Origin of the sequence: Candidatus Tisiphia endosymbiont of Stenodema calcarata (assembly GCF_964030695.1) — a bacterium.
Taxonomy (GTDB): Bacteria; Pseudomonadota; Alphaproteobacteria; order Rickettsiales; family Rickettsiaceae; genus Tisiphia.
The window spans coordinates 634384-692054 of record NZ_OZ034911.1 but is presented as its reverse complement, the minus strand read 5'-3'; the positions used below and the strand labels follow the sequence as shown (position 1 = coordinate 692054).

The 57671-nt window shown below is 33.8% G+C and carries 59 protein-coding genes, 2 tRNA genes and 1 pseudogene (2 of these 62 only partly in view); 27 read left to right on the top strand and 35 right to left on the bottom strand.

The genetic code is table 11. From position 1 onward, the window contains the following. From ACQH1W_RS03210 to recN, 3 genes are all read left to right on the top strand, one after another. Nucleotides 1-168: the final stretch of an outer membrane protein assembly factor BamD gene (locus ACQH1W_RS03210; RefSeq protein WP_375333052.1), read on the top strand. The gene continues 612 nt to the left of window position 1, outside the view; 168 of the gene's 780 nt are visible here — the last part of the coding sequence; its start codon lies off the left edge, out of view; its stop codon occupies nucleotides 166-168. 233 nt (nucleotides 169-401) lie between these two features. Then, nucleotides 402-1463 carry a hypothetical protein gene (locus tag ACQH1W_RS03205; RefSeq protein ID WP_341763353.1) on the top strand — a complete coding sequence of 354 codons (1062 nt, stop codon included), beginning with the start codon at nucleotides 402-404 and terminating at the stop codon, nucleotides 1461-1463. Between the two features lie 80 nt (nucleotides 1464-1543). Further along, nucleotides 1544-3256, top strand: coding sequence for a DNA repair protein RecN (recN, locus tag ACQH1W_RS03200; protein ID WP_425361172.1), 1713 nt, complete (start codon nucleotides 1544-1546; stop codon nucleotides 3254-3256). Nucleotides 3257-3267: 11 nt separating this feature from the next. On the opposite strand, the gene rplS is transcribed toward recN, so the two are convergent. Together rplS and trmD are read right to left on the bottom strand one after the other, a co-directional pair. Further along, nucleotides 3268-3693 carry a 50S ribosomal protein L19 gene (rplS, locus tag ACQH1W_RS03195; RefSeq protein ID WP_341747533.1) on the bottom strand — a complete coding sequence of 142 codons (426 nt, stop codon included), beginning with the start codon at nucleotides 3691-3693 and terminating at the stop codon, nucleotides 3268-3270. Further along, nucleotides 3693-4409 carry a tRNA (guanosine(37)-N1)-methyltransferase TrmD gene (gene trmD, locus ACQH1W_RS03190; RefSeq protein WP_341763408.1) on the bottom strand — a complete coding sequence of 239 codons (717 nt, stop codon included), beginning with the start codon at nucleotides 4407-4409 and terminating at the stop codon, nucleotides 3693-3695. The genes rplS and trmD overlap by 1 nt, the downstream gene beginning before the upstream one ends. A gap of 130 nt (nucleotides 4410-4539) precedes the next feature. Between trmD and ACQH1W_RS03185 the strand changes: the two genes are divergently transcribed. From ACQH1W_RS03185 to obgE, 4 genes and pseudogenes are all read left to right on the top strand, one after another. Then, nucleotides 4540-4616, top strand: a tRNA-Pro gene (locus tag ACQH1W_RS03185). A 182-nt stretch (nucleotides 4617-4798) separates the two neighbouring features. Beyond that, nucleotides 4799-5014, top strand: a pseudogene (locus ACQH1W_RS03180) (transposase); the annotation flags it as partial. A 191-nt stretch (nucleotides 5015-5205) separates the two neighbouring features. After that, entirely contained in the window at nucleotides 5206-5493 is a 288-nt protein-coding gene (locus ACQH1W_RS03175) for a hypothetical protein (protein ID WP_341763351.1), read from the top strand. A 247-nt stretch (nucleotides 5494-5740) separates the two neighbouring features. Beyond that, a complete protein-coding gene (obgE, locus tag ACQH1W_RS03170; RefSeq protein ID WP_425361171.1) occupies nucleotides 5741-6754 on the top strand; it encodes a GTPase ObgE in 1014 nt (337 codons plus the stop codon). Here obgE and fdxA read toward each other — a convergent pair. From fdxA to ACQH1W_RS03110, 12 genes are all read right to left on the bottom strand, one after another. Then, nucleotides 6751-7071, bottom strand: a complete 321-nt coding sequence (gene fdxA / locus ACQH1W_RS03165; RefSeq protein WP_375333055.1) for a ferredoxin FdxA — start codon at nucleotides 7069-7071, stop codon at nucleotides 6751-6753. The two genes, obgE and fdxA, sit on opposite strands and share 4 nt — an antisense overlap. Further along, nucleotides 7068-7769: a heme ABC transporter permease gene (locus ACQH1W_RS03160; protein ID WP_341763348.1), complete on the bottom strand. Its 702-nt coding sequence runs from the start codon at nucleotides 7767-7769 to the stop codon at nucleotides 7068-7070. Before ACQH1W_RS03160 ends, fdxA begins: the two co-directional genes overlap by 4 nt. Then, a complete protein-coding gene (locus ACQH1W_RS03155) occupies nucleotides 7754-8599 on the bottom strand; it encodes a metal ABC transporter substrate-binding protein (protein WP_375333056.1) in 846 nt (281 codons plus the stop codon). The genes ACQH1W_RS03160 and ACQH1W_RS03155 overlap by 16 nt, the downstream gene beginning before the upstream one ends. After that, entirely contained in the window at nucleotides 8583-9791 is a 1209-nt protein-coding gene (locus tag ACQH1W_RS03150; RefSeq protein WP_375333057.1) for a CCA tRNA nucleotidyltransferase, read from the bottom strand. Before ACQH1W_RS03150 ends, ACQH1W_RS03155 begins: the two co-directional genes overlap by 17 nt. Nucleotides 9792-10063: 272 nt before the next feature. Further along, nucleotides 10064-11182 carry a Fic family protein gene (locus tag ACQH1W_RS03145; protein WP_375333058.1) on the bottom strand — a complete coding sequence of 373 codons (1119 nt, stop codon included), beginning with the start codon at nucleotides 11180-11182 and terminating at the stop codon, nucleotides 10064-10066. A 320-nt stretch (nucleotides 11183-11502) separates the two neighbouring features. Further along, nucleotides 11503-12414, bottom strand: coding sequence for a signal recognition particle-docking protein FtsY (gene ftsY, locus ACQH1W_RS03140; protein ID WP_375333059.1), 912 nt, complete (start codon nucleotides 12412-12414; stop codon nucleotides 11503-11505). Further along, nucleotides 12411-13361: an L-threonylcarbamoyladenylate synthase gene (locus tag ACQH1W_RS03135; protein ID WP_425361170.1), complete on the bottom strand. Its 951-nt coding sequence runs from the start codon at nucleotides 13359-13361 to the stop codon at nucleotides 12411-12413. The genes ftsY and ACQH1W_RS03135 overlap by 4 nt, the downstream gene beginning before the upstream one ends. A gap of 210 nt (nucleotides 13362-13571) precedes the next feature. Then, nucleotides 13572-15611, bottom strand: a complete 2040-nt coding sequence (gene glyS / locus ACQH1W_RS03130; RefSeq protein WP_425361169.1) for a glycine--tRNA ligase subunit beta — start codon at nucleotides 15609-15611, stop codon at nucleotides 13572-13574. A gap of 1 nt (nucleotide 15612) precedes the next feature. Then, nucleotides 15613-16488, bottom strand: coding sequence for a glycine--tRNA ligase subunit alpha (locus ACQH1W_RS03125; RefSeq protein ID WP_375333062.1), 876 nt, complete (start codon nucleotides 16486-16488; stop codon nucleotides 15613-15615). Nucleotides 16489-16780: 292 nt separating this feature from the next. Further along, nucleotides 16781-17242 (bottom strand): DNA polymerase III subunit chi, encoded by a 462-nt coding sequence (locus tag ACQH1W_RS03120; protein WP_375333063.1) that lies wholly within the window; start codon nucleotides 17240-17242, stop codon nucleotides 16781-16783. A gap of 168 nt (nucleotides 17243-17410) precedes the next feature. Beyond that, entirely contained in the window at nucleotides 17411-18268 is an 858-nt protein-coding gene (prmC, locus tag ACQH1W_RS03115; RefSeq protein ID WP_375333064.1) for a peptide chain release factor N(5)-glutamine methyltransferase, read from the bottom strand. Then, the gene (locus ACQH1W_RS03110; RefSeq protein ID WP_375333065.1) at nucleotides 18234-19208 is read right to left on the bottom strand and encodes an RluA family pseudouridine synthase; all 975 of its coding nucleotides are present in this window, start codon (nucleotides 19206-19208) and stop codon (nucleotides 18234-18236) included. The genes prmC and ACQH1W_RS03110 overlap by 35 nt, the downstream gene beginning before the upstream one ends. A gap of 21 nt (nucleotides 19209-19229) precedes the next feature. Here ACQH1W_RS03110 and ACQH1W_RS03105 point away from each other — a divergent pair, with 21 nt between their 5' ends. Further along, complete coding sequence (locus ACQH1W_RS03105; protein WP_425361168.1) at nucleotides 19230-20168, top strand: uracil-DNA glycosylase family protein; 939 nt, start codon at nucleotides 19230-19232, stop codon at nucleotides 20166-20168. Nucleotides 20169-20442: 274 nt separating this feature from the next. On the opposite strand, the gene ACQH1W_RS03100 is transcribed toward ACQH1W_RS03105, so the two are convergent. The 6 genes from ACQH1W_RS03100 to ACQH1W_RS03075 form a co-directional block, all read right to left on the bottom strand. Beyond that, nucleotides 20443-21084 carry a hypothetical protein gene (locus tag ACQH1W_RS03100; protein ID WP_425361167.1) on the bottom strand — a complete coding sequence of 214 codons (642 nt, stop codon included), beginning with the start codon at nucleotides 21082-21084 and terminating at the stop codon, nucleotides 20443-20445. Between the two features lie 214 nt (nucleotides 21085-21298). After that, nucleotides 21299-21967 (bottom strand): glutathione S-transferase family protein, encoded by a 669-nt coding sequence (locus tag ACQH1W_RS03095; protein ID WP_341763335.1) that lies wholly within the window; start codon nucleotides 21965-21967, stop codon nucleotides 21299-21301. 9 nt (nucleotides 21968-21976) lie between these two features. Then, complete coding sequence (gene ychF / locus ACQH1W_RS03090; RefSeq protein ID WP_375333068.1) at nucleotides 21977-23074, bottom strand: redox-regulated ATPase YchF; 1098 nt, start codon at nucleotides 23072-23074, stop codon at nucleotides 21977-21979. Next, entirely contained in the window at nucleotides 23071-23496 is a 426-nt protein-coding gene (locus ACQH1W_RS03085) for a GNAT family N-acetyltransferase (RefSeq protein ID WP_341760956.1), read from the bottom strand. The genes ychF and ACQH1W_RS03085 overlap by 4 nt, the downstream gene beginning before the upstream one ends. Nucleotides 23497-23498: 2 nt before the next feature. Then, nucleotides 23499-24080: an aminoacyl-tRNA hydrolase gene (pth, locus tag ACQH1W_RS03080; RefSeq protein ID WP_341760955.1), complete on the bottom strand. Its 582-nt coding sequence runs from the start codon at nucleotides 24078-24080 to the stop codon at nucleotides 23499-23501. 409 nt (nucleotides 24081-24489) lie between these two features. Beyond that, nucleotides 24490-25104: a 50S ribosomal protein L25/general stress protein Ctc gene (locus tag ACQH1W_RS03075; RefSeq protein WP_425361166.1), complete on the bottom strand. Its 615-nt coding sequence runs from the start codon at nucleotides 25102-25104 to the stop codon at nucleotides 24490-24492. Between the two features lie 280 nt (nucleotides 25105-25384). Here ACQH1W_RS03075 and ACQH1W_RS03070 point away from each other — a divergent pair, with 280 nt between their 5' ends. From ACQH1W_RS03070 to ACQH1W_RS03030, 9 genes are all read left to right on the top strand, one after another. Then, on the top strand, nucleotides 25385-27319 hold the full coding sequence (locus ACQH1W_RS03070; protein WP_425361165.1) for a WH2 domain-containing protein: 1935 nt from the start codon (nucleotides 25385-25387) through the stop codon (nucleotides 27317-27319). Between the two features lie 28 nt (nucleotides 27320-27347). Beyond that, the gene (locus ACQH1W_RS03065) at nucleotides 27348-27770 is read left to right on the top strand and encodes a hypothetical protein (protein ID WP_425361164.1); all 423 of its coding nucleotides are present in this window, start codon (nucleotides 27348-27350) and stop codon (nucleotides 27768-27770) included. A gap of 486 nt (nucleotides 27771-28256) precedes the next feature. Then, nucleotides 28257-29171, top strand: coding sequence for a HEPN domain-containing protein (locus tag ACQH1W_RS03060; protein ID WP_375333071.1), 915 nt, complete (start codon nucleotides 28257-28259; stop codon nucleotides 29169-29171). 304 nt (nucleotides 29172-29475) lie between these two features. Continuing rightward, a complete protein-coding gene (gene lspA, locus ACQH1W_RS03055; protein WP_425361196.1) occupies nucleotides 29476-30066 on the top strand; it encodes a signal peptidase II in 591 nt (196 codons plus the stop codon). Between the two features lie 15 nt (nucleotides 30067-30081). Further along, on the top strand, nucleotides 30082-30591 hold the full coding sequence (locus ACQH1W_RS03050) for a hypothetical protein (RefSeq protein WP_425361163.1): 510 nt from the start codon (nucleotides 30082-30084) through the stop codon (nucleotides 30589-30591). A gap of 97 nt (nucleotides 30592-30688) precedes the next feature. After that, entirely contained in the window at nucleotides 30689-31864 is a 1176-nt protein-coding gene (gene nuoD, locus ACQH1W_RS03045; RefSeq protein ID WP_341747507.1) for an NADH dehydrogenase (quinone) subunit D, read from the top strand. After that, complete coding sequence (gene nuoE / locus ACQH1W_RS03040; RefSeq protein ID WP_342278518.1) at nucleotides 31861-32358, top strand: NADH-quinone oxidoreductase subunit NuoE; 498 nt, start codon at nucleotides 31861-31863, stop codon at nucleotides 32356-32358. Before nuoD ends, nuoE begins: the two co-directional genes overlap by 4 nt. Before the next feature lie 455 nt (nucleotides 32359-32813). Further along, nucleotides 32814-33074, top strand: coding sequence for a hypothetical protein (locus ACQH1W_RS03035; RefSeq protein ID WP_375331140.1), 261 nt, complete (start codon nucleotides 32814-32816; stop codon nucleotides 33072-33074). A 495-nt stretch (nucleotides 33075-33569) separates the two neighbouring features. Then, nucleotides 33570-34835: an MFS transporter gene (locus tag ACQH1W_RS03030; protein ID WP_375333073.1), complete on the top strand. Its 1266-nt coding sequence runs from the start codon at nucleotides 33570-33572 to the stop codon at nucleotides 34833-34835. Here the strand turns inward: ACQH1W_RS03030 and ACQH1W_RS03025 are convergent. The 4 genes from ACQH1W_RS03025 to ubiE all read right to left on the bottom strand — a co-directional run bounded on the left by ACQH1W_RS03025 (nucleotide 34747) and on the right by ubiE (nucleotide 38300). Continuing rightward, nucleotides 34747-35481, bottom strand: a complete 735-nt coding sequence (locus tag ACQH1W_RS03025; RefSeq protein WP_375333074.1) for an HD domain-containing protein — start codon at nucleotides 35479-35481, stop codon at nucleotides 34747-34749. The two genes, ACQH1W_RS03030 and ACQH1W_RS03025, sit on opposite strands and share 89 nt — an antisense overlap. A 124-nt stretch (nucleotides 35482-35605) precedes the next feature. Further along, entirely contained in the window at nucleotides 35606-36265 is a 660-nt protein-coding gene (locus tag ACQH1W_RS03020) for a hypothetical protein (protein WP_375333075.1), read from the bottom strand. Nucleotides 36266-36312: 47 nt separating this feature from the next. Further along, nucleotides 36313-37422 (bottom strand): hypothetical protein, encoded by a 1110-nt coding sequence (locus ACQH1W_RS03015; protein ID WP_425361162.1) that lies wholly within the window; start codon nucleotides 37420-37422, stop codon nucleotides 36313-36315. A gap of 113 nt (nucleotides 37423-37535) precedes the next feature. Beyond that, nucleotides 37536-38300, bottom strand: a complete 765-nt coding sequence (ubiE, locus tag ACQH1W_RS03010; protein WP_375333077.1) for a bifunctional demethylmenaquinone methyltransferase/2-methoxy-6-polyprenyl-1,4-benzoquinol methylase UbiE — start codon at nucleotides 38298-38300, stop codon at nucleotides 37536-37538. A gap of 77 nt (nucleotides 38301-38377) precedes the next feature. Between ubiE and mutM the strand changes: the two genes are divergently transcribed. Continuing rightward, nucleotides 38378-39196 carry a bifunctional DNA-formamidopyrimidine glycosylase/DNA-(apurinic or apyrimidinic site) lyase gene (gene mutM / locus ACQH1W_RS03005; protein ID WP_341763322.1) on the top strand — a complete coding sequence of 273 codons (819 nt, stop codon included), beginning with the start codon at nucleotides 38378-38380 and terminating at the stop codon, nucleotides 39194-39196. A 323-nt stretch (nucleotides 39197-39519) separates the two neighbouring features. Further along, nucleotides 39520-40587, top strand: coding sequence for an SGNH/GDSL hydrolase family protein (locus ACQH1W_RS03000; RefSeq protein WP_341760943.1), 1068 nt, complete (start codon nucleotides 39520-39522; stop codon nucleotides 40585-40587). Between the two features lie 420 nt (nucleotides 40588-41007). Here the strand turns inward: ACQH1W_RS03000 and ACQH1W_RS02995 are convergent, their stop codons facing one another. Then, a complete protein-coding gene (locus tag ACQH1W_RS02995) occupies nucleotides 41008-41793 on the bottom strand; it encodes a metal ABC transporter permease (RefSeq protein WP_341763320.1) in 786 nt (261 codons plus the stop codon). 96 nt (nucleotides 41794-41889) lie between these two features. On the opposite strand from ACQH1W_RS02995, the gene ubiG reads away from it, so the two are divergent. From ubiG to ACQH1W_RS02980, 3 genes are all read left to right on the top strand, one after another. Next, the gene (ubiG, locus tag ACQH1W_RS02990) at nucleotides 41890-42648 is read left to right on the top strand and encodes a bifunctional 2-polyprenyl-6-hydroxyphenol methylase/3-demethylubiquinol 3-O-methyltransferase UbiG (RefSeq protein ID WP_341763319.1); all 759 of its coding nucleotides are present in this window, start codon (nucleotides 41890-41892) and stop codon (nucleotides 42646-42648) included. Between the two features lie 223 nt (nucleotides 42649-42871). Further along, nucleotides 42872-44278 carry a glutamate--tRNA ligase gene (gene gltX, locus ACQH1W_RS02985; RefSeq protein WP_341763318.1) on the top strand — a complete coding sequence of 469 codons (1407 nt, stop codon included), beginning with the start codon at nucleotides 42872-42874 and terminating at the stop codon, nucleotides 44276-44278. Further along, a complete protein-coding gene (locus tag ACQH1W_RS02980; protein WP_425361161.1) occupies nucleotides 44260-44856 on the top strand; it encodes a DUF6314 family protein in 597 nt (198 codons plus the stop codon). The genes gltX and ACQH1W_RS02980 overlap by 19 nt, the downstream gene beginning before the upstream one ends. A 522-nt stretch (nucleotides 44857-45378) precedes the next feature. On the opposite strand, the gene ACQH1W_RS02975 is transcribed toward ACQH1W_RS02980, so the two are convergent. From ACQH1W_RS02975 to ACQH1W_RS02965, 3 genes are all read right to left on the bottom strand, one after another. Further along, entirely contained in the window at nucleotides 45379-46113 is a 735-nt protein-coding gene (locus tag ACQH1W_RS02975) for a Bax inhibitor-1/YccA family protein (RefSeq protein ID WP_341760938.1), read from the bottom strand. Nucleotides 46114-46241: 128 nt separating this feature from the next. Next, nucleotides 46242-46469 carry a hypothetical protein gene (locus tag ACQH1W_RS02970; RefSeq protein ID WP_341760937.1) on the bottom strand — a complete coding sequence of 76 codons (228 nt, stop codon included), beginning with the start codon at nucleotides 46467-46469 and terminating at the stop codon, nucleotides 46242-46244. Nucleotides 46470-46542: 73 nt separating this feature from the next. Beyond that, nucleotides 46543-48057, bottom strand: a complete 1515-nt coding sequence (locus ACQH1W_RS02965; RefSeq protein ID WP_375333078.1) for a hypothetical protein — start codon at nucleotides 48055-48057, stop codon at nucleotides 46543-46545. Between the two features lie 259 nt (nucleotides 48058-48316). Here ACQH1W_RS02965 and ACQH1W_RS02960 point away from each other — a divergent pair. The 4 genes from ACQH1W_RS02960 (at nucleotide 48317) to ACQH1W_RS02945 (ending at nucleotide 50717) form a co-directional block, all read left to right on the top strand. Next, a tRNA-Leu gene (locus ACQH1W_RS02960) sits at nucleotides 48317-48401 on the top strand. A 252-nt stretch (nucleotides 48402-48653) separates the two neighbouring features. Beyond that, complete coding sequence (gene tolQ / locus ACQH1W_RS02955; protein WP_341760935.1) at nucleotides 48654-49379, top strand: protein TolQ; 726 nt, start codon at nucleotides 48654-48656, stop codon at nucleotides 49377-49379. After that, nucleotides 49379-49813, top strand: a complete 435-nt coding sequence (gene tolR, locus ACQH1W_RS02950; RefSeq protein ID WP_341755720.1) for a protein TolR — start codon at nucleotides 49379-49381, stop codon at nucleotides 49811-49813. Before tolQ ends, tolR begins: the two co-directional genes overlap by 1 nt. Continuing rightward, the gene (locus tag ACQH1W_RS02945; RefSeq protein WP_425361160.1) at nucleotides 49803-50717 is read left to right on the top strand and encodes an energy transducer TonB; all 915 of its coding nucleotides are present in this window, start codon (nucleotides 49803-49805) and stop codon (nucleotides 50715-50717) included. Before tolR ends, ACQH1W_RS02945 begins: the two co-directional genes overlap by 11 nt. Nucleotides 50718-50765: 48 nt before the next feature. Here the strand turns inward: ACQH1W_RS02945 and ACQH1W_RS02940 are convergent, their stop codons facing one another. Continuing rightward, nucleotides 50766-51317: a disulfide bond formation protein B gene (locus ACQH1W_RS02940; protein ID WP_341760933.1), complete on the bottom strand. Its 552-nt coding sequence runs from the start codon at nucleotides 51315-51317 to the stop codon at nucleotides 50766-50768. Nucleotides 51318-51397: 80 nt separating this feature from the next. Between ACQH1W_RS02940 and ACQH1W_RS02935 the strand changes: the two genes are divergently transcribed. Further along, the gene (locus ACQH1W_RS02935) at nucleotides 51398-52987 is read left to right on the top strand and encodes a lysine--tRNA ligase (RefSeq protein WP_341763313.1); all 1590 of its coding nucleotides are present in this window, start codon (nucleotides 51398-51400) and stop codon (nucleotides 52985-52987) included. Nucleotides 52988-53353: 366 nt separating this feature from the next. On the opposite strand, the gene ccmE is transcribed toward ACQH1W_RS02935, so the two are convergent. The 6 genes from ccmE to ACQH1W_RS02905 all read right to left on the bottom strand — a co-directional run. Beyond that, nucleotides 53354-53746 (bottom strand): cytochrome c maturation protein CcmE, encoded by a 393-nt coding sequence (gene ccmE, locus ACQH1W_RS02930; RefSeq protein ID WP_341763312.1) that lies wholly within the window; start codon nucleotides 53744-53746, stop codon nucleotides 53354-53356. Then, nucleotides 53724-53852, bottom strand: a complete 129-nt coding sequence (locus tag ACQH1W_RS02925) for a hypothetical protein (protein WP_341763311.1) — start codon at nucleotides 53850-53852, stop codon at nucleotides 53724-53726. Before ACQH1W_RS02925 ends, ccmE begins: the two co-directional genes overlap by 23 nt. A gap of 4 nt (nucleotides 53853-53856) precedes the next feature. Next, nucleotides 53857-54492: an SCO family protein gene (locus ACQH1W_RS02920; protein ID WP_375333080.1), complete on the bottom strand. Its 636-nt coding sequence runs from the start codon at nucleotides 54490-54492 to the stop codon at nucleotides 53857-53859. Nucleotides 54493-54694: 202 nt separating this feature from the next. Then, on the bottom strand, nucleotides 54695-55678 hold the full coding sequence (gene hemB, locus ACQH1W_RS02915) for a porphobilinogen synthase (RefSeq protein WP_425361159.1): 984 nt from the start codon (nucleotides 55676-55678) through the stop codon (nucleotides 54695-54697). A 10-nt stretch (nucleotides 55679-55688) separates the two neighbouring features. After that, nucleotides 55689-56471: a hypothetical protein gene (locus ACQH1W_RS02910; protein WP_425361158.1), complete on the bottom strand. Its 783-nt coding sequence runs from the start codon at nucleotides 56469-56471 to the stop codon at nucleotides 55689-55691. Nucleotides 56472-56868: 397 nt separating this feature from the next. After that, nucleotides 56869-57671, bottom strand: the 3' portion of a protein-coding gene (locus ACQH1W_RS02905; protein ID WP_425361157.1) for a HEPN domain-containing protein. Its footprint extends 88 nt past the window's final position; the window shows 803 of its 891 coding nt (coding positions 89-891); the start codon falls outside the window, past its right edge; its stop codon occupies nucleotides 56869-56871.

Sequence of the window (57671 nt, the reverse complement as noted above, 5' to 3'; positions counted from 1 at the left end):
GCACTTTATCGTTTAGTGGAAAGTTATTTAATGCTGGGACTTAGCGTTGAAGCGAAGAAATATGCTGCAGTACTTGGTCACAACTACCCAAACAGTAACTGGTATAAATATTGTCAACCGTTTATTAACAACTTTCCAAAGGGACCAAATAAAACGCCATCTCAATAATAGAATTTTTTTACAATTCTACTTTTGCTGGTAAATTTTACGTCGCTCTTGGACTCAAGTCTGTAATGCATATTTCATGCCACTTACGGTTTTTTGCTTTTTTTGCCTCTTCTATAAATTCTCTAGCATAAGTACCTTATTTAGGCTCTATATATCTTATGGGATTGTTGCAACAGTTTCATTATATAGAATAAAGCCTTTATCATTTATTATTTAACAATCTAGGTATTTTTATGAAGAAAAAAGCTTACTTTTTATTTTTTTTCTATATTTCATTTTGTTTCTCTGCTTATGCTAAGAAAGAATTATATACTATATGGCAGGATACTGTAGTAGTTGACGATCCACTGATAGAGGAACTAATTGACAGTAAAGCAATGCAAAGATTAAAATTAATTGATCAATCTGGGCCCGCACCTTATATAGGGTTACTTCCATATTTTAGTAGATATGATCATAGTATAGGGGTATTTGTATTACTTCAAAAAGCACAAGTATCAAAAATTGAGCAAATAGCTGGGCTATTACATGATACTTCCCACACTGTTTTTTCTCATTTAGGAGACAATTTATTTTATCATGAGCAGCAAGAAAAGTCCTATCAAGATACTATTCATTTATGGTTTTTACGTTCTATGAAAATAGATGAAATTATAAGTAGATATAATATTACGATAAAAGATCTTGATCCAGATGATCCAAAATATACGGCTCTTGAAAGACCACTACCTGATCTTTGTGCTGATAGAATACAATATAATATTCATACAGCAGTAATACTTAATAAAATATCTAAATTAGAAGCAAAGGAAATAGTAGATGATCTGAAATTCCATAATGGAGTTTGGTTTTTTACTAATAAAAATACTGCCAAGAAATTTGCAATGATTCCTTTATATTTAATTAAAGAATTATGGGGAGCCCCATTTAATGCTGTAGTTTATGATTATTTTCATAAAATCTTAAAACGTGCTATAAAAATAAAACTAGTTTCTAAAGATGAGTTACATTTTAGCGTAGATCAAAATGTAATGCAAAAAATAGAAAATAGTAATGATAAAATTATAAAAAATTTATTAAATAAATGCAAAGAAGATGCAAAATCTTTTAGACTAGCTAAATATGGTAAGGGTCAAATAAATATAAAACCAAAATTCAGAGGTATTGATCCTTTAATTCTTGATAACAACCAATATAAAAAATTATCTCAATTAGATGGAGATTTTTCAAAAAAATTTAAAGAAGTGCAAAATTGGTGTAAAAATGGTTATGGAATTAACCTTCCTAATTCATAGGATTAAATTTATTAGACGGCATTGAATCTAGCCTAGATGCCTAAAGCACCAACAGAACTAGAGTTATGCAAGAGGTTCTAATGTTACAAAGTCTTTCGGTGAAGAATTTTATTTTGATAGACGAACTGGAGATAGAGTTTGAGAAAGGACTATGTGTGATTACCGGTGAAACTGGAGCTGGTAAGTCTATTTTGCTAGATGCAATTTTGTTCTCTTTAGGTAACAAATTCTCTGATAATGTAATAAAACATGGATGCGATTATTGTACGGTTGCTACAACATTTACTCTCAATAATGATTTAAAAAAGCTTTTGGAACAATTTAATATTGAGTGTGACCAAGAATTACTGATAAAACGTATCCAAAAATCTGGTAACCGCAAAAAATTTCTTATAAATGATCAAGCGGTGACAGTAAATACCTTGCAACAAGTAGCAGATTATTTATTTGAACTTCATGGACAAAATAGCCCTACTACCCTTCTTACCCCCTCCTCCCATATTAATATTCTAGACGATTATGGAAACCTTCTGGGTTTAAGAGCTGAATTATCCAAGCATTTCAATATTTTACAAGCAACTACTAAAGAAATCAATAAAGTCACAAAAGATAAAGATACTATAGAACGAGAGATAGATTATTTAAATTTTGTAACCAAGGAATTAAAAACTCTTGACTATCAAGTGGGAGAAGAAGAAAAACTTACCACTATAAGACACAGTTTACAAAATCGTGATAAAGAAATACAAGCAACTCAAGATATATTATCACATCTTGAAACTCCTGAAATTAATAAGTCCATTGCTAATGTTCAACGTTTAATAGCCCGTAACTTACAGGGAAATGAAGAATTTGCCTCTATTTCATTAAATTTGGATGATTGTTATAATAGTCTAGAAGAAGCACGTATAAAATTACAAAACATTATTAATAACTTTGATACAAATGAATTTAACTTAGATGAAGTGGAAGAAAGACTGTTTAAAATCCGTGACATAGCACGAAAATATAATATCTCTTGCGATAAAATACCTGAATTTGTTGACAATTCTAACCAACAATTAAATGCTCTGAAGGATAAAATTAATAACGTTAAAATCCTAGATATGAACAAGCTAGCTGGTCATAAAAAATATTTTGAACTAGCTGAAAATTTATCGCATCAGCGTTCTAAAATAGCCAAAAACCTAGAGTTAGCTATGCAAAAAGAGCTTGAACAACTTAAAATGGAAAAGGCAATTTTTAAAGTAGAAATAGTCTCTAAGGATAATATTGCAAGCCAAACTGACAATAAACATTTTTTGGAAGACAGGGATACTTCTCAAGTAATGTTATCTAAGGTATCAGATAATGGTATCGATAATGTGCGTTTCGTTGCCTCAACTAACCCTGGTATGCAACTTGCTCCTATTGATAAAATTGCTTCTGGTGGTGAATTATCAAGATTTATGTTAGCACTAAAAATTTGTCTTTTTGATAAACTACTTAAGGAAACTATTATTTTTGATGAAATAGATACAGGAATTGGTGGTATCGTAGCCGATAAAGTAGGAGAAAAACTAAAAAAGCTTAGCTCTATTGCCCAAGTTATCACAATTACTCACCAACCGCAAGTGGCAGGTAAGGCAGATCAGCATATTGTCGTTAACAAGCTACAATTGAATGAAAGTACTAAAATTACTGTAAAAAATCTAAATCTTCAAGAGAGGCAAGCTGAACTTGCTCGCATGATCTCAGGCAAATCTATTACCGATGCGAGCTTGAAGGCAGCTAAAGAGCTTCTACATCCTTAGCCCCCTTCCCCTTAAGCAACCACCTTTTTCTTAATTACTTTATTAGGATTTACTTGAAGTTTTTCTTTAATTCTAGCTGCTTTACCACTTAGATTTCTTAAGTAATATAGTTTAGCACGACGTACTACACCATATTTAACAACTTCAATCGAATGTACAATTGGTGAGAAAATCATAAATCGTCTTTCCACACCTTCACCATGACTGACCTTACGAACTACAAAAGAAGATGCAACACCACTATTCCTTCTAGCAATTACTACGCCTTCATACATTTGAAATCTTTCTAGTAATTTTTCCTTACCATCTTTCTCAACTGTTCGGTCAATTATCTTTACAGTAACCTTTACAGTATCTCCTGCTTTAAAGTCAGGAATCTTTTTATTTTCCGTTAGTTTCAGAATTTGCTGTTGTTCAAACTCTTCAATAATATTCATTACCTTAAACTCCTATAAATATTTAATAAATCCGGCCTACGTTTTTTAGTAATCTCTAAAGATTGCTTGCTTTTCCAATCTTTAATTAATTGATGATTACCAGACAACAAAATACTCGGAACTTCTCTACTTTTCCATTTTGCCGGTCTCGTATACAGAGGACATTCAAGCAATCCAGCAAACTCTCCATTTTCCTCAAAAGATTCTGATTGCAATGTGTCTTGATTCAGTAATACATTCGGAAGTAATCTAATCAAGCAATCAAGAATAGCAAGAGCTGCCACCTCACCACCAGATAAAATATAATCCCCTATACTAATTTCCGTTACATTATACTCTTCAATTATACGTTCGTCAACCCCTTCAAAGCGACCACATAAAATTATTATTTGCTTTTCTTGTATAATTTCACGAGCAATATTTTGGTTAAATAGCTTTCCTCTTGGTGAGGGATAATATATTTTGGCATTAGGATTTGAAGACAAAACATGATCTATACAACTACCCACCACATCTGGACGCATTATCAGTCCGTTACCACCACCATAAGGCTCATCATCAACATTTTTATGCCTAGTTAATCCAAAATCTTTTATATTAACCACATTATAAGACCAAATACCCTTTTCTAAGGCTTGCCCTGCAAGGGAATATTGCAAAAATCCAGGGAACATTTCTGGAAATATGGTTAATATTGATGCATGTAATGAAGACATGTAATAAATAATTAAATAAATATGATGAAATTTTAAAATAAAAAAATTGATTTGACTTATATTATAGTTTATATAATTAGGCAATATGAATCCACTAACACTTTATTGTTAATCTTCATCATTTATTTTTCGGAGCATGGCGCAGCCTGGTAGCGCATCTGGTTTGGGACCAGAGGGTCGGGAGTTCAAATCTCTCTGCTCCGACCACAAATTTCATTGTATTTAACATTTAATACCTCCTTTACTATTAAACAAATGTGGGCTGATATGGGGTATCAGTCTAAAGATTTAAAGGGTCTCATTAGGAAAAGTATAACATAGATTTAGAAATTGTTAAACGACCAGCGTGCAGATTTTGGATACCAGAAAGTACACCATTAGAACTATTGCCAACAAGAGAAGTTGGGTTTAAAGTACAGCCAAGGCGATGGGTTGTTGAGAGAAGCTTTGCCTGGATAAATAGAAATAGAAGGCTCTCCAAGGAATATGATTTTCTTACTGATTCTAGTGAAAATATAATTTTTTTGGCTATGAGTCGATTACTTCTTCGTAGGATATTTACTAATTCACATTACCATAGTACACAAACATTTGATAAAATATAGGCAGAAGGTCAGGAAATTAAGAGTTTTGCAGAGAATATAGATTTACAGCATGGGAGAATAGAAAGAAGAAAAATCGAGATAATTGATATGCCATTTGGATATTTAAATGGCATATCAATTAAATATGCAAAATTACCCGAAAAAGAGAAAAGAAGCACAAGGCTAATAGCTGTGAGACAGAGAATGTATTAATGATTACTAGTTTAGAGAAAAAGTTTAGTATAGAAGAATTGTTAAAATTTAATAGAAGTCATTGGTCATGCGAAAATAATTTAAACTGGATAAAAGATAAGGTTTTTGAAGAAAACAAGTCAACTATTAGCACTGGAGAAGCTCCGTTAATAATGTCATTATTGAGGACAATAACTCTTTCTATAATAGCTCTATTTTCAAACAAAATTACTGAAACTAGAGAAAACTTTAACAATTATAGACATAACTTAAAGTTGGAATTTTTAAACTGCCCTGATTGGATATAGACAAAGGAGTGTTTTACATGATAACAATATTATGGTATACTGATGCCAAAGTGTACTAATACCATTTCCGAAAACTAATCATCACGTCGTCGTACTTCATGATCTCCGCTCCTCACGTACTAGTTGTACGCGAAGGTAGCCGACACTCGTACTCCGAGTAGCAATTTAGTTTTGAGAAATGGTATTAGTCACCAAATTTTCATCAATTGACTATAAATATCAAGTTTATAACTTACAATAATATATTATGAATTTTATCGATGAAGCTAAAATATACTTAAAAGCCGGTAATGGTGGTGATGGGGCGATTAGTTTTCATCGAGAAAAATATATTGATATGGGTGGACCTGATGGTGGCGATGGTGGTCGTGGTGGTAGCATTATTTTTAAGTGCAATTCTCATCTTAATACTTTAGTAAATTTTAGTCATAAACTGCATTTTAAAGCAGAAAATGGTGAGAATGGTAAAGGCTCAAACCGTAGTGGGAAGTCTAAACCTGCTTTACTCTTAGAAATACCAGTAGGAACACAAATATTCTCAGAACATGGCGATGTTCTACTATATGATTTCACTTCCGATGAACAAACTTTTGAAATTCTTAAGGGAGGCAAAGGCGGGCTTGGTAATAGCCATTTTAAGTCATCTACCAATCAAGCTCCGCGACGTAGGACTGAAGGTGTTGTTGGAGAAGAGATGTGGGTAAATTTACAACTCAAACTACTTTCAGATGTTGGTCTTATAGGTCTACCTAATGCAGGGAAATCAACTTTCCTTGCAGCCACGACATCAGCAAAACCTAAAATTGCTGATTATCCATTTACCACACTAAGCCCTAATCTTGGTGTGGTTTATGTAGATGATGAAGAATTTGTGATAGCTGATATCCCAGGTTTAATAGAAGGGGCTCACTTAGGACATGGACTAGGTGATAAGTTCCTAAAACATATTGAGAGATGTAATTTATTGATTCATTTGATATCAGCAACAACTGATAATTTGATTGCTGATTATAGAACTATTAGGAACGAGCTTGAATCATATTCGAACTTATTAAAAAATAAGTTTGAAATAATTTGTTTGAATAAGTGCGATGTTTTGTTAGAAGAAGAAATTAAAGACAAAATTACAGAATTGCAAAAGATTACTAGAGAGGAAATTTTTGTAGTGTCTAGCTATACAAGAACTGGATTAAATAGGGTAATTAAAAAAGCTCTTGAAAACGTAAAAAACACAAATCATCCCAATTTGCAGGTAAATTAAATCCCTCCCATATATTTTTCGAACTTATTTTCCTCGTCTTGATATTTATCTGCATCCGGTAGAGCTGGTTTTTTAATAGTAATATTAGGCCACATGCTTGAGAAAAATTTAGCTCTCTCTATCCAATCAATCAGCTGTTCTGACTCTGGCTTAATAGCTTTAACCGGACACTCAAGCTCGCACACTCCACAATCAATACATTCATCGGGATTAATCACCAACATTAACTCCCCTTCATAGAAACAATCAACAGGACATACTTCTACACAATCGGTATATTTACATTTTATGCACTCATCGGTAACAACATAAGTCATGAATTATCATATTCCTTGAATTTGGCTATTAAAATACAAGATCTCAAACCTAAAACTAATAGAAAATATAGTATACTAGTTATAAACATTAGCACTAAGGGCAATAACATAGAATTATGAATTGTCGGACTGCCTAGCCGTAAAACACTTGCTGGCTGGTGTAAACTATACCAAATATTTACCGAAAATTTTACTATGGGGATATTGATAAAACCAATCAATGCAATCACCGAAGCTGGTTTTTCAGCACGCCTTATATTATCACCACTATTAACAACTACTATATAACTTAAATATAGTAAGAATAATACTAACATTGAGGTAAGTCTAGCATCCCAAACCCACCAAGTCCCCCAAATAGGCTTTCCCCATAACGAACCTGTAACCATGCTAATCAGGCAAAAAACTGCACCAATAGGGCTACTGGCCACTGCCATTAAAAAGGACATTTTAGTCTTCCACACTAGATTACACAAGCTACAAATAGCCATAAATGTATAAATCCCTAGTGCCATCCAAGAAGCTGGCACATGAACATACATAATCCTGACCATCTCACCCTGCTGGTAATCTTGTGGTGAGACTATCAAAGCTTGGTATAACCCCAGTCCCATTAGTATCAACATGGAAACTAGCAATAATGGTATAATGGTTTGTATTAACTTACTAAAAAAATAAGGGTTTAGTAATTTAAACATTTAGCTACTTGGTTAATTATTTTTAAATATTGATTATAGTATAAATCATCGTTAATGTCAGTTATTCTCCAATTCTCGCTTTCAACTTCTACTATCTCTGCTTTAAAATTTTTATAAATTCGAACATCTTGATCGAGACTTAATAATAAACATTTACTGTTGGACATAGCTAATAAATGCTCAAGATTACTAATATATTTAAGGCTTTTTTGATCAGAATTATATAATTTTGCAACGCTTTTTCGGCTATTATCAAAAAAATATTCTAGACTATCACTAAGTAAAATAACATCTGTCAAAGGTCCTAATTTTTCATTTTTGATTTTCGTAAGTCTCTCTATTTGTTTTTTTGCCTTATCAAGATTTTGGTAAATATCTGAACTAATATCAGGAAATCGTCCCACTAATATCTTAGATAATTGTTCTAATACTACTTTTACATTATCTAAATCAAGCCAAATATGCCAATTACTATATGAGTCATTACTAATAATTTTTAGCCCCGTAAAATTACTAATTTTAATAACATTTTTACTATGACCATTCATTAACTTCCCAACAAAACCATCAAATTGCTCATCTATATAAAATACAATATCTGCATCTTTGACTTTTTTAAGATCACTAGGTTTTAAATTATAATGGTGCGGGCAATCATCATTATTGGCAATAGCTACAATCTCTGCTTGATCTTTAACTAGCATAGCTATAATAGCTGCTAGCGGAGTTATACTAGTAACAATTTTCACTTTACCACTGGCAAAAGCTGCATAATTAAATAATGTTATAATCATAGCAATAAAAATGCTAGCACTAATAGTAATTTTCATTATTTTCCAATAATTTAAATAATTGATTCTTATTAAGCGTAAAATCACTTTCTATCCAAGCTTTTTCTAATTTGTGGATCAGTACGCCAATAGCTTTACCATGAATATTTAATTTTTGCAAGTCATGACCCTTTATAGGAAATATTGGACGGGGTTTAGAGCTGTATCTATCTAGAAATTTTTTGGCTACCGTTCTATCTACTTTGCCTAATGATATTAGAACACTTATATACTGTAAATAATCATCATTTTTCCACCAAATTTCTCTTAATACAAATTCGTTTATTTCTCTATTAATAACTTTAAGTATCGTAGTGATTTTTACGGCGATTTGTCGGGAAAATTTTAAATTTAGTAAATCACTTAGTGATAAGTTCTTTATGTGATAAAATAAGAGTGAATACCTAGTGTAAGGCTCTAAAGAACCAAAATTAATTGCTTCTGACAAATATTTTTTATCAAACTGGCTAACTGGCAATATTATTTGCAATATGCCATTATCAAACATTTGCTGCAAAATATCAGGACTATTATCTGAGATAATCAATTTGTCCATTTCCCATTTTATCCGTTCTTTTGATAGTAATTTTAGATTTTCCTTCAATTTAATACAAGCATTTAGCCCATCTATATCCAGCTGTGCAGCATAATAGCAGGAAAACCGAAAAAACCGTAAAATACGCAAAAAATCTTCTTGGATTCGTTCAAATGCCTGTCCTATAAATATTACTTTCGATTGTCGCAAATCATCTATTCCACCAAAATAATCATAAATTTTATGTTCAAATGGGCAATAACTAAGGGCATTAATAGTAAAATCTCTTCTAGCAGCATCCTCCATAAAATCATCAGTAAAGATAACTTCTGCCCTCCTACCATCACATTTGATATCTTTTCTAAGTGTAGTAATCTCAAGTTTTTCATTCTTGAATAAAGCTGTAACTGTACCATGTTTTATGCCAGTTGGTATGACCTTAATGTTGGCTTTTGATAAAATATCTGTTACTTGTTTTGGTAATAAATTTGTTGCTATATCAACGTCATAGTTAACTACACCAAGAATAGCATCCCGAACAGCTCCCCCAACAATTCTAGCCACTCCTCCATTTAGTTTTAGTATTGACAGAATCTCTTTGTAAAATTCTTTGTAATAGCGTGATTGGATAGATAATTCTTTTGTTACAACGTGCATTATAGAAACACCTTATTTTTATTTTGTGTCATTATTTACAAGCTTCAGTTTTGGATTAAAATTAAAAATTTTAATCCAAAACTGGCTATAATATCAGAAAAATGCATTCTTGAAGCGGTTCTACGAATGCATTTTAATCTATTATCGCTAATAATCTTATTTTTATTGGTATAAAAATAAGATTATTAGCAAATGAAATATTTAACAATCAGGCGTCAAACCGCTTTAAGCCTGATTGTTTACATTCTCATTCCAATTTCGGATTAATGAAATTAATCCGAAATTGAGGTTACAAGCATATCCTTGATTTCATTCAGTGTTAGCTTTTGTTTCTTTAATCGTTGAATTTCTATACATTGTTCAATCATTTCAGGTGAGTAAAGCTGATAGCGTGATTTAGTAACATCAGCAATTTCAAGCAAACCTTCCTTAGTCCAAAAACGAATTGTTGACACAGTCTCATTGACAGCTTTTGCAAGCTTACCAATTCTTAATAATTTCTCTGATAATACTATATCTGAAGAGTTTACAGAGTTTGCTGCTTTAAGATAAATATCAAGAGAACGATTGACTGCATTAAAGATAATCTTTCCATAGGCTTCTTTTGAACCACCAAGTTGTGCAGTTTCTAGAGATGTTATATAAGGTAACCTCTCTTGTAGTCTAATAATAGCCGGTGGATAACCTGCCATTATTAGAATTAAATTCATCAATAATCGTGCAGTTCGACCATTCCCGTCTGAGAAAGGATGAATAGTTACTAGTCGATAATGTGCTTCTCCTGCAAACTGTACAGGATGCATATCTTTAGATGAGTTTAGCCATGCAATAAAATCTGCCATCAAGTTTGGTACTTTTACTGGATTTGGCATTATTACCCTTGAACCTGAAATACGTATACTCTTCTGCTTTGAAGAATTGGCTTCGCAAAACTGCGGGGAATTCGCGTACTCACGTAGGTTTACTACGCTCCGTTCGCTCACCCCTTGTTTTACGCTCCAATTCTTCAAATCATTTGAGTATACTGCTACTCGTCTATAACATCCAGCATTATAATCATCGATACCCTTTAGGATAAGAGCATGAATTGATAAAATATCGTTTTCAGTAATTTCACAAGTTTTCTTTTGCTGTATTTCATGGATTAAGTCCAAAGCTTGTGCATGATTTTTTGCCTCAAGATGTTCTACTAACGATTTTCCACCAACTGTTAAGCCTTTTTCAATTACCACAGCAGTTTCCAAACGCGAGAGAGTATTCCCCTCAATAGCATTACTGGTATAAGTCAACTCTACCTTAAACCACTGCTCCAAGTTTTTAACTAACTCTGAAGTTAATGGTCTGATTCTATCCAGTTGCTTTTTTTTGTTGTCTAGTAGGTCATATTTCATATAGTAAAATATAAAGTATCACTTAATGCTTTTCAACAATTATTTTTCTATAATCGTCATTGCAAGGCTCTTTAGATGCCACAACTGTTGAAAGTTAAAAAACTGTGAACACTCACAAAAAACCGTCTATTAGCGAGCGAACGTACGTGAGCGTGGCAATCCATGAATCTTGTCATATGGATATCTATTATATCATACTTTTAACTTACAATTGCTTCGTCGGCCTTACAGCCTCCTCGCAATGACGTATAGGGAAGCTGTATTTACTAACTTTCAACAGTTGTGGACCTATGGTCTCCTCGCAATGATACTTCCCCTAGTTAATTTCCTACTAAACTACTGGCAAATAAAACCGGATTAAACGATTTTAAATCATCTATTTTCTCTCCTATCCCTATAAAATATACTGGTAAGGTGAATTGCTGTACAACACCAACTATTACGCCAGCTTTTGCTGTACCGTCTAATTTAGTAACTATAAGACCTTTTATGTTAGCAATAGCCGAAAATTGTTCGACTTGGTTATATACATTTTGCCCAGTGGTAGCATCAATTACCAATATACTATGGTGAGGTGCTGTATCATCAATCTTCTTGATCACTCGAACAATTTTTCCAAGCTCTTCCATCAGATTTTTTTGGTTATGTAATCTGCCAGCTGTATCAATAAATAATATATCCACATCGTTGTTTATTGAGTACTGCATAGAAGTGTAAGCAACACTAGCAGGATCAGCTGATTCTTTTCCTGTAATAAACATAGAACCACTTCTATCAGCCCAACTAGATAATTGGCTAACAGCACCAGCTCTAAATGTATCACAAGCTGCAATAGCCACTTTTTTACCTTGCCCACTATAAATGGCGGCAAGCTTTCCTATCGTAGTAGTTTTACCTGAACCATTAACCCCGCAAACTAGTATGACATTAAGCTTTTTATCGTACAATTCAAAATTTTTACTAGTTTTTATCAATAATTGCCCGATAATATTGGCAAGTTGTTCTTTGATTACCAAACTACTCACTTCTTTGTCAAATTTGATAGATCTTAGTTTACTGACAAGTTCTATCGCAACAGATGGAGTTATATCTGAAGATATTAACAACTCTTCTAGCTCATTTAAAGTTTGCTCATCTAGCTTTTGTTTATAAAATATTTGATCAATGCCCGAAGATATTTTATCCGAGCTATTGATTAATGCCTGTTTTAATTTAGTAAATATAGAAGTCATTTTATAGCCGCCCTTTTAAGCCTATCATTAATTGCAACGCCGATACCAATTTCTGGGATGGAGGCAACGGCAATTGCTAATCCATTTAATTCCGCATAATTGTCCAATATTCTAAGGTTGGCAAATAGGTTACTAGCTGCTTCAATTAAATCACCAGTTAAACTTAAGTTAAGCGAAAATTTGCCCTCAAGCTTACTATTAGCAAAATTCAGCCCTACCTCATTAACTTCTAAACTCTCTGCATTCAACCTTACTCTAACTTTTGGAGAGTAGTGTTTATTCATCATACCTGGAGCTTTAATTTGCATCAAGCTAGGTGTTTTATCTAATTTCTTACCTAGAACTTCCTCTAATGCTTCCTTCGTTATAAAGCCATCTCGCAAAATAGTTAAGTTATTAGTAGTAGTGTCCACTATGGTGGACTCTATACCATACTGACACTTACAATCATTCAAATTATCGCCTAAAATAAAAACATCTTTCTCATCTGAAAAATGTTCTTTTACATGTTCTAAAGTCGTGCTACTAATATAACCTGATGGGTTAGCACTAGGTGCTGCTACAGCCGTACCAGATTTTCTTATTAGCTCCAAAGCAATATTATGTGATGGTATACGGAGTGCAACCGAGGTCAGTCCAGCTAATACTGACCTCGTTATATTTGCACCGCTTTTTAATGGTACAACAATAGATAAAGGTCCTGGCCAAAAGATATTACTTAACTTAAGAGCATCCGCATTAAATTCCCCTATAGTTTTAGCTTGCCTCATAGTTGCCACGTGGACAATCAGAGGATTTATACTTGGACGCTTTTTTATCTTAAAAATCTTTTGACAAGCTTGTTCGTTACTAGCATCTGCACCAAGTCCATATACTGTTTCTGTTGGAAAAGCTACTACATTACCAAGTTGTATGAATTTGGCAGCCTGCTTTAATGTATCGCTCACCTTACGCATACCCCCATGACAATTTAAAAATTATCAAAGAAATCCAAAACGTCATTGCGAGGAGGCGTGAAGCCGACGAAGCAATCCATTCCTGATCACTTTTTTGGATTGCTTCGTCGCCACTGAAGTGACTACTCGCAATGACGGTTGAACCGAAAAACGACTCCTTACAATGATGTTTAGGACACCAACCTAATTCATTTGTACTAATCATAAAGCACTAAATTTTGCTAATTTATCAAATAATTGCGTAACCATTCTGAGCAACAATAAACGATTATTGGCAATGTTATGATCTTGATCTTTGACCATAACATTATCAAAGAACTCATTGACAGGGTTTAATATTTCTAGTAATAGACTAAGAGTCTTAGTAAAATCTTTTTCTACAATATAACTATCAATTTGCTTAGAAATAACTCCTAATGATAAAAATAATTCTTGTTCATATTTGGAAATAAAAGCATCTTGGTTAATCTCTCCTTCTATATTACTACCTTCTAGTATATTGTTTGCTCTTTTGTAAATAGTTAATAAATTTTCACCATCAGCATTAGTCAGAAACTCCTGTAAGGAGGCAAGCTTTATTTCACTAACAACTAGGTCTTCTTCAATATCAAAATCAAGCACAGCATTAATTAACGATAGATCATAGTGATTTTTAAAATAATATTTGGCTCTTTCTTCTAAAAAATCTAGAATTATCTGCCTAGTTTTATTTAGCCCACTATCATCCCCTCCTCCCTTTACGTCTTCAAACATAGTTTGATATAAGTGAACTACATAAGCAACTAATTGCTTAATATTTATACTCAGTTTATTACCTAAAATTATCCTAATAATACCTAGTGCTTGCCGCCTGAGTGAGTAGGGGTCTCTTGAACCACTTGGCTCTTCTCCTATTAATATCAAGCCTACTAAACTATCCAATTTATCAGCAATAGCCAATATTGCTGCATCTCCTACTGGTAAACTATCCGATGGGCCTTGGGGTTTATAATGATCCCTGATTGCTGCTGCGATTTCTTCCCCTAGCCGATCTTCTTTAGCATAATAATATCCCATAATTCCTTGCAACTCAGGAAATTCTCCAACCATTTCACTAGTGAGATCACTTTTACAAAGTCTAGCGGCTATTTGTAAATCCTTATTTCCTGGTATAATATAATTACAAATATCAGCAATCCTTTCAGTTTTTTGTTTTACACTACCAAGCTTGGCATGAAATGTTATCCTTTCAAGTTTTGGCAATTTTGATTGTAAACTATTAGATAAATCCTGCTGATAAAAATACAAGGCATCAGAGAGTCTAGCAGATAATACTTTCTCGTTGCCACTTACTATGATATTTTGATCATTAGGCATATTACTGACGAAAAGAAAATAAGGGGCAAAATTACCAGTCTCATCAAAAGTACTAAAATATTTTTGATGGTTACGCATTGAGCTAACCAGCACCTCACTAGGTAACTTCAAAAAGTGAGATGGTATTTTACCCACCATAACAACTGGCAATTCTACTAATCCTGTTACTTCTTCTAATAATTTTTCATCCTCTTTTATCACTAAATTAAGTGACTTTGCTATTATTAATAATTGGCTTTTAATTATCTCCTTACGTTCTTCTTGGTCAATAATGACATTACTTTCCCGCAGCTTAACCTGGTATTCAGAAAAACTGTCTATAGTAATCGATTCAGGACTGATAAATCTATGCCCAAAGGTAATATTATTAGCCGTCAAATGGCCATATTTAATTGCTAGTATTTCTCCATCAAATATACATAAAATATTCCTAAGAGGTCTAATCCAACTTATATCATAATTCCCCCAATACATAGATTTTGACCAAATATATTTACTAATTGCCTTAGGAATCATATCTTCCAATAGCACTCGTATATCGGTTTCTTTAGTATTTTTTACTATTATATAATATGATTGCCCTTGCACTAATAGTGTAGACAAATTTTTTTGCTCAATATTATTTGAGCGACAAAACCCTTCTATAACCTGCGATGTACTCGAAACTTTTGGTCCTCTTATGGTAATTTCTTTTGGCGGTATAGATTTCGGTAAATTGGTAATATACACGGCAATTCGCCTAGGTTCAATAAATACCTGAACATCCCCTGTTAGCCTACTATCTTGCAAGATTGTAGTAAATATGGTTTTATAGCTTTCCGCTGCATTTTTTTGCATTAAAGCTGGTATTTCTTCACTAAACAGTTCTAACAATAACTCACTCATATTAATTCTTCTTTTCTTCTAATTCTAACCACTTATTACAGCATAGCTTTGCCAAATTTCGTACCCTGAGTATGTAAGATGCTCTCTCTGTTACGCTAATCACCCCCCGAGCATTTAACAGGTTAAAAAGATGGCTAGCTTGAATACAATAATCATAAGCTGGCAACGGCAAATCTGCAGCAATTAAATCATTACATTGTTTTTCACTATCAATAAAATGTTGAGATAATATTGCTATGTCAGCCAATTCTAAATTAAACTTTGAAAATTGTTTTTCAGCTTCAAAATCTACTTCACCATATGTTAAAGCCTTCTCTCCAGTTTGACCATTCCAGTCAAGATTTTTGACCTCATCGACCCCTTGTATATAGAGTGCTAGACGTTCTAAACCATAGGTAATTTCACCAGCAACCGGGCGACACTCGATACCACCAATTTGTTGCATATAAGTAAATTGCGATACTTCCATACCATCACACCATACTTCCCAACCAAGTCCAGTCGCCCCAAGAGTAGGAGATTCCCAATCATCTTTAACAAACCTAATATCATGTTTTTTCAAATCTATACCAAGACATTCAAGGCTCTTTAAATATAGCTCTTGTATATCATCAGGAGATGGTTTTAGTATAACTTGCAATTGATAATAATGCTGCATTCTATTGGGATGCTGAGCGTATCTACTATCATTAGGTCGCCTAGATGGCTGAACATAAGCTACAAACCAAGGCTTTTTGCCAAGACTTCGTAGTACAGTGGCAGGATGAAAAGTACCAGCTCCAACATGCGAATCATATGGTTGTAAAATCGCACAACCATATGATGCCCAATAATTCTGCAAGGTTAATATAATTTGCTGAAATGATAATTTTTGCATATTTATAAATTTGCTTGTTTATTTTTTAGACGAACACTCCCTATTTTACAATTAGAGAACTTCCTGCACCTTCGATGTCACTCCACAACTGTTGAAAGTTTACAAATACCTATACCACAGCGTCTATTAGCGAGCGTAAGCGAAGCAATCTAGGAAACAATCTATAGATAAATGATGTTACTGGATTGCTTCGTCGACCTACGATCTCCTCGCTAATAGACAATTTTTTAACTTTCAACGGTTGTGTCTTGAAGACGACAACGCCAATTCTTGAAGTTCTACCTGAGTATACCTAAATCTTACTCCATGTTCCTATTGGACTCTGTTTATAACAGTCAATCACCGGTGTCGCAATAGTTAGTTCATTTATTGCTTTAACTATTAGACTTAAATTATCCAAACCATCGTATATTATAATTATTCTTTGAAAATGTGCAACATACTGTTTGTTATTAAGAATTTCTTCAATATCAAATGGGGCAATGATTATTAAAATGCTAGCTTGGTTAGGATTTTCTAACTGATGAGTAATATAAACTGGTTGTTTTTCTGGTAATGGATCAAGTTTACTGCCATGCGGAATAAATTGTTTCCTAGAATATGTCCATATCATCTTGTTTAGTGATTCTTGTACCTCAATATCCGGAGTTAAAACTACAATCCTTAAATTACTATGATAAGATTTTTCTACTAAAAGGCAGGTTGTCTTATATAGTAATCCTTCAGCAGTATGGTAAAGACTAAATTGTTGCATGATAATTCTCTTAAATTTAAAACTTATCTAATCTCAATTCGATTTAATTACTCTCGATGTCATTCCTGCGTAGGCAGGAATCTAAAAAAATAAACCAAGAGGGTTTGTTAGACTTTTTTAGACCCCTGCCTACGTGGGGATAACATAAACTACCATGAATTGTATGCCTTAGAAAAAAACTTGATTATCGAGTATTAGAAGCCCTCTATCTCTACCTTCCAAATCCTTATAAACTTGCTTAACCGTATAACCATAACTAACAAAAATTTCTGTAACAGCTGCCAATTGATTAAAACCAATCTCTACGAATAATTTACCATTTTGTTTTAAAAATCTCTTGGCTTCTTTAGCGATTATGTAATATGAGGCCAATCCATTATCTTCGGCAAATAAGGCTAAGTGGGGTTCATATTGCAGGGTCTCAGGAGACATATAAATAGTATCATCAAAAGAAATATATGGTGGATTACTTACGATAATATCAAATTTTTGCTTTTCCAAATTTTCAAACCAGTTACTATTAATTATTTTAAATCTATCAGAAACTTTATGTTTTATAGCATTTTGACGAGCTATAGCAATTGCTTCGTTACTTATATCAGTTGCAATTACATTGCTATTTGGCATTTCTAGTAACAAGCTCAAAGCTATACAACCACTACCTGTGCCAAGTTCCAATATTGCTAGCTCTGCATTTGTTTTTATATCGCTTAAAATCGCATCTACAAGTACCTCAGTATCTTGCCTAGGAATAAGCACTGTATTATCTATGATAAATTGGTAACCATAAAACTCTTTATACCCTATAATGTAGGCTATTGGTTCTAATAATATACGTCTATTAACTAAATTTTTAAAAATAATTTGTTTTGCCTCGGTCAATCTTTCTTCTGATCTTGCTAATAAATATTCAATAGATTTACCAGTTATATGCTGCATCAATATGCGTGACTCTAGGTTTGCTGATTTAATACCTACTGTTTGTAATTTGCTAGTAGCATAAATTAATAATTCTTTTATATTCATCTTGTATAATTATCTCCATAATATCCTGCGGCAAAGGTGATTGAAATTCCAATAATTTACCACTCACTGGGTGGGAAAAACTTATATACCAAGAATGTAATGCTTGCCTCTTGAAATTTACTAGTTTTTGTGGTACTATGCTATAATTATGGCTAACTTTCCTGCTATTCTTACCATAAGTTTGGTCTCCTACCACAGAATGTTTTAAATGACTCAGCTGCACTCTGATTTGATGAGTTCGACCAGTAGTAAGTTTACATTCTAACATACTGATTAGACCATTAAAAAATATTTCTTCTGTTTTATAATGAGTAATCGCCTCTTTACCACCAAATTTCAAAATAGTCATCTTTTGCCGTAAGATACGGCTTCTTCCAATATTATTTCTTATAACTCCTTCTTGTGGATTGATAATACCCCAAACTAATGCTTTATATTTGCGTATAAGATTACGACTTTCTATCTGACTGGCAAGATGTTGATGGGCAAAATTATTTTTGGCAACAACCATCAGACCTGATGTATCTTTATCTAAACGATGAACTATACCAGGTCTTTCTAACCCTCCTATGCTAGATAAAGATTTTGCATGGTGTAACAAAGCATTTACCAAAGTATCATGATGGTTTCCACTACCAGGATGTACTGTCATACCAGCTGCTTTATTGATCACCATTAAATCTTCATCTTCATAGAAAATATCAAGTTTAATATCAGCTTCCTGCATTGTTAAAGGCTCAGTATCTTTAAAAACTACTGAAATAAGATCATTCTCCTTGACCTTAAAGTCGGAATCAGAAATAATCAAACCATTAACTTGTACTTGCAAGCCATTTATGAGCTTCTGAATTTGGTTTCTAGATGTTTTACTGATAAGACCTACCAAAGCCTTATCAAGTCTAAACCCATCTAAATTTTTTGGTACGTTATATTCTTCCATCTACTACAAAATATTTTTTAAATGAATAAAATGACGCATTTTACAAAAAAAATCAACCAACTAAAATGGTTGCAAGCAATTGGTATAGATTATTATTTTTCACAATCAACTATTAATCAGCAAGAAATACCCTGCACTCCTCGTCATTCCCGCAATTCTTCATGTCATATATGGATTGCTTCGTCGCCTACGCCTCCTCGCAATGACGACAGTACTTTTACCCACACGTCATTGCGAGAAGGCACTTTAGTGGCGACGAAGCAATCCATTTCTAATCATTCCCGCAATCCTTCATGTCATTCCCGCACAGGCGGGAATCCATATCCTGCACAGAAACAGGATGACAGTATTTCCTTGTCTAGAACTTTGGCTGACTCAGCTAACAGCTTAGAAGAACTAAAAAAACTACTAATGAATTTTAACGGTTGTGGTTTAAAGAAATTAGCCAATAAAACCGTATTTGCTGATGGGAATCCACAAAGTTCTATAATGTTTATTGGGGAAGCACCGGGTAGTAACGAAGATGCACAAGGGATACCATTTTGCGGGGAAAGTGGTAAGTTACTCGATAATGTATTAGCCTCTATCAATATTTCAAGAGAACATAACGCTTATATTACTAACACTGTATTTTGGCGGCCACCAGCTAACCGCCAACCGACGCAAGAAGAAATAGATATTTGTAGACCTTTTGTTGAGAAACATATTGCTTTAATAAACCCAAAACTAATTGTTTTAGTGGGAAATGTTGCAGCAACTAGCTTACTTGGCAAAAATGCTGGTATAAGTAAAATCAGACAAGAATATTATTTATACACAAATCAGTATCTTAGCAAACCAATTCAAACCACTTCTATCTTCCATCCTGCCTATTTGCTTAGACAACCAATGCAGAAAAAAACCACTTGGTATGATTTACTAAAAATCCATGAATATATCAATACAAATATCGGGATATAGAGCTAACCAAACTAGCATTACTCTCAATTCACAAACGTCTATTAGCGAGGAGACCATAGCACAACTGTTGAAAGTTAAAATCGTCATCGCGAGGCGTCGACAGACGCCGTGGCGATCTCATGAGGCAAGCTCTCCTTCACAAGATTGCCACGAAGCCGCTATAAGCGGCTTCTCGCAATGACGGTTTAGGGCTTGCAAAGCTCATCACAATGACGGTTTAAGCCTTACAACAGCACTTCGCTAATAGACGATTTTTTAACTTTCAACAGTTGTGCTAAACACCCCTAGTTGCTTGTTTCACTCCTTTTCCTACAATGCTATCTTTTATTGCTACACCTAGATTAACAACACTTTTGGCAAGTTCTCCAGTAGCTATCGCATTGTTTAAAGTACCTTTAGCTATAGTACCAACCGCATGACATGCAGATTTTATCACATTCCCTACCGCATTTAAAATTGGATTGTTTTTAACTGCATTAGTTGGTCTTTCAAATATTTTTTCAACTTTCTTTAATTGCTCTTTGGCGAAATCTTTTAAGCGACCGGTAAAAGTTAATGAATCTCCCAAGCTGTCTAGGGGTTTTTTATGATCTACACTATCAGCAAATGTCCTCAGTTTCTCAAATGAACTCATAAATTTCTCAAAAACCTCTCCAGCTTTTTCAAATTCTAATTTCTCTACCCCAGAAAGAGCCTTACTAGTAGTACCAGCAAAAAGCCCACGGGCTTTTTCAAGATTCTTTTGTACATCCTCTAGTTGTTGCAAAGCTAGAAAAGTGTTAGGCATTTCTCCTATATGACTCTTTAGCTCTTCTGCAGACAAACGTTCTTGGGCTTCTTTTGGTTTTTGAGCTACAGCTTCCTGATAAGACGGTAGAGAATCCACTTTTGGATTATTATCGTCATCTTTACTCATAATATCCTCTATTTTAATTATATACTGCTCGTAAATGAAGAGTTGATAGACGATAGAATCAAAATCATGAGCAGGAGTCAAAAGGTCGAGGTGCTAGGCGTACATATTAGTACGTGGCTACCTACGATCCCTGAAGACAACAACGCAATTCTTGATTTTCATCGAGTATACTATTCACCTAGAAGCTATCATAAAAATAACTATATCGCAACCACTAAAAATCTAAATCAGCATAACAAGTGGGTGGAGTAAAACCTGGTATTTGGTCGTGTAATAGGAAGCGGAAGCTAGGTCTAGATTTTATGATTGCATACCAATGACGAATAGACAGCCATTTGTCCCAATTAATTTCGCCAAAATAATCTAGAACTGATATATGACAGGCAGCAGCTATATCTGCACAACTTAAAGAATTTGATGCAATAAAGCTACGCTTTTCAAATAAATTTGACATATAGCTTAAATGATGTGATAGATTATTTTTTGCTGCCCTAAGAAAATCGGTTCTAGGACCACCTAATTGGCAGAAGGACCTTACTATTTTTTCATCGATAATAATTTTTGTTACTTCGCGGTAAAATTTTTCATTAAACCAACTGAGCAACCTACGAATTTCACATCTAATATCAATATCTTCATCGATAAAATTAAAATTTGGATATTTTTCATGTAAATACTCAGTGATGGGATAAATTCCTGCTATAATTAGAGTGGACGCCTCTTGTAAGACAGGTGTCGCCCCCGCCTGATTTAAAGACAAAAATTCCTTATCCCGAAGCCAATAATCCTCCTTAACCATAGTAAACTGCACATCTAGCTCTTTTAAATACACCCGAACTTGACGTGATAACGGACAAATAGGATAATGGTATAATTTTCTCATATCCCTTATTTAAACATTAAATCTAAAATGCACTACATCTCCATCCTGCATTTTATACTCCTTGCCCTCTAAACGCATTTTACCCATTTCTTTAGCTTTCACTTCACCATTAAAATTTATATAATCCTCATAACTAATAACCTCAGCCCGGATAAAACCTTTCTCAAAATCAGTATGAATAATACCGGCTGCTTGAGGGGCTAGCGTACCATTACGAAAAGTCCAGCCATGTGTTTCTTTTGGACCTACAGTAAAAAAGCTTCTTAGGTCTAATAAGTTATACATTTCTTTGATAATTTTACTGAGACCCGTTTCCACAAGACCCATACTATTTAAGAATTCAGATTTCTCTTCGTCATTTTCTAAAATTGCAATATCCGCTTCAATTTTTGATGAAATAATAACATGTTTTGTACCTTCTTCCCCAGCTTTTTTGGCTACAAGTTCCGTAAATTTATTACCAGTAACCGCATCTTCTTCCAGTACATTGCAAGCATACAAAACCGGCTTAGAAGTTAATAATTGTAATTGATCTAAAGCCTCTTTACTATAAGTTCCAATCATGCTACGCACCGGTTTACCTACCGCTAGAGTTGCTTGAATTTCTTTTAATAACTCTATTTGGTCTTTTAAAGTTTTATCACCTGTTTTTAAACGTTTCTCAACATTTATTAAGCGTTTCTCCACCGACTCAATATCTGCTAAAATTAATTCTGTCTCTATTATTTCAGCATCATATATTGGATCAATTTTATTATGTACGTGAGTAACATCTATATCCTCAAAACAACGTAGTACGTGCAAAATAGCATCAACTTCTCGTATGTGAGATAAGAATTTATTACCCAGCCCCTCCCCTTTACTAGCACCTTTTACCAAACCTGCAATATCGACAACTTCTATGTAAGTAGGAATAATTTTACTAGAACCAGCAATAATGGATAGCTCATTTAGCCTAACATCTGGTACTGATACTATAGCAGAATTTGGTTCTATAGTGCAGAAAGGATAATTAGCCGCTTCTGCTACAATACTTGAAGTTAAGGCATTAAATAGGGTTGATTTTCCTACATTTGGCAAGCCAACAATACCACATTTTAATGTCATAAATCTTTCTTTAAAAAATATAATTCTGAATCTTTATCATATCCCCTTCTTGTAAACTCTAATTTAAACCCTAATTTCTCATAAAATGGTCTAGCTTGCCAATCGGTAGTACATAAACTCATAAATCTACAATTACGCTCTCGTGCTAGATTTTCTGCCTTGGACATTAGTAAAGTACCGTAATTCTGACCTCGAAAATCTCCAGAAACCCATAACGTATCAACGTATAAACAACCATAAATAAGTACACCTTTTATACCAGCAACAAAGTTTTTATCATTATCAAAACACGAGAAGGAAAATGATTGGACAGCATCAAGACCCTTCTTGTTTTTGGCAAGTTCATCTAATCCATCCTGCATTATCTTCGAATATTGTGCATCCATGTCATCTGCATAAACACAAGTTAATTGTTGTTTCATATTTAAACGATGCTCCTTTTAAACTCTTCCATTTCACCTGAAAGCAATAAACGGAAATTATTAATTATTACCTCAATGGAATTAACAATAATTTTATATTCCTCTTTAGAAAAAGAAGCTAAAACGTAATCCGACACATCATCATACGCCGCTGGTCTTCCTACCCCTATTCTTATACGATGATAATCATTTCCTATACACTGATCCAATGATTTTAAACCATTATGCCCACCACTACCACCAGCCAATTTATATTTTATTCTACCAGTTTCTAAATCTATATCATCATGCACTACAAAAATATTTTGTAATTTGACATTATAGTAAGAACATATTGCTTGTACTGCTTTTCCAGACAGATTCATATAAGTCAGAGGCTTTGCTAATAGTAATTTATGTCCGCCTATTATCCCTTGTGCAAGTTCTGCATGAAATTTAGCTTTGGTATTCCAAGAAAATTTATAGTATTCTGATAAACGTTCCACAGCTGTAAAGCCAACATTATGGCGAGTATTTTGGTACTCTTTGCCTATATTGCCCAAACCTACAACAACTATATACCCTTTGTCTTCAGATTTAAGCATATTATAATATCATTAGAGAGCGATTTGCACTTATATTTAATCTCATGTAAGACATCGGTTTAATAGCCTAGAGTATCCCTGTACCGATGTCATCCATGCGAAGGCACATAGGCGTCATATATGGACGAAGTCCATGCCATCAACTTAAGAGCGTAGTGATTGAAAATGTATAAATAAATTAAACTCAATGTCATTGCGAGGAGCTGTGCAAAGCACAGCGACGCGGCAATCTAGGATACGCGAAGCGTTACTCTAAAAAAACAGCTTCGCTGTTTACCTAGATCGCCACGGCATCTACAGAGCCTTGCTATGACGGTTTAGGGCTTACAAAGCTCATCGCAATGACGATTTTTTAACTTTCAACAGTTGTGGGTGACAAGACATAGTACCCTTGTAGCTTCAAAAACAACTACTTTGTCGTCTTCACTTCCTCAGTTACAGCTTCTCCATCTTCTGACTTACTACCCTTACGACCAATTATAGTAGCCATAATAAAATCATTTTTACTAGCTAGCTGGACTCCTTCAGGGAGTTTAATGCTTTTTGCTTTTAAAGACTGACCGATATGCATGTTGGTAACATCAATATTAATATTTTTAGGTATATTATTGACATCACATAAAAGAGTTATAGTTCTTTTTATTATATTAAAGAATCCTCCTCTTTTAACTCCCAAAGCTCTTTCTTTACCCTCATAGACTACCGGTACTTCCATTCTTTGGGTCTTTTCCTCTAAATGTACAAAGTCAACATGCCTTACTATGTCAGTAATAGGATGCAATTCTACAGCCTTTGGTAACACTTTATGCGTTTTACTACCCACTTTAATTTGAATAACTGTAGAGATAAAACCAGGTTTTCTATAATGCTTAGTTATCTCTTTTTCTTCGATAGAAACGGCTAGCACTTCTTTACCTGCTCCATAAACCATGGCTGGAACCATACCTTTCCTACGTAGTTCTCTTGCGACTCCCGTACCAAATTTCTCTCGCATTTCTGCTGCAAGTTCTAATAGTTCACTCATCTTTCTCTCCTAAGAGCTTTTAAAACATAGATGATAGTATTAAATGCTAAAAAATTCAAGTATTAATTTGACAAGCTGCTTTAAAGCTGCTTACATAATGCCACAGGGTAATTTCAAAGTTGTAATCAATGCAAAAAAGATGTCATTCCTGCCTGCGTAGGCGGAAATCCATAATCATTTAATAGCCTTTCAGGCTATTTTGTAGATTCCGCTAGCTACGCGGGAATGACATCTTTTTTGCTTACCCTACATTTAGTAGAGTTAATAAGGAGGTATTTACATGTCGAAAGATAAAGATCAACAAATAGAAAGCGTGTTATCACAGGAAAAAGGTAAATTACTGGATACAATAAATTCTGTAGGGAATCTTTTAAAGGCTAATGAAAAACTGGACGAGAGTAGACAGCTAAAACAGAAAGTGGAAGATTTAAAGAAAGAATACCCTTCTTTACCTTGGTTTGAAAGGTTTGTACATACTGTTGCACAAGTAAAATATCTGTTTATAAAAAATGATGAGGAAATTGCTGAAGAAAAGAGAAGAGCCAACAGAGATGTACTCAAACATGTTGACAATACATTAAGAGATGTAGGTAAAAAAAACTTATCTTTACAAAGAATTATAGATACAGAGTTACAAGCAGGATTTGATAAGATCATAACCAAAGAACTATCAGAGGAACAACTACAACGGGTAAAACGATTAAGAGAATCCTTAGTAAAGTTGGATATATCTCATGAAAATTTTAGCCAAATTGTATCACAAGTTTATAATGCTGATGAAGCGAAGGCACTACATCAAGAAAGAATAAGACTGGTACACGTACAACAAGATCTAGTTAAGTTGGTAAAGGCTAATGATAATATTAAAGAACTTCTTTCAATAAAGCAAGAATTAGCAGAATTGCGGGAAGAATTACCATCAACATGGCTAGACGGTCTTAAAAAAATTACTGCAAAAATCAAGCATATTTTTGTAAATACTCCAGAACAAATTTTAAAAGATAACATAACCCACAATAATGAAATATTAAAAAAGGTTGATCAGGGATTAGAGATCGCTGGTAAAAACATAGAAGATTCAACAATAGCTAGAAAAAATAGGTTGCAGAAAGAATTAGAAAAGCTTAAAGGAAGAGATATAGTAAACCTTAGGTTAGAGAAAGTAGAAGCTTTAAGAAGTGAGCTTGAGTCCACTTTTACAGCTGCAGTTACTGCTTCACAGCCATTGTCTACAAGCCAAGATTTGGCTCAATCTCAAGCCCTGTCATCATCAATGCCTGAACGGATAACACCTACACGCCCAGCACCACCACCTCCACCACTTATGGGTACTACGTCGATGCCAGATCTAGCTATTCATCAAGCAGCGGAAAACACTATAACAAGATCTCTTTCATCTTCATCCCTTCCCCATACATCATTGCAGGATTCACAAAATATTCAGCATAGAGAGGAAACTAAACCGAAAACACACATACCTGGTAAAGGTAAAGCACCATCTCCTCCCCCGTTGCAGAACCAAGAGGTGCAACAAGCAGCAGGACCTGCTATACCCCCAGCTCCTCCGTTGCCGGGTCAAAATACAATACTGCGTCCAGCACCACCGCCTCCATCGGTGCAGCATCAAGAGGGGCAGCAAGCAGTGGAAAGAAATATACCAACACCTCCACCGTTACCACCTGTAAGTAATATACCTTCACCTCCTCCGATAGAAGGTTTACATGCCGCTCAGCAAGCAGTAGGAAATGCTATGGCAGCACCACCTCCTCCGTCACCGCCTCCACCTCCTCCATTGCCCCAAGGTACTCAGCGAACAACGGGAACTGTGCCACCACCGCCTCCGCCTCCACCAGCTCCGCCACCGGCTGTAGAACCTACGGCAGGTCAAGCTCAGAAGGCAGCAGCAGTAGTAACACCGAAAGGAGAAGATAGGGGAGCATTATTGGATGAAATTAGGACAGGGATACAACTTAAAAAGGTAGCATCCACAACAACTCATCCAGTACCTCTACCACCTTCGCTGTCAGGTTCTGATCATGACAAAGCAACAGTAGCAACAGCGAAAGGACAAGGTAATGAGAGGGGAGACTTATTTGCTGAAATTAGGCGGATAGGAAAGCTTAGGGAAGAAAAAAAGCTATCTGAATCAGGGGGAAATAAAGCACTAGAAGAACTAGAGAAAGAACAAAAAACACCCCCCTACTCGCTCTCCTAGCCCAGTGGAGAGTATCTTTGAGAAGGCCATGGCAAATAGGCGTCAGAAATTTTACCCTGATGATGATGATGAACCTGAACATGCTGATCTTGTGAAACTTATTGAGGAAAAGATTGTTGATGAAAATACTCTTAACATGCTTATGAAGGAGGCTGGTGTTAAAAATGATAAGGAGCTAATTGAACTTATTAATGATAACGACATTTGGGATGATGACGATAGGGAGAAAAAACGAGACAAAGTCATCCAGCAGCTAGAGGAGATTAAGTCTAACCCTGTTGCTAACGTTGATGCAACAAAAGGACAATTCCCTCCAAAGTTACAATCAGCAGCAAAAGCTATTGGAGAAAATCTCCCCATGACCCCAAAAGATGGATACAAAACCCTTCCTCCTACTCCATCCCCCAAACTAGTTGGTATCAAAAAAGAGGCTGGTTCTAGGGACGTGTAGCGATTTATGCGAATTTGGGATGACATCTAGGCTGCCTCATGTCTTGTATACTACTCCCGCGAATTCGGGATAAGAATTAACTAATTCTTATCCCAAATTCGGTGAAATTATAGATTGCTTCGTCGACCTACGGTCTCCTCGCTAATAGACGTATATGTCTATTAGCGAGCGAACGTACGTGAGCGTGGCAATCCATTTTGCTAAAAACATGATTTTAAAAGATTAAAATCATGTTTTTAGCTTTAGAAAGGTTTAAAATGCATTCGCAAAACCGCTTTAAGAATGCATCTTTCCTTATATTAAAGCCAATTCGGGATAAGAATTAGTTAATTCTTATCCTGAATGCTGGGGTTTATTGTTACTGATTATGATACAGATAACAACTATTGATTATAATCATAAATTATTTTTATAATTTATGATTAAATTGTTGTTGATTATTTAAATATTTGGTATATAGTTGATCTAGGATAAAAAAATAGCTTTATGAAAACTACCTTACCTGACCGCTCACTAGTGATTAAAGAAAAGCTAGATAATATTGTTAAAGAAATCCTATATGTAGGCAAATCAAAAATAGCAATGATTATCTTATTTGGCTCTTATGCTAGAGGAGATTGGGTAGAGGATATAGAGAAGTTAGGAGATATTAGTTATTATAAGTATCAAAGTGATTTTGATCTTTTGTTGATTTTAAAGAATGGAGAATATGCTGGCTATCCAGCTATCAACCTACTCTATAAGATAGAGAACAGGCTAGGTAAAAAATTCTCATTAGATGAAAAACCACCAATTACTCTGATACTTGAACCTATTAGGTTGGTAAATAGGCAACTGGAAAAAGGTCAGTATTTCTTTAGTGATATCAAGAAAGAGGGAATTCTTTTATATGATAGTGGTGAATTTATACTGTCTGAAGCTAAGGAACTATCATGGCAGGAACGCAGACCAATAGCTGAGAAAGATTTTAAATATTGGTTTAAAAAAGCTAAGGACTTTCTGTCGCTCGCTCATTTGTGTTTGGATATAGAACAATTGAATAATGCAGCCTTTATGCTTCACCAAGCTACCGAGAGCTTTTATAATGCTATCCTGTTAGTTTTTACTGGTTACAAGGCCAAGTCACATGATATACTGGGACTTGGCGATAGGGCTAGAAGTCATCATTACGATCTCTATAAGATATTTCCACATGAGACTCAGGAGCAAAAAGATTGCTTTACGTTACTGCGAAATGCTTATGTTGACGCAAGGTATGATCAAGATTATACAATTAGTAAAGAACAATTACTTTACCTTATTAACCGGGTAGAGGAATTAAAGATAGTGACTGAAAAAATCTGCCTAGAAAAGATTAATAAAATAGAAGTATACTCAAATGATTTGAAGAATTGGATTTGAAAATGAATGGTGAGCATGCTAGGCCACAACTGTCGAAAGTTCAACAAACGTCATTGCGAGGAGACCGTAGGTCGACGAAGCAATTGTCCATATGACAAGCTTCATGGATTGCCGCGCTCACGTACGTTCGCTCGCAATGACGGTTTAGGGCTAACAACGCTCATCGCAATGACGTTTATTGAACTTTCGACAGTTGTGCATGCTAGGCGTACATGTAGTATAGTTACGCATGCGAATCCATGATATTTTCAAAAAACAATTCTTCAAAGAAGAGTATAATCAAAAATTAAATTCTAATATGCGTATACTATCAATATTTAAGAAAATATTACTAATTATTCGCCAAAGTAGTCGTATAATTGTTAAATTAGTAATTATAGATCAACTAGTAAAATGGTATTTTATAAATTATCTAAGAGGTAAAGTTGGTCTAACACTAGAAGTAACCAGCTTTTTAGATATGGTTTATGTTTGGAATTATGGAATTAGTTTTGGGATACTTCGAAATTATTATCAGTATAGTAATATGCTTTTTATAGTTGTTAACTCTGCCCTTATAGCATATTTGTGGTATATCTTATTAAAATGTAAGACGATGCCAAGCTTTGTTGGTTGTAGTTTTTTCATTGGTGGTGCTATTGGTAATTTGATCGACCGTTTTGTTCATGGGGCGGTATTTGATTTTATTTATTTTCACTATAAAGATTTTGGTTTTCCGGTATTTAATCTAGCAGATAGTTTCATTTCATTAGGTGCAATATTCTTATTACACGATTATTATAAGACCAAGAAAATTGTTGAACAACAACAAGATGTTGAATATAATCACGCTCGATTGCAAACTGAAGCGGATAGGATTCGTGAACTTTCTTTTAAGAAAAATATAAATTTATAAAGAGGATTGATATATATGTACTTAAATGATTTGCAGCATGGGGGAAACAAACAAGGGGTGAGCGAGCACAAGCAGTACAATAAGGTATGTGAGTACGCGAATTCCCCGATAATATTTACAGAAACCAATTCTTTAAAGCAAAAGAGTATACAAGATGAATTTCAAGAGTTGGCTAGGCGTACGAGTGGCAAGCGAACGGAGCGTAGTCAAACCTACGTGAGTACGCGAAGTCCCATCGTGCCACAACGCCAACACTTGAAAGGCGAAGGGTATATGCGTATAATTTTTTTGTTATTTACTACCTTAGTAACACTGTCTGCCTGCAATAAAAAAGTAAAAGAAACAATAGGTATAGTGACACCTGGTCCTGATGAGTATAGGGTACAACGCAATAAAACCTTAGAAGTTCCCCCTCACTATGAATTGCCTTCTATCGAAAAAAAAGATACAAAGAGCCACAAAGTTTATTCTCCAAAAAATCTCAATGATGGAGAGCAAGCTTTAATAGAGGACATGGAAAAATAATACTATTATTTTAATATTATATAATTTTTTTACTTAGTGGACAAAAATTTTGGTATATACTCGATTAAAATTAACAATTGCCGGGGTCTAAAACAAGGTGGGTGATAATAATAAAAGTGTTGTATTAAATTTTGGTCCACAACATCCAGCTACCCATGGGGTATTAAGATTAATTTTAGAAATGGATGGTGAGGTTATCAATAAAGCAGACCCACATATTGGATTGCTGCATCGTGGTACTGAAAAATTAATTGAGCATAAAACATACCTACAAGCTATACCATATTTTGATCGGTTAGATTACGTATCGCCAATGTGCCAAGAACACGCTTTTGCTTTAGCAGTTGAAGGATTGCTTGGCTGCAATGTGCCAAGACGAGCGGGGTTTATTCGAGTGATGTTTTCTGAGCTTACTCGTATCCTTAACCACATACTGAATATAACAACACAAGCCCTAGATGTTGGTGCTACTACCCCTCTATTATGGTTATTTGAGGAACGCGAAAAAATTATGGAATTTTATGAGCGTGTCTCCGGCTCTAGAATGCATGCAAATTATTTTAGACCTGGTGGTGTTGCACAAGACTTACCAAATGGTATACTAGAAGATATAAATATTTTTGTTCAGCAATTCTCAAAAAAATTAGAAGACGTCGAGACTCTGTTAAATGACAATAGAATTTGGAAACAACGCTTAGTAGATATCGGAGTAGTAAGTCAAAAAGAAGCTATGGATTGGGGGTTTTCTGGCCCAATGCTTAGAGGCTCAGGCATCGCATGGGATCTTAGAAAAGCTACCCCGTATGATGTATATGATGAGCTAGATTTTGATATACCAATTGGTAAATCTGGTGACTGTTATGATAGGTATTTGGTTCGTATTGAAGAAATGTACCAATCACTTAAAATTATACAGCAATGTCTTGAAAAAATGCCAAAGGGTGCTATTAAAACTGATGATCCTAGAATTGCACCACCCTCAAGAGAAAAAATGAAAGAATCAATGGAAGCCATGATTAATCATTTTAAACTTTACACTGAAGGATATGATGTGCCAAAAGGCGAAATATATAAATTTGTTGAAGCACCAAAAGGCGAGTTTGGTGTGTATTTATACTCTGATGGAACAAACAGACCTTATAGATGTCGGATTAAAGCCCCTGGGTTTGCCCATCTCCAAGGTCTAGATTTCATGTCAAAAGGACATTTGATGGCAGATGTGGTAACTATTATTGCCAGTCTTGATATTGTTTTTGGAGAAATTGATCGATGAATGATGAACCACTAAATTTCAGTTTTAATGATGAGAACTTAAAAAAAGCCCAGAATATCATTAAGAAATATCCTGAAAACAAACAAAAGAGTGCTATTCTGCCATTACTTGACCTTGCACAACGCCAAATGAATGGTTGGTTACCAAGAGGCTGCATAGAGTATGTAGCAAATTTTCTAAATTTACCTTTCATCCGAGCATATGAAGTTGCAACATTTTATACCATGTTTAATCTAAAGCCAGTAGGACGATATCATATACAAATTTGTGGGACTACTCCTTGTTGGCTAAGGGGTAGCGATAAAATTGTAACTATTTGTAAAAAAAAACTTGGTATTAACTTTGGTGAACTAACAAGTGATAAAAAATTTAGCCTTACAGAAGTTGAATGTTTGGGAGCTTGTGTCAATGCACCAGTTGTACAAATTAATGATGATTTCTTTGAGGACTTAGATGAAAAAAAAATGGCTGATTTAATTGATAGCCTCACCTGACTTCTGCTGGTAATTTATTCGTGCTACCTCTGCTCCTCACATACATTTGAGTACGCTGTGGGTCAAGATTCCGTGGCTTCTTTAAATCCTTGTGCATAAGCAAGTTTGCCAAAGATATCTAGTGTTGTAGATATTAATGATTTGGTTAATTGATATACTCAAATGATTTGAAGACTTGTTTTTTGAAAATATCATGGATTCGCATGCGTAATTATACTATATGTATACCTAGCATGCTCACCATTCATTTTCAAATCCAATTCTTCAAATCATTTGAGTATATCAAAAAAAATAATATCGAAAATTGAAATAATGAATTCTTGAACAATATCACTACTGGTTTAAACTTTCACTCTTTAAAGATAATTATTTATTACAATAGAAATTAAATTGTTGACATCTAAACTACTTAGCATAGCATAAGAAATATGATATATAATTAAAGAGGTGTATTTATGCTACGCAATGTGATTCTGAAGGAGCTAATGAAATTGGATGTTTTAGGTACATTACAGCAACTAGTAGAATCAGCCAAATTACATCTTAAACAGGGCGATAAGAATAGCTGTATGACTGAGCTTGATAAACTAGAAGAGTATCTAGAAAATTTTCAAGATATTAGTATGATGCAATCAATGTTTGAAAAACATGCAATAGAACAAGGGCTAGAAAATGATGATATCCTAGAGATTGATAAACATAAACGAGATTTATAGCGGTAGATATATCTATAATAAGTATAATCTCAATTCTTATATCGAATTCAAGGGCAAATATACTCGAAGATTTGAAGAATAGGGACAATAAAAACAGTGGGTGAGCGACCAAGTGTAGATCAACTTACGTGAATACGCAAATTCCTCGCAAGTATTTGCGAAGCCAATTCTTTAAATCATTCGATCCACATAACAACAATGTTAGTATTTTATTTTAATAATTTACTAACATGTCATGCACTTTTGACAGCCAATATCTCTTTAACCTCAGATGGTTAGCAATATCTTTTTTCCCCCTTCTAATTTGTTTATAGAACCGTGATATTGTTACAACCAAGATTTATTATTTCAATTTTCTGTATTATTTTTTCTTGCTATTAATTAACCAAATACTTCAATATCTATTAGTATTAATAAATATATTAAAGGTGAATAAATGATAGGATACCAGAAGAGCAAAGAAGCCTAACGAAAGAACAAAAAGAAGCTGTTGGATTGCTTTCAATAGGGACTTTCCTAGAATATTTTGATCTGATGCTTTATGTTCATATGGCGATATTGTTAAATGAATTGTTTTTTCAATCTTCTAACTCCTTGACGGCTTCTTTGAATACTGCCTTAGCTTTTTGTTCTACTTACGTTTTAAGACCATTAGGAGCTTTAATATTTGGTTGGATAGGGGATAATATTGGTCGTAAGGTTACCGTAGTCGTAACAACTACTATGATGTCTATTTCTTGTGTTGTAATGGCTACTCTTCCAACGTATGCAGAAATTGGTATTACCGCTTCTATACTGGTTACTATATGCCGTATGGTTCAAGGTATGTCTTCAATGGGTGAAGTAATAGGAGCTGAAATATACGTTACTGAAATAACAAAACCACCAGTACAATATCCTGCTGTATCTATGATCACTATATTTTCTAGTTTAGGAGGGTTTGCTGCCTTAGGAGTTGCATCTCTTGCTATTAAACAAAATTTTAATTGGCGTTATGCTTTTTGGGCTGGAGCAGGAATTGCATTAGTAGGTTCTATTGCTAGAACTAAACTTAGAGAAACACCTGATTTTGCAAATGCAAAAAGTAGAGTAAAAAATATTATTAAAAAAGCTGGGTTTAACCATGACTCAATAGAGTCCAATCCAATTGTACAAGAAAAGGTTAAAATAAAATCTTCCATTTCTTTGTTTTTAATTCAATGTGCATGGCCAGTATGTTTTTATTTTATTTACTTTCATTGTAGCAATATTCTTAAAAGTTCTTTTGGTTATAGTGGTGAACAAATAGTAGATCATAATTTTATTATCTCTATAGTACAAGTTTTGAGCTTTATAATATGGACTTATTTAAGTTGTTACATATATCCATTAATTCTTCTGAAAGTTAAATTAATAATATTTTCTATTATCGTCTTAATATTTCCTTATTTATTAAATAATTTAAATTCTCCATCTGATTTACTTATACTTCAACTAGTAACTATTATGTTTTCACTTTCATACTCTTCTGCTATGCCTATTTTCTATAAACATTTCCCAGTATTTAAGCGTTTTACTTATGCAAGTTTCTTATATGCCTTGTCTCGGGCTTTTATATATGTGATAACATCATTCGGACTTGTTTATTTAACAAATTATTTTGGAAATTATGGTATATTAATTGTAATAGTTCCTACAATTTTAGGTTTTGCATTTGGATTAAATCATTTTGGAAACCTAGAGAAAGAAGTAGGGAATTATCCTCAAAAATATCTAAATTAAGTAAGTTATTACTGATTAAAGCCGTTAAACATAATTTCTCTAATTCTTCTGTTATTTTATTGACTCCAAGGTATATAGAAAGAGGTATGAAGTAAGCCAAAGTCTCTTCTACTATCTTTTTAATTTTCTCAGGAGACTTAGCACTAATAGTTCTCAAATTATGTAATCTATCAAATAATTTGATGTGTAATACATCCTTTTTATATTGAGAGAATAGTAAGTTTACAGTCTCTACTGCACTAATTTTTCTATCTATTTTAATTCTTGTCAGGTCTTGCACTTGACTAGCCACTTGCCTACCAAAAATATAGGCAATCATCTTTTCGGTCAGTTGTGTATCCTCAATCGTGTCGTGTAGTAACGCAGTCACAATCATGTCGGTTCTAAACAATCGTGGAATTTCTAGGGCTGTGTACTGGGCAAGCATATAAGCCACTTCAATCGGATGCGAGTAATACGGTTCACCGGACTGCCTCATCTGACTGCCATGATATTTTTTAGCATAGTAGATACCTTTTTTGACTTCATACATGTTTATTGGTTGCTTTACTTTTTCATTGAGCGAAATTAATTCATTAAGCAACCTCTCAGCATATGCACAATACTGGTATTTTGAATTATCCCAATAGTTATTAACATCTTCCATAAGAAACCATGATATTTTAATTATAAAGTTATAATAAACTAAAATTCTGATTACTTAAAGCATTTACTGCTTTTTATTTTTAAAAAGATGCATATTTTCTAATCTTGTTGTATAAATTACATATTTATGATATAATGCAACCAATTCTAGATGAAGATTTAGTAGCCTTTCTAGGTACATGGTTCATAGTAGTTGTGATTGGTTTATTCTGATTTGACAGATTCTTTGTTAATTCTAATGCTTTGGACTTTAAATCTTTTTCTTTAGAAGTAGCTTTAGCACTTTTCTCAATAAAACAACTCTGTAGTGACTTGCCGGATGGTAGTTTGATGGCGTGGTTGAACTTAGTTAGTTGCTCATTAAATACTTTTACATCCACTCCCTCAACTGGCAACTGATCACGAGTTTGTTTTACTAATTTTACTAGTGCATCGATTTTAGGTTGCATAGATTTAGCAATTATTGGTTTATTTTCAGGTTTGACCTTATCAGCACAGTCCTGAGGTGTAAGTTGTAATGCTGCACCATACATGAGATCTCTCATATAAGGATCTTTCTCTACACCAACACCTTGTCTAAAACATTTAAACAAGGAGAGAGGAGCTTTTTCACTACCTAAAGTTAATGCAAACCAAAATTCCATAGCAGCCATTTTCCAACTTGCATCTATTTTGCTTTGTGGTGCATCCTGATCTTCCATGTCAGCAGCTAATCCATAATAATACTCTCCCCAACGGTGATGATGTTCAGACGTGAGTTTATTTTGTGATGGTGATTTTGCCATAATACTACCTATTATTTATCTTTAAATATTTTAATTCTGCTATAATATTACCAATCTCTTCCACCTATACCTTTGCTAGGATCTTTAGTCTTTGGGGTATTAAGATTTATAGAATTCATTCTTTGTAATTGAGTGTCCTTATTTTCTTTAGCACTTAATATTCCCATATGTTTCTCTAACTTATAATCAGAAATTATTTGTTTTGTATCTAACTCTTGTTGAGATGCTAGAACGGCTAGGTTTTCTGACGATAATGCACTTCTAGCTTTCGAAGGTAGCAAAGTAATAAAAGTTTGGGGCTGTTTTTCCGTTGGAGTTAACTTTTTAGCCATTTCCTCTGGAGTAACATCGTATATCTTATGAAATACTTCTTCCCAAAATTGTGCCGCATCTTCGTTACATCTATTGTTCTCAGCTAACTCTTTATTAAGACAAATATTGTAAGCATGTTGTTTTATTCCTTGCTTGTATGCTTTGTACTGATCTATTTTCTTATTAACTAAATTACGGTAACCTTCATGATGTTTTTTCTGATTAGCCAACAAGACTCTTTCCGGGTGATCTTCTGATAAATGCTTAACTTGCTCCTCACATTCCTCAATTTTCTTTATTTCATTAGAGTGATGTTCTCGTTCTATTTTAGCTAGCTTTTTAGTTAGCCGCATGTGTTTAATACGAGCGTTTTCTTCTTTTATTTGTTCAGGTGTTTTGCTGAATTTCTGCTTTTCTTCCTCAGTAAGTTTCCGACCTGCTTTTGTAGCTTCAAAGATTTCGTGTAAACTTTCATTATCTTTCCTTTGTCTATTAAGAGAATCATCATAAAAAGAATCAAAAGCTTTATAAATGCCTTGAACTTTATGCTCTCTATCAATTCTTTCTTGTTCTTTTGCTAATCTTATGCCTTCATTAAAATCCACAACTTGGATTTGCTCAGTTGTTTCATAATAAAGAGTTTTACTTACTGCAGTTGCTATTAATTCCAGTATTCCAATATCTATCCCTAACTGACTAGCCATTAAAGCTAAACTACCAGCATCAGCTATAATCAAAGCTAATTGCGTCCTTGAAGTAGCATTACGTACCCTCCCCTCAAGTTTTTCATACTCTTTTTTAATGAAATTCCTCTTAGAAGCATCATTATCTAAATCATTGGTCATTTTATATTTCACCATGTTATGGTTTGGTTAACTATTTTATTATTAAAACTAATACTAAATTATTAGTCAAGCATTCTTAAAGTGTAACTATTATTAATTTTCTACTATTGTTTTTATTTATAAGCACTATGAATAGCAGCAACACCTAAAGTAAGATTCTTATAACTAACATCAGTAAAGCCGACATCCTTTAGCATAATTGCAAAACTCTCCTGATCTGGGAATACATTAATACTTTCCACCAAATATTGATAAGCTGATTCGTTATTTGCTATAATTTTACCAATCTTAGGAATAATATTAAACGAATAAAACTGGTATAATTGCTTCAGACAATCGTATTCCATTTTAGAAAATTCTAAACATAAAAATTTACCCCCAGGCTTTAGTACTCGATATGCTTCTTTTAGGGCATTGTCAATTTTTGCCACATTCCTAATACCAAATGCTATAGTATAATAATCAAAACTATTATCAGGAAAAGGTAAGCTTTCTGCATCAGCAACGACATACTCTAATCCCTGTAATATATTACTATCAATAGCTTTGTGACGTGCTACCTCCAGCATATCATGATTTATATCACACATCGTCAGCTGCACTAATACATTTTTTACCGATGCTCGCTTTATTATTTTAAAAGCTATGTCACCTGTACCACTTGCCACATCCAATATATTTGATTTTAAATTGGGGATTTGCCTAACAAATTCATCTTTCCACAAACGATGTACTCCCAAACTCATTAAGTCATTCATTACATCATATTTATTAGCAACACTAGAAAAGATATCTTTAACTAAATCTCTTTTTTGATCAAAGCTCACTTTTGAGAAGCCAAAATTTACTTGATCAGATTGGTTATCATTATTTTGCATATTATTACTTAGTGCTAAGTTGCTTATGTGTTATATTATGTTATATTATGAATTATTAATAGTATTAAAATGTAAAAATGCCAGAACTTCCTGAGGTTGAAACATTAAAACGTTGCCTAGAACAGCGAATAGTAGGGGCTACCATCAATAAACTCGATAAGAGACGAGATGATATACGCTATAAACTAAGCGATCAGTTAGAGTCAAATGTAGAGTCAGCAAGAATTGTAGCTTTAAGGCGTAGGGCAAAATATTTGCTAATAGATTTGGATAATTATTATTCCATTATTGTACATCTTGGCATGACTGGTAGGCTGACCTTACAACCTAGTGATTATAGGCTACAAACGCATGATCACGTGGTTATATCTTTGACAAGTTGCGAGAAATTAGTTTTTAATGATCCACGACGTTTCGGGATGATTTATAGTACGCCAACAAACCTCGCCCAAGAAAAATTTTTACTAAATTTAGGTGTAGAACCTTTGTCAAATGATATGTCTGATGAGTATCTAAAAACAAAATTATTGAATCGCTCTGTTCCAATAAAAAATTTATTAATGGATAATCGGATTATTGTCGGTGTTGGTAATATATATGCTTCTGAAAGCCTTTTTATTGCTAAAATACACCCAAGCAGACTGGGTAGTAGTTTGTCAAACAAGGAAATAACTAATTTGGTATTAGCCATTAAAAATGTTTTAACAAAGGCAATATCAGCAGGAGGTACTACTCTCAAAGATTTTGTTAGCGGTGATAGTAAACCTGGTTACTTCCAACAAGAATTACAGGTTTATGCACGAGAAAATCAAAAATGCCTAAACTGCGAGGGAATAATAAGAAAAATAAAACAATCCGGTAGAACTAGTTTCTATTGTTCTATTTGCCAAGAATGAGAGCTATACCGCTCATAAATGAAGAGTTGATACAGGGCAGTTTAAAAGTCCCAACTAATGATAGAAAAGTTTGTTTTTTAAAAAGATAATTGCTGTTTATTTGGATCGCCACGCCACTTTGTGGCTCACGATGACAACTATTTATTTCTATAATTTAGTATTTTATATCATTAGTTGGGACTTTTAAACTGCCCTGAAAATCATAGAACAATAATTTTTTTTGTGCATGGTCGGAAAACATGTTACACTAATATAATTAGTTAACCAGTGAATCAATTTATAAGTGGTTATAATGTAATATTAACATGAATAAAGAGGCATTTATGTATAAAAATTTTTATGTTGTAGGAGATAGTTTATCTGATAATGGAGCATTTGTTGGATCTTTGAATAGTATATTAAATGTAATAAAGGAAGAATTTCATTTTCTCAAGTGGGTTGACAAGATTTATTTTGCCCCTCCATTTTATCAATCCCGATCTTTTAGCAATGGTCCAATGGCAGTAGAATATGTAGCTGATAAGTTAGGAACAACAATGAAACCAGGGTGGAGTTTTAATATTACTCCAGCATTAAAACATTGGATCTTAGAGAAAAAATCTATAGAATTGGGTAGACCATTTGACGATTTAATAAAGCAAGGGGGAATAAAAGCTACAAATTATGATTTTAGTGAACAAATTGGTACTAATTATGCTGTTTCCAATGCTAGAGCCTCTAAAGGTGATGCTGTGCCTGATTTTTTATTATTTAATTACTTTCAGTTAAAAAACCAAGTCCGTACTTTAGTTAGACACCATCCCGATATTAGCACAGAAGATTTACTATTTGTTATGATTGGTGGCAATGATATTATGGCTGCTCTTTTTAATAAGAATCCGACTGCATTAGTTGATGAAAGTATAACAGAAATATGCAATGCTATTGAATTTTTAGCTACAAACAGTAGTCTACAATACATAGTAATAGCTAACGTTCCAGATATTGGCTTAATCCCAAGGTTTGTTAACACAGATTTACAAAAGCTAGCTACTAATTTATCACAAGATTTTAATCAAAAGTTAGTAGAGGCAATTAAAGACTTCAATAGGAAATTTCCTAAGATTAAAATAAAATTATTTGATATTGAAAGTATATTTAAGAGCTTAATTAGTGATTATGTAAAGAAAGGATACAATACTGAGCAGGCTTGTGTTACAGATATTGCTGATCATCAAAATTTTATAGATTTGCTAGAATTATTATTGAAAGGTCGATTAGATGCTGCATATAACTGTGGCTGTAATGAAGAAAAAATTCTACAATATTTATTTTTTGATTTTTTTCATCCAACTAAGCTTCCACATCAAACTGTAGGAGATAGGTTATATAATTTTATTGTCTCAAGATGATTTTGTTATACTGTTCGTAAATGAAGGGTTGATAGACGATAGTATAACTTCAAGAAGAGCTAGGCAGTAGCAAAGTCGTGCGGCGTAGCGTACATGAGTAACAGAGCAGATTCGATCTTTGGTCACGGGAATCTTAATTCTTGAAGTTCTACCTAAGTATATAATTATGATAACCTCTTAATCTAGAGCAGTTTAAAAGTCCTAACTAATGATAGAAAATACTAAATTATAGAAATAAATAGTTGTCATCGCGAGCCACAAAGTGGCGTGGCGATCCAAATAAACAGCTGTTTTATTTTTTGCCACTGCAACTTTTGGATTGCCACGTCGCCGCTTTGCGGCTCCTCGCTAATAGACATTTATGCATTTTAAAAAACAAACTTTTCTATCATTAGTTAGGACTTTATAAATTACCCTGGACTATAATCTAAAAAATCCTGTTTTATTTGCCCGTGAAATTATATAGAATACACAATAAACTATGGTGTTTATTACCGTAATTATTGGGGTAATTGGTATGTCAAGATATAATGACACTACTAAGCCAAGGAAGTCTACAATTAAAGCTACGATAACTGAATTGATAATCATTTGTGCTGGATTACTAGAAATCATCCTAGCGGTCATAGCTGGAATCAGCAAAATACTAGTAACGAGTAATGCCCCAACAATCTTAATAGTCGAGAATACTGATAAAGATAACAGTAACAAAAATGCCAATTCAATCGTTCTTACTTTCACCCCCTTAATTTGAGCAATATCTCTATTAATGACAATTAGAATAATCTGGTTATAGAAATACCAAACGAAAGAAATAACGAATATAAGTATAATTGATAAGGTTAATATATCATTTAAAGAGGCAGATAAAATATCGCCAAATAATAGGTTAGTGATCTTAATCTGTAGTGGGTACATATAACCTACTACTAAGGCTAAAGATAACATAAAACTTGATATTAACATTACCACGCTACTACCACCTGACCTATGTTTTAACGTAAACACCAAGATAGCAAATATAATGGCAACAACTAGTCCTGAATAAACAACAGGCAAATGGACAAGGATACTAATACTTCCAGCAAGTAAACTTGCGTGCGAAAGACCATCACCAAAATAAATATATTTTTTCCATAAGCTTATACAACCAAGAGGAGCAAAAATTAGACTGATTAGAATTATAGTTAATATTATTATAGTCATTTTATACGATTTTTGGTAGATAATTTGAGAATAGCACTTAGTGCTTCATGATTTTTGTGGTATATTAGGAATGGATTCTATAACCAGTGAAGAAATATGTCTACAAAATCTTCTATTAATCAAATAGAACTAGAAAAGTTTAGTAAAATTTCTAGCAGATGGTGGCAGGAAGATGGAGAATTTAAAATTCTTCATCAAATAAATCCTATTCGCCTTGGTTACATAATAGATAAGATAAAAGGTCATTTTAATATAGATGATGATATAGTACTACCTTCAAAATTAGATATTTTAGACGTAGGATGTGGCGGGGGGTTAATTACCTCTGCTCTCTGTAAACTAAATGGCACAGTCACTGGCATAGATGCACTACAAAGTAATATAGATATTGCGATGAAGCATGCTGAAGAAGGAAATTTGAATATACAATATCTTAAATCAACTGCTGAGGAATTAGTATACTCAAATAGCAAACAGTATGATGTGGTACTATGTTTAGAAGTCATGGAACATATAGACAATCCTAGTGATTTTGTAAAAAACCTAGCTAGTTTAGTAAAACCAAATGGCATGATTATAATTTCAACAATTAACCGTACTGTCAAAGCTTATATGTTAGCTATTTTGATGGCAGAATACGTGCTTAGTTGGATACCAAAAAAAACCCATGACCATAGTAAATTTCTTAAACCATCTGAAATTTATTCTATGTTTAGTAAAAATAACATAGAGCTTAAAGAGCTTAAGGGCTTAACCTATAATATCGTCAATAGCAGTTGGCAGTTGAGTGATGATATAGAGGTAAATTATTTTGCTTATTTAACTAGACCTCTTGCAGAACTCGCTCTGAATTAACTTTAAACCTCAATTTCGGATTAATGAAATTAATCCGAAATTGGAATGAGAATGTAAACAATCAGGCTTAAAGCGGCTATCACGCCTGATCGATAATAGATTAAAATGCATTCGTACCAGCCGCTTCAAGAATGTATTTTTCTGAAGAACTTAAATTATTCTAGCCAGTTTTGGATTAAAATTTTTAATTTTAATCCAAAACTGAGGTTATAAAGGAAATACTATGACTATAATTACTAGATTCGCCCCCTCCCCTACTGGCTTCTTGCATATTGGTGGGGCAAGGACAGCATTGTTTAATTATTTATTTGCCAAACACCATAACGGCAAATTTTTACTGCGAATTGAGGATACTGATAAAACAAGATCAACCGAAGATGCAGTAGATGCTATATTTTCCGGTTTGAAATGGCTTGGTTTAGACTGGGATGATGAAGTGGTTTTTCAGTCTAAAAGAAATGATTTATACAAAAAAGCAGCTCTGAAATTACTAGATGAAGGAAAAGCTTATTATTGTTTTACACCTCAAGAAGAAATAGATCGACAGCGAGATAATGCTATAGCCAATAAACAACATTTTTTATTTCAAAGCCCTTGGCGAGATGCTGATCCTTCTAGCTTTCCAAAAGGTTACCAATCCACAAAAGCAGTGATTAGGCTGAAAGCTCCAAGAACTGGCTATACAACTATCCATGATGCTTTACAAGGGGATGTTACTATTGAAAACTCCCACCTAGATGATATGGTGCTGTTACGTAGTGATGGAAGTAGCACCTATATGTTGGCGGTAGTAGTGGACGACCACGATATGCAGATTACCCATATTATCAGGGGGGATGACCATTTAACTAACGCTGCTCGCCAAATCCTACTTTATCAAGCCTTTGGTTGGCATGTACCACATATGGTACATATACCGTTAATACATGGTGATGACGGGGCAAAATTATCTAAAAGACATGGAGCTCTTGGAATAAAAGCATACCAAGATATGGGATATTTACCCGAGAGCTTGTGTAATTATTTACTAAGGTTAGGATGGAGTCACAAAGATGATGAGATTATTTCAAGACAACAAGCTATAGAATGGTTTGACCTTGAAGGACTTGGCAAATCACCTGCTCGTCTTGATTTTGCCAAAATGGATAATTTAAACGCTCATTATCTACGTCAGCTTGATGCTACGCTATTAACAAAAATGATTTGTGAGAGTTTGCAAAAAACTTATAAAATTACCACGGAAGAAACAGAATATATTAAGCAAGCAATGCCAAACTTGAAGATAAGAAGCACAAATTTAGTCGAATTAGCTGAACTAGCCAAGATTTACTTGATTAACGTTCCTATTATCTACTCTGAGGAAGCCAAAGAGATAATCAAGAATTGTGATAAAAATTTGCTAGAGCAAGTTATTGAGGAATTAAAGAATTTACAAAATTTTGATAAAGAGTCAATTCAAATAAAATTTAAAGAAATAGCCAAGAATAATAATATTAAACTTGCAGATCTCATGCAATCCATTAGATCTCTAATAACAGGCATGACTGCTTCCCCAAGTATTTTTGAAATTATCGCCATAATTGGTAAAGAAAATGCTATTGCTAGGTTGAAATGTACTCAAATGATTTAATAGATTTAAATGATCCTATGAATGAGAACAATAAACAAGCGATGAGCAGACTAGGCGTACATGAAGTGCGTGAGTACGCGAATTCCCAGCAAGTATTTGCGAGAACTAATTTAGAGAATCACTTAAATATATTTCACAACCTAGTTGGAAGATATGCTATTACGAGAATTTTAGGCAATTATGGTACAGCTAAAGGAATCGCTTACTTTATAGAAGATAAAGAACATATATATTTACCTCATTCACGTATATTATATAGAGAGGAGCTTGATGTTGAATATTATGGTAATACCAATAGGGTGAAAGCTTTTAAGGAGTATCTATACTCTATAGAGCAAAACAAAATTGTTAAATATTTTGTTAATGAAAATAACAATGCTTTATTTTACCAATTACATTTTATCTCTAATACTCCTTTTCAGGATAAAGTTCAGGCTAAAGGTACACATCAATGCAATTTGGATTTTTATCAAGCTAATTACACATTCTTGAATAAGAATTCTTTTGAACTGAGTTATAAAGTTTTAGGTCCTAACAAAAACTATACGATAAAAACTAGTTTTACTAGAATATCCTGAATTCGATATAACATTGCCGTACCTTCGATGCCCCCACCCCACAACTGTTGAAAGTTAAAAAATCGTCATTGCGAAGCAGCACTGTTGTAAGGCTTAAATCGTCATTGCGAGAAGCCGCTGCAAGCGGCGACGTATAGGCGTCAACTTAAGAGCGTAATGATTGAACATGTATAAACAAATTAAACACAGCAGTCATGGCAAGGCTCGTTAGATGCCGTGGCGATCCAGATAAACAGCGAAGCTGTTTTTTAGAGTAACGCTTCGCGTATCTTAGATTGCCGCGTCGCCGCTTGCAGCGGCTTCTCGCTAATAGACGTTTAGGTTTGATTTACTTATACATGCTCAATCATTACGCTCTTAAGTTGACACCTATGAGCGGTGACGTGGCAATTTTGTGAAGGAAGGCTTGACTATCATGAAGATTGCCACAGCACCTAACGGCACTTCGCAATGACGGTTTTTTAACTCACAATTGTTGTGCTTTCACGGAGATGATAGCCCTGTATAGTTACAACTGTAATACTAGTTTCTTCTATTACCAAAGAATCTTAGAAGATGTAAGAACAAATTAATAAAGTCTAAATACAAATTAAAAGCGGCCATTATGGACATTTTTTGTCCTAACTCTCCACCTCCAGACATAAAATACATAGACTTAATTTTTTGAGTATCCCATGCAATAATACCCATAAATATACCAACCCCAATGAGAGACGTTGCAAAATATATAGCTGAGCTTTGTAAAAACATGTTGACTAGCGACACAATGATAAGACCAAATAATCCCATGATAAGAAATGAACCCATTGATGTCAAATCCCTATTGGTAGTATACCCATAAAGGCTCATTGCACCAAAAACAGATGAACAAATAAAGAAAGTTCGAGCAATTGACTCTCCTGTATAGATAAACCCGAGGGATGCCAAAGACATACCAGTTAAAGCAGCATAAACCCAAAACAATACTTTAGTAGTATCTAGACTCATCCTGCCAAATCCCATAAAAAAGTACAAAGCAATTCCCACGGGAGAAATCATTACCAACGTTCCCAAACCGGTATAGCCCATGAACTGTCCATTTGCTTCAACTTGAAATAAAAGCCTAGTTAATGGCTCAAATGATATAGTAGCAAAAGCCATTACTCCAGTTAGCACAAGAGCTAAAGCCATATAATTATAGACTTTCAGCATGTATTCTCTCAGTCCGACATCATATGTTTTCTGAGTAGCAGTAAAAGTCTTTGTGTAATCAATCATAAGAAACCCCATGAATCATGTTATTATTTATACTATAATAGTATAAGCTTCATACCTTTTCTTTTCAAGAAGAAAATTGTGAAATATTTATTTAAATTTTATAATTTAGTTTCCTAGATTAATATTTATTATTCACTAACACTATCAGAATTATTAGCATTACCAGCAAGTTTCAGCTCATGTATCTTGCCATCCGCTGCATTCATTTCGTCCCAAATAGAAATATTATAAATTTTAGTACTTTCAGCATTATTATTAGTACTTCTATTTTTAGGTAATTTATCTTCATTATCTTCCAAGTCAGCTAGATAACCCTTGTCTATATCATCTTTTATCTTTTCAGTTTTTTTTGGCATACAATACTCTTATGTCAAATGTAAGATTTATAAAATTAAAAGTAGATATCGATCCTATGAGTTTTTATTAAAGTTATCTTTTAAAACCACTAGATTGCCCATGTTTTTTGCCTGTATTGGGTGTATTGGGTGTAGCATTACTTTGAGATGGGGAAGCCATATGTGGAGACATAGTTTTTCCCAGCTTTTTTGCCTCTACTTGCATTTGTGGGTTATCTTTATGTTCTAGTGTAGCTTTTTTAGGAGTAACGGACGATAATCTAGCTGTTGTTGGTACATCTTGATCATGAACAATTGTCCTAGTTAGCAGGGGGTCATCATTACCTAAAATTGTCATCGTTAGTGGGTCAAAATGATCTCCAGTTATTGTACGCATTTCTGCCCCTTCTTCTAGACTAGGAGTAAGTGTGTCTACGAGATTATACTCTCGTAGATTTCTTTCCTGCATTCTCTGTGCTAGATTAGGCGAATTTGGAATATCATTAAGCTGTGCATACGCTCCTTTCACGCCTTCATTACCTGCTACTGATGTCAAAAATGATTCTGTTACATTCTGAGCAGTAGCATTCTCTAATGACAGAGCGTCTACTCCTACTGTTGTGTTGAACCATTTCTCATCTAGTGGAGGTAGCTCGCCTTGTTGCACTGCTTTTGATTCTTTTGCTGATTTATGATTGGAAAGAAAAGTTTTTAGATCAGGATTATAAACCTGGTCTTGCATTGGCTTTCCGTTTGCATCAAGAGTATTCAGGTCAAATAAGTAAGGTTTATTAGAGTTTGTCACTAAGTCCTTAAAAAGATCTTTCCACTTGGGATGTGGTACAATACATTCCCAAACTAGTTTATTAAATTCTTTCTGACTTTCTTTATCAAAACCATTGGAATCTCTAATTTTAATTATAGTATCAAATAATTTTTGAGCATACACTTCTATCTCATTTGAATCTTTCTCCTTTGTATCCTTATCCACACAGTTAATTGAGTGTACGTTGTCGCTGTATTGTAACGCTCTTGCAAAACGTGCAACAGCTTCTTCTGGAATATAAGCAGAAGCTAAAGAAATATTAGTAGTGTTTCGATTAAGAAGAGATGATGGTAAATGTAACAGACCGTCTGTTCCAATTTTGTTACTATCTAAATTTATATCAATAATAGTAGAATTATTAGCAAGAAGTGTTGCAACTTTTTTAGCTCCTTCATTTCCTAGATCATTATTCGATAGATCAAGATCAGTAACAGTTTTATTATGATCAAAAGCGGATGACAAAGCTCCCATGCCCTCACTTCCAATCTTGTTATTACTTAAATCTAGATGCCTAAGCTCAGTACTATTCTGAATAATGCCTGCAACTACCTTGGCTCCGTTATCTCCCAAATTGTTACTAGATAAATCAAGCTCGGAAATTGGATTTTCTATAATAGCCTCTAATATCTCTTTGTCCAATTGAACCTTACTATTAGATAAATCAAGAGCATCGACATTCTTTTTTCTTAGCTGTGTCATTAATTTTGCTTTTTCTTTAGGATTTGTAAGGTCTATGTTCTTGTAACTAACAGAAACTGGTTTTGGTTTGAATATATTTTTCATAAGAAACTTTAATTAATTAAAATTAACTATAATTCACTATGCTTCTTATCACTTTGTCAAGATTAAGGTAACAAATACGACAAGGATAATTTAGGTTGTGTGAACATTTCTATCTAATGGTCTTATAGATCGTTATTTCCGTTCTCGAATTCATAACGGAATTTAATCCAAGGCAATTTAGTTATTTACATGATACAAAGATATTGCTATTTTGTCTACAAAACTTAAAAAAATATGATCTAATTTTTAGGGATTTAATGCCTCTGTGGTGGAATGGTAGACACGGTAGACTCAAAATCTACAGCTCAAAAGGCGTGCTGGTTCAAGTCCGGCCAGAGGTACCATCGTATAATACCATTTCCCAAAACTAAATTGCTACTCGGAGTACGAGTGTCGAGTACCGGAGCGGAGATCATGAAGTACGACGACGTGATGATTAGTTTTCAGAAATGGTATAACTTCAAGAAGAGCTAGCTGTGCGTACATGAGTAACGAAGCAGCTGAAATTTTTAGGTCGCGGAAACCTTAATTCTTGAAGGTCTAGCTGAGTATATATACAGAAACAATATTTAGGCAATGAAGGTTAGTTACATCCAATGAGTACACATAACAATATTAATGACGTTGTAGAAATTACAGCACAAAGTGGTTCATCAATTTTCTCTATGATATCATCCACTGATATTATAGGAAAATCTGTTATGATAATTTTGGTAATTGCTTCAATTTGGGCATGGACAATAATTATAGATAAAATAGTTCATTTAGTTCAAATAAGAAAGAGAATTGCAGCTTTTGAAGCTACTTTTTGGTCTGGAGCAGTTTTAGATCAGTTATATGAAACTATTAAAAGAACAATGAATAATCCTCTTGCCGCAGTTTTTGTAGCAGCTATGAACGAATGTAAACGCCAAAATCCTAACAACCTCACTGATGCACTTAAAATTAGCCATAAAGAGCGAATAATACAATCTATGTACTTGATAAGGAATCGTGAACTTGAAAGATTAGAGCAAAATTTAGGTTTTTTGGCAACTGTTGCTTCTAGTACACCATTTATAGGGTTATTTGGTACTGTTTGGGGGATTATGCATAGTTTTCAATCTATTGCAGCATCAAAAAATACCTCACTTGCTATCGTAGCTCCTGGCATTGCAGAAGCTCTACTTGCCACAGCAATAGGTCTATTTGCAGCAATTCCGGCGGTAATTTTTTATAACTACCTTTCTTCACAAATAATTAAGATTAATAACAAAATTGATGATTTCATTAATGAGCTTAGTTCTATACTATCAAGAGCCATAGATGAAGGGAAAATGTAATGGCTATACAATTACCAAATTCAAACAATCAAAGATCTAGACGTAATTTAGTCAGTGAGATCAACGTTACACCACTCGTTGACGTCATGTTAGTGCTATTGATCATCTTTATGATAACCTCTCCAATGCTAGTGTCCGGTATTAATGTTGATTTACCAGAAACAACTTCTAGCCCACTGTCAGGACAAGATGAACCGTTAGTGATTAGTATTAACAATAAAGGAGAATTATATTTATTGGAATCTAAAATAGAGAGACAAAATTTAGCTACTAAGCTAACTAATATTACAAAAGAAAAAAAAGATATTAGAATTTTTGTAAGAGGCGACAAAAATGTGCCATATGGCGAGGTAGTTAGCGTTGTATCTGAAATCCATGCAGCAGGCTTTTCTAAGGTAGCACTAGTTTCAAATATTAAATATAATGAAAAATAATAATATAAATAATAATATTTTTTCTATTTCTTTTATTTGCTCCGTAGTACTTCATTTACTAATAATATATTTCTTCTTATTTGGTCTTCCATCATTGTTTAAAAAATCTCCTGAAGAACAAGTAATAGTTTTTGAAATGTTACCAATTAATAGTAAATCTAATGTACCCAATAAAATAAAACAATCTGAAAAAGCTATAGAAAATCAAGATACAAAAAAAGTAGAACAAAGCAAACCTGATGATACAGAAGAGAAGAAACCCTTAGAGAAACCTCTAGAGAAACTTCTAGAGAAACTTCTAGAAGAAAAGAAACCTCTTGAAGACAAGCTTCCTATCGAGGAAAAGAAGGTTATAGATAAAAAACCTGTAGAAACAAAGCCTATAGAAGAGAAGAAACCTATAGAAGATAAAAAGCCTGTAGAAACAAAGAAGCCACTCGAGAAAAAAAAGAAAATTCCTAATAAAAGTGACTTAGATTCTTTGCTTAAAAATTTAGAACAATCATCTGAAGGGTCGAGTGCAAAATCAAATAAACAAGCTAGGTCCAAAGAAAATAAAGAAACCCAAGAATCAAAAGGTCCTTACGATGAAACATTGCCTCTTTCCATCAGTGAAATATCTTTAATTAAACAACAAATAGAGAGAGTATGGAGCAAACCTATTGGGATACAAAACCTTGAGCAGCTACGGGTAACTTTGTATATAGCTTTAAATCAAGATGGTAGTGTCAAAGAAGTAAAAGTTAAAGAAACAATATGCCCAAACATAACAAAAATAGCTTGTGACGCTCTATCTGACAGTGCAATGAGGGCAGTATGGCAAGCAAGTCCTATTAATAATCTAGACCCTAAGCGTTACAATAGCTGGAAAGAATTTAATTTTCTTTTTGATCCAAGTATGTGAAATATTTGCATAATTATTATATTTTTCAAGATTTATACTTAGTGCTAGTCAAATTTCCTCTATATTAGTATTAACCTCAATTTCGGATTTGGGATTAGGATAAAACCAAATAAAGAGTACGGCAAGTAATAAAGAGAGGTTTAGTAGTAAATTCCATTCTGTCATAGATATATCAAATAATTTAACTGCCGGTTTTGTGCAAGTCGCAATAGGTTGGCTATAAAATATTTCTTTAATATCTTGGATGGATAAGTGCTTTGGAATATGGATTAAAGTTGAACAAAGACTACTTGGTTCAAATATCCCTCTTTCCACTCCACTATGATAGCCTGCTAATATGCAAGCACCTAATAAGTTTAGAACGATAAAAAATAAAGTATATTTGCTTATTTTCTTGATAAGAATCGCTACAACTGAAATCTTGATTATAAATAAATATGGAAATCTTTGATAAATACACAAAGGGCAAGGTGAAAAATGTAATATATATTCGACAAAATAAGCCAAAGATAAGGCAAAGATGCACGTACAAACTAGGGTTATATGTAAAACTCTAAAACTATCTTTGCGAAGAAAATGTACAATAGAAGAAACTAGCATAAGTAAATATTATTTTTTTAAGTCGCTATTGTCTAGGAATATTACCAAAAACTCAAGAGATAATTTATAAGGATATGTAGATGTCAGAATTAGAAATTTTAGAAAATGTTTTAGAAAATGCCGTTAAATCAAACGCTTGGCCTTTTTTAGAAGCAAAAAAAATATTAGATCAACTGGGTAGCAAAACTCCAGCTAAAGGTTATGTATTATTTGAAACTGGTTATGGACCGTCAGGGATACCACATATAGGTACATTTGCAGAAGTTGCTAGATCTATAATGGTGCAAGAAGCATTTAAACAACTATCCAATATCCCAACTAAGATTATCTGTTTTTCTGATGATATGGATGGTTTGCGTAAAGTCCCAAATAATATCCCAAATCCTGATATGGTAGCATCACATATTGGCAAGCCTTTAACATCTATTCCCGATCCTTTTGGTGAATGTGAAAGTTATGGACATTATATGAACGCTAAGCTTCGCTCATTTTTAGATAGGTTTGGCTTTAAATATGAATTTTTTAGTAGTACAGAATGTTATAAATCCGGTTTATTTGATCAGATGATGCTTAAAGTCATAGACAAATATGATGAAATAATGGCTCTAATGTTACCAACTTTTCGAGAAGAACGACAGGCAACTTATTCACCTTTTATGCCAATTTGTCCAAAAACTGGTATTGTACTACAAGTACCTATTGCAAAGATCGATCGCTTAGCCGCTACTATTACCTATAAAGACGATGAAGGAAAGTTTGTGGAAGTTCCTGTGACAAAGGGACATTGTAAGCTACAATGGAAACCTGATTTTGGTATGCGCTGGGCCGGTTTGCAAGTTAACTATGAAATGTATGGCAAGGAGCATATGCCTAATGCTGGGTTATATTCTGGGATTTGTCGAATCTTAGAGGGAATCCCACCAGTACAATTTTTTTATGAATTATTTCTTAATGAAAGCGGAGAGAAAATCTCTAAATCTACAGGCAATGGCATTACTGTTGATCAATGGCTGCAATATGCACCGGTGGAAAGTATGTCGTTATTTATGTACCAAAATCCAACAAGAGCCAAACGTTTACATTTTGATGTGATACCTAAAAATGTTGATGAATATATTACCTTCAATAAAAAATATCATTTAGAACTAGATCAAGTAAAGCGTTTTGCGAATCCAGTACATCATATTCATCACGGGAATGTGCCTAATATCGAAACTTTTGGCATTAGTTTTAGCTTATTGCTAAACCTTGCATCGGTTTGCAATCCTGAAGATAAATCGGTACTTTGGGGATTTATCAGTAAGTACGCCCCGAGTGCAACGAAACAAAATGCCCCATACCTTGATCATTTGACAGATTTTGCCACTCGTTATTATAATGACTTTATTAAAGCTAATAAGTGCTATTTAGTTCCTAATGATCAGCAAAAAATTATCTTACAAGAAATTATCGCTATGTTAAATGTTTTGCCGGGAGATATTACTTCCGAGCAAATCCAAGAAAAAATTTATGATATTGGTAATAAGCATGGTTATAATAATTTAAGAGATTATTTTAAAGAATTATATCAAATATTACTTGGGCAAACTGAAGGACCAAGGCTTGGGTCTTTTATTAAGCTTTTTGGTATTAGAGACAGTATAAATTTGATTCAACAGAAACTAATTTAATCTTAAGTATCGATGTAAGACTCGATAATCAAGTTTTTTAGAATTATTAAAAGATACGTCTATTAGCGAGGAGTCGCGAAAAAGCGGCGACGCGGCAATCTTTTGAAGTAATACTTGTCCCTACTTCACAACAAGATTGCCGCGTTGGCGATTCCATTAGACTTCTTTCGAAACTCGCTTATGCACAAGGGTGTGAAGGAGACGCGGAACCTCGACCCGCAGCGTACTCTAATGTACGTGAGGATTCGAGTACAGACGTCGCGTACAAATCACCAGCAGAAGTAGAGTTTCGAAAGAAGTCTATTGCCTCCTAGCAATGACGGTTGGAAGCCATATTAATAGTGGTTATACAAAAAATGTAGGGTACTATGTAGGTGAGGCTGGAGAATAATTCTCATCATGCTTAGTTAATAATTCACGAGCTATGAATATATTACCTGATAATTTACCTACAGCTACTATCCCTTGATTCTCACGAAATAAAGCGGGTAAAACCCCTTGGTAAGATATTTCTAGGTCTTTAATGTCATCTGTAATGACAAAATGCACTTTATCAGCAGTAATTTTTCTGATTGAACCTACTTTAACTAAGCCCCCTACTCTCAATTCTTTGCCAAGTTTTGACTCGTTAATTTTTGACGGAGGGTAAAAAAATACTATACTATCTTCAAGATTGTATAATACCATATATATTCCCCCAGCACTGCATAAAAGGTAAAATAATATAAACTTTAATCTATTTTTTACCTTTTTTTGCATTACTTGATCTAACTTTAATTTTATTATAATCTAGCCAACTTGTTATTAACAATAAGGCAAGAGCAGCAAAAGCAAACAGGTATGAAGCTAGTAGATAATTAAACATCTTATTATCTTTTTTGATTTTGCTGCTTCACTCTAATAAAATCTATAATTTCTTGAGCAGAACTATTTAAGTAAAAATGTTTTATATATTCCCCTTGTTGATCCATTAAATAACTAAAAGAAGAATGATCAATCATATAATTTTTACCATCATTTGCTCTAGCATAATACACTTTAAACTTATCAGCAACCTCTTTAATTTGTTGTTCATTACCCGTTAAACCAATAAATTTAGGATTAAAATGCTTTAAATATTCTTTAAGCACTGCTGGAGTATCACGCTGAGGATCTACAGTAATAAAAACAAATTCAACATCAATTTTATATTTATCAAGAGTATTAATGACCTCTGTTAATTTTTGCAAAGAAGTAGGACAAATATCAGGGCAATAAGTAAAACCAAAATAAATTAAACTTAATTTTCCTTTCAAACTATCACTATTGAAAGTCTTACCGTCTTGATCAGTTAGCTCAAAGTTTCCACCAATTTGCACGTCAATATTATCCCCTCCTCCCTTTCCAGCAAGGGGTTTTTGCGGTATGTCAAAAGATAACCAAAGATACAATGACGTAATAGTTATCAATAAACCTACTGCTAAAATAATTTTTATAATAATATTATCCTGACATTTTTCTTGCATTGTATTCTTCACCTCATAGTACCCTATATTTTTCTATAATCGTCATAGCAAGGCTCTTTAGATGCCGTGGCGGTCCAAGTAAACAGCGAAGCTATTTTTTTAGAGTAACGCTTCGCGTATCCTAGATTGCCACGTCGCCGCTTGCAGCGGCTTCTCGCAATGACGGTTTTTTAACTTTCAACAATTGTACCCTGCTTCCCATTTATTGATCATTCAATATTTGTGCTACTTCTAATGCAGCGTATGTAACAATGCTACTAGCACCAGCACGCTTAAAACATACCAATGATTCTATTATGCTTGCTTGCCAATTTAAGGCATTGGCATCTGCCGCAGATCTTAACATAGAATATTCACCACTTACCTGATAGGCAAATATAGTAGTATTAAAGTTATTGGCCGCTTGTGCTATGACATCCAAAAACATCATACCAGGTTTAATCATAATCATATCTGCACCTTCAGCAAGATCATGTTCTATCTCTAACATAGCTTCTCTGCTATTACGTACATCCATTTGGTAGGTCGCTTTATTTAGATAAGCTGTCTTATTATTGTTCAATACATCTCTGAATGGGGCATAAAAACTTGAAGCATATTTTGCCGCATAAGATAGTATATTAACGTTAATAAACCCTTCTGAATCTAGTATTTGACGTATGCCCATAATCCTACCATCCATCATATCAGATGGTGCGACAATATCTACCCCAGCTTTTGCTAAAACTAAAGCTTGGTTGCACAAAGCTTCAACAGTTCTATCATTATCTACATCCCCATTATGTAGAATACCATCATGTGCATGGGTAGTGTAAGGATCTAGGGCAACATCGCATATTATACCAATATCGATATTGGCATTTTTTATACTTCGTATAGTTCTACACATTAAATTGTCTAGATTATATGCTTCATCAGCATTATCGCTTTTTAATTTTGCATCTATACAAGGGAAGAGTATTATAGCATTTATGCCATTTTCATAAGCCTGCCTAGCCGTCAATACTACTTGATCAATAGATAATCTATATACGCCAGGCATAGTTTTGATCTCTTGACGCTGGTTCTCGCCCTCAACCACAAATAATGCTAGCACCAAATCATTTACGCTAAGCCTATTCTCTGCTACTAATTCTCTTAGCCACCGCGTTTTTCTATTTCTTCTTAATCTTATTGTTGGGTACATATCTATGTTCTTACCTTTGTGCAGAGTTGTTTTTACCTTTTGTTTGTGGGTGTGCTATTATACCTAGTTTTAAATCATCTATAGTACTAGAACTCACCTTTACCATTTTGCTAAATTTACTAAATAATTTAGAGCTTTCTTGATCCAAATTTATATTTCGTTTAATTTTTTGCTCTAATTTTAATTGATTTTCTAATTCTTGTTGTTTCTGATTGCTCCATTCGCTTATGTTTATTAATGTTCCTTCAACACCTTTAATATTATCCTTATTAAATTGTTCTGCCATTAATTTCACATGTTTTTGTAACTCTTTTGCATTATCTTGTCCAATAGTTTTAGCTATATTATTACTATTAGCGACCTTAATCAATGGATCAACTATCTCTTTAATTGCAATCAATTCATCCTTAAAAATTCCCTGTAATATTTCTTTGTTGACATCTTCTAGCCAAAATTTTCTTTCTTCTAGCATATTATCAGGACATTCTTGCAGCACAAATTCAGCTATATCTGCAATTACTGGCTTTAGCTCAGGACTAGTATTTAATATTTCTTGTAAACTTACTTCATATATCTTTCTAGCTGAGCTTTCTTTATAAAAATAAAAAGCACTCGTTAATGCTGAAATTATATGTTGTTTTACTTCCTTTCTTTCTTTACTATTACTAAACTTGTTAGGATCATCAAAAATATGATCAATTTTTGTTATAATATCATCTGCTTTTTGTTGAATTTCATCTTTTTTTTGCAGAATTTCTTCTTTTTTCTCCCGAATTTTCTCTTGTTTTGTCATTTAGTACCTCATATAATACTATTATATATCACAATTATTAATCTCCACTAAGTATTATTAGCATAAAATTTTATTATAGTTAAACTGGAAAGGTTTTAGCAAAAAAAAACGTCATTGCGAGGAGACGATGAAATCGCCGACGTGGCAATCTCACAACTGTTGAAAATTAAAAAACCGTCATTGCGAGGAGCCACTTTAGTGGCGATGCGGCAATCCAAATTACTTATTATATTTTTTGTGGATTGCTTCGTCGGCTCATGCCTCCTCGCAATGACGTTGAAGAATTTTGTGTGCATCACCTAGGTTCTAAGGGTGATGTCCCCAACTGTTGAAAGTTAAAAAATCGTTATTACGAAGCACCGTTAGGCACTGTGGCAATCTTCATGATTAAGCCAAATCACGTTACTTCTTTTCCATTAATCCTTTCCAAGCAAATTTTTTCCGTCACTGTTTTTAATTTTTTAACTCGATCAATAAGGTAAAGTAGCTGTTCTTTAGTTATTCTATAATCTTTGTTATAGCGAGCTTCAATATAAGCCTGTTCAAGTAATCTAAAACATTGCCTTTGCTCAACGCTAGAATGAGGAAATATCTGCCATAATTCTTCATTGTAATTTCCGGCTATACTACCTAATTTTCTTATATCGTGTAGTTTCGGTTTATAACCGGAAAAAACTAACAGGATAGCATTATAAAAACTTTCGGTAGTTTGGTGTAACTCAAAAGCAGACAAAGCAAAATCTTTTCTTGTTAGTTGATATTTACAAGCAAGAAAAAAACCTTTGCCTCTTTCAAACCAATACTCATAATCCTCTTTAGCTATTTGTCTTCTTTCTCCCCAAGGTAAGTTTTTAGCTTCCGCCAGCTGAAATTCACCACTATCATATAAGAGAATTCCTTCTTTTTTTATATCAGAAAAGAAATAATGCCCTTTTTCAAGCTGAGTATTTACCGTCCTAATTGATTCTAGCACCAAAGTTACCCATAACTCAAAAGGACTTCTTAATGATTTTTTTTCCAACCTTCTTTCTATTTTATCTTCTATTGCTAACCCGGCAAGACCGGCATGTTTGCCTTTCTTCATCACCAACATAAGATCGAGATCACTTTGATAACTATAAGTAATGTGTCCTTTTTTATACTCATCTTGTACCCAATCTCCTCTAGCGTAAGAGCCAAATAAAATAATCATTGCTATCT

Bases quoted from the DNA above. Each gene is read 5' to 3' on its own strand.
- ACQH1W_RS03205 (WP_341763353.1), top strand. From the start codon at position 402: ATGAAGAAAAAAGCTTACTTTTTATTTTTTTTCTATATTTCATTTTGT.
- recN (WP_425361172.1), top strand. From the start codon at position 1,544: ATGTTACAAAGTCTTTCGGTGAAGAATTTTATTTTGATAGACGAACTG.
- rplS (WP_341747533.1), bottom strand. From the start codon at position 3,693: ATGAATATTATTGAAGAGTTTGAACAACAGCAAATTCTGAAACTAACG.
- trmD (WP_341763408.1), bottom strand. From the start codon at position 4,409: ATGTCTTCATTACATGCATCAATATTAACCATATTTCCAGAAATGTTC.
- ACQH1W_RS03175 (WP_341763351.1), top strand. From the start codon at position 5,206: ATGATTACTAGTTTAGAGAAAAAGTTTAGTATAGAAGAATTGTTAAAA.
- obgE (WP_425361171.1), top strand. From the start codon at position 5,741: ATGAATTTTATCGATGAAGCTAAAATATACTTAAAAGCCGGTAATGGT.
- fdxA (WP_375333055.1), bottom strand. From the start codon at position 7,071: ATGACTTATGTTGTTACCGATGAGTGCATAAAATGTAAATATACCGAT.
- ACQH1W_RS03160 (WP_341763348.1), bottom strand. From the start codon at position 7,769: ATGTTTAAATTACTAAACCCTTATTTTTTTAGTAAGTTAATACAAACC.
- ACQH1W_RS03155 (WP_375333056.1), bottom strand. From the start codon at position 8,599: ATGAAAATTACTATTAGTGCTAGCATTTTTATTGCTATGATTATAACA.
- ACQH1W_RS03150 (WP_375333057.1), bottom strand. From the start codon at position 9,791: ATGCACGTTGTAACAAAAGAATTATCTATCCAATCACGCTATTACAAA.
- ACQH1W_RS03145 (WP_375333058.1), bottom strand. From the start codon at position 11,182: ATGAAATATGACCTACTAGACAACAAAAAAAAGCAACTGGATAGAATC.
- ftsY (WP_375333059.1), bottom strand. From the start codon at position 12,414: ATGACTTCTATATTTACTAAATTAAAACAGGCATTAATCAATAGCTCG.
- glyS (WP_425361169.1), bottom strand. From the start codon at position 15,611: ATGAGTGAGTTATTGTTAGAACTGTTTAGTGAAGAAATACCAGCTTTA.
- ACQH1W_RS03125 (WP_375333062.1), bottom strand. From the start codon at position 16,488: ATGCAAAAATTATCATTTCAGCAAATTATATTAACCTTGCAGAATTAT.
- ACQH1W_RS03120 (WP_375333063.1), bottom strand. From the start codon at position 17,242: ATGCAACAATTTAGTCTTTACCATACTGCTGAAGGATTACTATATAAG.
- prmC (WP_375333064.1), bottom strand. From the start codon at position 18,268: ATGAATATAAAAGAATTATTAATTTATGCTACTAGCAAATTACAAACA.
- ACQH1W_RS03110 (WP_375333065.1), bottom strand. From the start codon at position 19,208: ATGGAAGAATATAACGTACCAAAAAATTTAGATGGGTTTAGACTTGAT.
- ACQH1W_RS03105 (WP_425361168.1), top strand. From the start codon at position 19,230: ATGAATAAAATGACGCATTTTACAAAAAAAATCAACCAACTAAAATGG.
- ACQH1W_RS03100 (WP_425361167.1), bottom strand. From the start codon at position 21,084: ATGAGTAAAGATGACGATAATAATCCAAAAGTGGATTCTCTACCGTCT.
- ACQH1W_RS03095 (WP_341763335.1), bottom strand. From the start codon at position 21,967: ATGAGAAAATTATACCATTATCCTATTTGTCCGTTATCACGTCAAGTT.
- ychF (WP_375333068.1), bottom strand. From the start codon at position 23,074: ATGACATTAAAATGTGGTATTGTTGGCTTGCCAAATGTAGGAAAATCA.
- ACQH1W_RS03085 (WP_341760956.1), bottom strand. From the start codon at position 23,496: ATGAAACAACAATTAACTTGTGTTTATGCAGATGACATGGATGCACAA.
- pth (WP_341760955.1), bottom strand. From the start codon at position 24,080: ATGCTTAAATCTGAAGACAAAGGGTATATAGTTGTTGTAGGTTTGGGC.
- ACQH1W_RS03075 (WP_425361166.1), bottom strand. From the start codon at position 25,104: ATGAGTGAACTATTAGAACTTGCAGCAGAAATGCGAGAGAAATTTGGT.
- ACQH1W_RS03070 (WP_425361165.1), top strand. From the start codon at position 25,385: ATGTCGAAAGATAAAGATCAACAAATAGAAAGCGTGTTATCACAGGAA.
- ACQH1W_RS03065 (WP_425361164.1), top strand. From the start codon at position 27,348: ATGGCAAATAGGCGTCAGAAATTTTACCCTGATGATGATGATGAACCT.
- ACQH1W_RS03060 (WP_375333071.1), top strand. From the start codon at position 28,257: ATGAAAACTACCTTACCTGACCGCTCACTAGTGATTAAAGAAAAGCTA.
- ACQH1W_RS03050 (WP_425361163.1), top strand. From the start codon at position 30,082: ATGTACTTAAATGATTTGCAGCATGGGGGAAACAAACAAGGGGTGAGC.
- nuoE (WP_342278518.1), top strand. From the start codon at position 31,861: ATGAATGATGAACCACTAAATTTCAGTTTTAATGATGAGAACTTAAAA.
- ACQH1W_RS03035 (WP_375331140.1), top strand. From the start codon at position 32,814: ATGCTACGCAATGTGATTCTGAAGGAGCTAATGAAATTGGATGTTTTA.
- ACQH1W_RS03025 (WP_375333074.1), bottom strand. From the start codon at position 35,481: ATGGAAGATGTTAATAACTATTGGGATAATTCAAAATACCAGTATTGT.
- ACQH1W_RS03020 (WP_375333075.1), bottom strand. From the start codon at position 36,265: ATGGCAAAATCACCATCACAAAATAAACTCACGTCTGAACATCATCAC.
- ACQH1W_RS03015 (WP_425361162.1), bottom strand. From the start codon at position 37,422: ATGACCAATGATTTAGATAATGATGCTTCTAAGAGGAATTTCATTAAA.
- ubiE (WP_375333077.1), bottom strand. From the start codon at position 38,300: ATGCAAAATAATGATAACCAATCTGATCAAGTAAATTTTGGCTTCTCA.
- mutM (WP_341763322.1), top strand. From the start codon at position 38,378: ATGCCAGAACTTCCTGAGGTTGAAACATTAAAACGTTGCCTAGAACAG.
- ACQH1W_RS03000 (WP_341760943.1), top strand. From the start codon at position 39,520: ATGTATAAAAATTTTTATGTTGTAGGAGATAGTTTATCTGATAATGGA.
- ACQH1W_RS02995 (WP_341763320.1), bottom strand. From the start codon at position 41,793: ATGACTATAATAATATTAACTATAATTCTAATCAGTCTAATTTTTGCT.
- ubiG (WP_341763319.1), top strand. From the start codon at position 41,890: ATGTCTACAAAATCTTCTATTAATCAAATAGAACTAGAAAAGTTTAGT.
- gltX (WP_341763318.1), top strand. From the start codon at position 42,872: ATGACTATAATTACTAGATTCGCCCCCTCCCCTACTGGCTTCTTGCAT.
- ACQH1W_RS02980 (WP_425361161.1), top strand. From the start codon at position 44,260: ATGTACTCAAATGATTTAATAGATTTAAATGATCCTATGAATGAGAAC.
- ACQH1W_RS02975 (WP_341760938.1), bottom strand. From the start codon at position 46,113: ATGATTGATTACACAAAGACTTTTACTGCTACTCAGAAAACATATGAT.
- ACQH1W_RS02970 (WP_341760937.1), bottom strand. From the start codon at position 46,469: ATGCCAAAAAAAACTGAAAAGATAAAAGATGATATAGACAAGGGTTAT.
- ACQH1W_RS02965 (WP_375333078.1), bottom strand. From the start codon at position 48,057: ATGAAAAATATATTCAAACCAAAACCAGTTTCTGTTAGTTACAAGAAC.
- tolQ (WP_341760935.1), top strand. From the start codon at position 48,654: ATGAGTACACATAACAATATTAATGACGTTGTAGAAATTACAGCACAA.
- tolR (WP_341755720.1), top strand. From the start codon at position 49,379: ATGGCTATACAATTACCAAATTCAAACAATCAAAGATCTAGACGTAAT.
- ACQH1W_RS02945 (WP_425361160.1), top strand. From the start codon at position 49,803: ATGAAAAATAATAATATAAATAATAATATTTTTTCTATTTCTTTTATT.
- ACQH1W_RS02940 (WP_341760933.1), bottom strand. From the start codon at position 51,317: ATGCTAGTTTCTTCTATTGTACATTTTCTTCGCAAAGATAGTTTTAGA.
- ACQH1W_RS02935 (WP_341763313.1), top strand. From the start codon at position 51,398: ATGTCAGAATTAGAAATTTTAGAAAATGTTTTAGAAAATGCCGTTAAA.
- ccmE (WP_341763312.1), bottom strand. From the start codon at position 53,746: ATGCAAAAAAAGGTAAAAAATAGATTAAAGTTTATATTATTTTACCTT.
- ACQH1W_RS02925 (WP_341763311.1), bottom strand. From the start codon at position 53,852: ATGTTTAATTATCTACTAGCTTCATACCTGTTTGCTTTTGCTGCTCTT.
- ACQH1W_RS02920 (WP_375333080.1), bottom strand. From the start codon at position 54,492: ATGCAAGAAAAATGTCAGGATAATATTATTATAAAAATTATTTTAGCA.
- hemB (WP_425361159.1), bottom strand. From the start codon at position 55,678: ATGTACCCAACAATAAGATTAAGAAGAAATAGAAAAACGCGGTGGCTA.
- ACQH1W_RS02910 (WP_425361158.1), bottom strand. From the start codon at position 56,471: ATGACAAAACAAGAGAAAATTCGGGAGAAAAAAGAAGAAATTCTGCAA.